Source organism: Pseudomonas sp. CLCA07, assembly GCF_053615335.1.
In genome coordinates this window covers 5,206,728-5,260,651 of sequence record NZ_CM132131.1, presented here as the reverse complement: position 1 = coordinate 5,260,651, position 53,924 = coordinate 5,206,728, and the positions used below count along the sequence as shown (strand labels likewise).

Below are 53,924 nucleotides of genomic sequence, written 5' to 3'. Positions count from 1 at the left end.
ATGCCCAGGGCAGACCGCACGGCGGCCAGTTGGTCGACACCGTCAATGACACGGATCGAGTTGAGGGGATCGATTTCAAACATCACGCTGCCGTCGATTTCCAGCTTGTAATAGGTCACCGCGACGGCGTACTTGAACTCGCCTTTTTCGCCCGGCTTCCAGTCCCCCGGATCGACTTCCTTGAGCCCGCCACGCAGGGTGGCGACCACTGCCTTGACCGAACCTTTCTCGCCCTTGAAGGCACCGCGGAACGAGGCGTTGAACCCGGTCAGGTCGGCCTGACCGAAGAACTTCAGCACCTCGCGGCGCACGCCGTTGGTGATGAAGCTGGCTTCCAGCTTTTCCATCCCCATGTCGAGTTCGACCGCCGCGTCCATGCCGCCGGCGCGGTACTCGTCGGTTTTGAGGGTCAGCTTGGGCAGGGTCAGGCTCGGTACATCGCCTTGCAGGCTGATACCGTCGACAAACAGGTTGGTGTTGTAGAGCACTTCCGGAATCATAAAGCGGCCTCCTTAGGCGGCGGTATCCAGCACTTCAGTGATCCACTGATCGGTCACCTCCACGCGGAAGTTCGGGTTTTCGGCCGGCGGTACGTCGGTGAAACGAATGTTCCAGTACACCTTGCCATCACTGAGTTCGCTGGAGGTGTTCAGCTCTTCGTCGGCATACACCTCGAAGTTGATGATCGCGCCTTGGTTCTTCAGGTCGCGCATAAACGCCTGCAGGCCTTCGGTCACGTCCTTGACGTAGGTCGCAGTGATCGAGCGGTCGACGGCCCATTTGTGCGCGTAGAGGATGGCGTCCATGACGATATCCAGCGTGCGCACGCGGGTGACGAACTTCCATTTCGGATCACTGGACAGCGTGCGGTTGCCCCACAGGCGATAACCGTCATCCCGAATGATCGTGGTGATGTTCGCGTTGTTCAGCAGGTTGGCGCGGCAGGAGGCATCGCCGTCGAGAAACTCGATCGGCCGTGTGGTACCGGTGATGCCGACGAACTCCTTGTTCGATGGCGAGGCCCAGAAACCGTAGGTGGCATCGGTCCAGGCAAACAGGCCGGCGGTCCAGGCCGATGCTGGTGCGTTGACGGTAGCGCTGGTTCCGGTGTCCCAGAACTGCACGCCAGGGTCGACCATGTAGGCGTGTTTGCTGCCGAAGTTGGCGGCATAGGCGATCGCCGCTTCGTCGGTGGTGTTCGGCCCGTCGATGATGGCCATGGCCCGCAGCTTGTCACCCAATGCCACCAGCTCGGTGGCCACCGCCAGCGTCGACGAGTACCCCGGAGTCACCAACAACCGTGGCTGGGCGTTGAACTTGCTTTTGCCGTTGAGCAACGCCTGCATACCGGTACGGGTGCCGTCGGCCCAAACGCCGCCGATGATCGCTGACAGCTGCTCGGCCGGGTCCGTCAGCAGCGGCACACCGACAGCGACAATCACCGCCTTCGACCGTTTAAAAATGGCCTTGCAGTCCTGAGTGATCGCCGCGTCCGGGCCCCAGGCGGCGACCGCTTCGCTTTCGCGGGTGATCAGCAGCAGTTCGTTGGCCGCCGCGGTCGCCGGCGGGCCCACGGTGAAGGTGTTGCACAGACCAATGATCGACGCGGACGGGGTGGCGATATGCCGGGCCCCGGTGTCCACCAGGGTCACGGTGACGCCGTGAAAAAAACTCATAGAGTGATACTCCAGAAACGAAAAGGCCCCGCATAAGCGAGGCTGTAAGTGACGTGACGCGTAACGGAAAAGAAAACGCCCCGGCAATGCGGGGCGTCAGGTCGTGGCGCTGGTCAGCCCATCGGGCTTCAGTGGCCGTTTATCATTGGCTGGAAAGTCTGGCGACATGGGCCAAGCCCGCAGTTCATTGCGGTAGGTGCGCCAAGCAGGTTCCGTGCTAATTGCGCTCGGGTCCGCATCCTGGTGCTTGTCGATCTCTCGACCCGCCCAATGCAGCTCATTTTCGATCCACGACCTTTCTCGCTGACTTTGAATCGCCAAATCGCGTGCGGCATCGAGCACCCAAACGAAACCATCCCAGAGATAGGCCGCACTCGGTCGCGGCAAGGTCGTCAGCTCGGCCGGTAACTCGCCAGGCATCGAATGCGTCACCTCGGCACCATCGGTGGTGCGGTAAGCCACGCCTCGGTAGTCGGGCACGACCCGCCACGCCCCATCCCTCCAGACCACCACCTCCCCGTCCCCGGCTTCGGGCGGTTCTTCCAACGTGGCGCCCGCTGGCAGACCGCAACCACAGCTGACATAGGTATCGTGTTGGCCGAGGTATTCGGTGGTGGTTTCACTGAACGTGTAAACCTCGATCCAGCCGCTCTCTTCAAAAAAACCATTCACTAAAGTCGGCATCAGTACATCCTGCAAATGTAGTTGTACGCCACGTTACGCATACGGGTTTCCGTACTCACACGGACGACGGCTGATGGATTGAAAACGACGGATCGAAAGCCGGTCAACACGATTTGCGGTGCGGCAGGCGCGATACCAGTAACGGTATTGCCGCCCGCGAATACGCCTGTCGCAGAGCTCACCATCAATGTTGAATCGTCCTCTTGTAGGATGAACTCGCCCGTCATGTTTTGCAGCGTGTCGAGCTGAGCGCTCAACACGGGGCGTCCCGAATCGGGGTCAACGCCACGTCCGCCATCCAGGCCACGAATCGACTCACCGCGCAGATCTGGCAGGATGCCGCTGGGATACACGGCCAGCAATGCTGGGTACCACTCGACATTGAACGGCTGCCCCGTCATCACGACGCAATTTTCTGGCGGCGTAGCGGTTGGCCATGGAAACGGCACGCCGACAGGGACGGCAAATATGGAAGCAGGATCAAAATTGCTCTGGGTCCAGATCTGCCCGAAATCCTGCGCATCAACCTGTATTTTTATTTGGCCCGAGGCGTTTTCATAGCCAATGTAGATTTTATTGGCGTCCTGACCCGCCCCCCCGCCTTGCTGGACTGGCGTAAATCCGAGGTCAGGTTGATACGAGTCAGGGTTAAAGTTACTAGTGTCCCAACTCGTTACCCACGCACTGAATACGAATCCATCCAGGGTCTGAACACCGCCACGCGTATAAGTTGTACCGCTGTTATAGCTGACGATTTTTTGCCAGAGGGTGTCTTGACTGACCGCAACCAGCATGGGGGAGAATTGACCGCCATCTGGAACGTTCGGCCCGCTGTTCACCCGGTAAATGCCCACGGTGGTGATTGTGTTTAGATCGGTGCCTTCGGGAAGGACAATCCCCCCCTGGCCCCAGCCATATGCCCCTGCGAGCAGTACGTGACCTGGGGTGTCATCTTGGGGAGAGGTTTGTTTAACCAGATTGCTGGAGTCCCACAGGTGCTCCCACTCCCCCCAGGTGCCGGTGGCGAAGTCCCCGGTGCGAAAACGATAGTACGTCGCACTATCCGCTGCGCGAGCTTCTTGGTATGCAAGGTTCCCAAAAGACCGTTCCATGTGGATGACCAAGCCATGGGTACTGCCGTTGGGAACGTCTGGTCGGTTCAGGTAATCAGCGGCATAAGTGTAAGTACCGCCAACCTGCGCGGCGTTGAAGTCATGACCCGGTAACTCGGGAGCCTTACCGCCCAAGCCATGTGCGCCATTGGTCAGCACGCGCCCTGCCGTGGAGTCCCAGGCGTTCGCTTGTTTGACGAGATTCTTGTTGTCCCACTGCTCCACCCACTCGGTCCACACGTCGCTGCCGTCATCGGTGCGAACGAATAGCGCCGTGTTCAAAACCGCAAACTGCGTCCGCTGACCCGATAGCGCTACCTGCCAACCAACGGCGTCATAGCCCGAACCAGGCACTGCACCGACCGCACTTTCAACAAACCCGAAAAACTGCGTGCCTTGCAAGGTATCGAGGTTCGTAACCATCGGCCCATTGACGCCCAAGCCGAAGGCCCCGACCTTCATCAGCGCACCTGCTGTCACATCGGTCAGACTGGTTTGCACATCAGCCGTCGCGGCGGTGCCCAGTCCAAGGTTGTCGCGAGCCTCAGCCACATCCTCGACATCGGCGAGATTTTCACTCACTGCCAGGGCATCGGTGATGCCGTAGCCGTCGAGGGTGGTCGGGTTGGTACCCGCGATCACCCGCCCGAGCACATCCACGGTGACGCTGCGATAAGTGCCGGCGCTCACCCCGCTGCCGCCCGCGATCATTTCAAACTGCAAACCAGTGGCGCCCAGATCAATCGGCGCATCGGTAACCAGTTGCCAGAGGCTGTTGCCGTTGGTCGTGCCCTGCTCGACGTGGATAAACAGCCCCGGGGTCACTTCCAGGCTGTGGTCGGCATCGGCGGCCCGCGTCCAGCCTTCGGCGCTGACGACATACAGGCCGTTGTCCTGAGCCTGCGTCTGCGCGGTCACCAGCACGCGGTCACCGACAACCACGGTCACGTCATCGATGGTCTGCACATTGCTCAGGGTGATGGCGACCGTGGCCGCCACCCGCGCTGACTGTTTGGCATCGAGCTTGGCCAGCGCCTCACTGATCGCCAGGTCGACGTATTCACGGGTAGCCAGCACCACCGCCGGGTCGATCTTCAGCACGATGTTTGCCGAGCTGCTGACGATGAAGTTCATCCGCACCACTTGGGTCTTGCCCGTGCCTTGGGCCAACAACGGTTTATAGCTCGGCGCACAGTTGGCCACCGCCACCAGATCACCGTCGACGTCGTACAGGCCGATCTCGCGAATCCACTCACCGCCCACTTCCGGCGGAATGATCTGCTCGGTGATCACGGTGTTGGGATTGGCCGGATCGACGCGGATCTGGTTGAGCGGTGCGCGACGCCATTCGTTGATCAATTGGGTTTGCAGGCGGTCGGGAATCGGGTCGGTGCCGTTGGCATCGCCCAGGCCCATCTCGGTAAACATCCAGTCCAGGCCCATGGCGATGGCATTGGCATGCTTGGCTTCACCGACCGCCGTGAGAATGGCAAAAAACTGACTGGTCTTATCAATCATAGGGATAAACGTCCAAAGTATCGGTTTCATCGACGCAGAGCGCCGGGCCAAAAGAGCCGGTCACGTCGATGTCTAGCGGGGCCGGTGGGTACACGTCGATCTCTTCACCCTCTTGCACGCACACGGCAATGCCCAGCACCCCCTCGGTCTGCAGACTGAGCGCCAGGTTGGTCATGTGCCGGCTGACCGGGCGGGCGTCGTCGATCAACCACGCCAGTTCCTCGTACAGCTCCTCGGTGATGCCGGCGTCATTCAGCCCAATCTCCAGAGCGAACGTACCGGGCACGCCTTCCGGCACGGTGTCGAACCATTCCACGACATCGATCAGGTAGCCCAAAGGCTCGACCACTCGCCGCAGCGCACCGATGGTGCCTTTGCGTGCATGCACGTCGTACGCTGAACGGATTGCCGTGCGCTTGGCCTCCTGGGTCCAGGTGTTGTTCCAGCGGTCCACCGACCAGGCTGACGCCAGATACGGCAACAGGTGTTCCGGGCAGGTGTCGGCGTTGTACAAACTGCGCAGCGGGATCAGCGTGTTTTCGTAATTGGCCGCTTCCACGGCCAGCTCCAGCGGCGTGCTGTTGAGCGGTAACTGAGTGCTCATGTCAGGCCCCCAGCGTTACGGTGTAGCCGGTGCAGTACGCCGCTTCGGCCTTACTCGGTTTGAGGTCGCTCCAGCCCAGTAACTCGACCCGGGCGATGCCCGGAATGTGCAACTGCGCATCGATGCCTGAACGCGCCACCTCCAACCCCAAGCGTCGGCGCGGGTTGATCCACTCGCTCAGGCGTTTCTGGCTTTCGGCCAGGTAGGCTTCGTTTTCCGGCCCCGGTGCCTGCGGGTACAGCACCGCTTCAATGCGGTAGTCGATGACCACGGCGCTCTGCACCGTGAGCCGATCACCCACCGGCCGCACCTCTTCATCATTCAGGTGCAACCGAACCTGCTCGAGTAACTCGGGCGAAGCGGCGCCACTGCCTTCGAGGCTGAGCACGGTGACCACTACCACGGCCGGTGACGGGCTTTCGGCGGTGGCATCGGCCACCAGGCCCGAGGCGTTGCGCGCATGCAGGATGTAGCTGTTACGCGGTCCCGCCGTGGTCAGCCCCTCATACGACAGCTGAACCCGCTCGCGCAGAGCATCGTCTTCTTCAAGCACCTGCGGCGTCGGCGGCACCGTGTTCGGATCTCCCACCTGAATCACCAGGCGTTGCAGGTTGACGTTGGCGGCCAGGTGATCGAGGTCGGCCCGTTCGGCATGGGCCAACAGCAGCGCCTTGCCCGCGTCGTTGACCCGCGCCCGGTTTTGCAAGGCGCCATACGCGGCTTGTTCGATCAACTTGAGTACCGGGTCACTTTCCAGCTCCGCGCTCCAGTTGTCGCCCATGCTCAGGCGGAAGGCTTCCAGTTTCTCCTGGTAAACCGCCTCAAAGTCGAGGTCCTCCAGCATTTGCGGCGGCGGCAGGGCCGCCAGTTCCATGGTCATGCGGACACCTCCAAAGTCACGTCGCTGCCCAGGTACTGCCCGGTCAGTTCAAAGGTGATACGCCCGTCGAGGATGGCCACGGCGCGCACCCGGCCCAGCTTCAGGCGCGGCTCCCAGCGGCCCAGCGTGCTGGCCACCTCGGCCTGCACGGCACTTTTCCAGCCGTCATTGACCGGCAGGTCGACAAAGCGCCGCAGCTTGCTGCCGTACTCCGGGCGCATGCGCCGGCTGCCCAAGGGCGTGGACAAGATGTCCTCGATGGACTGGCGCAGGTGATCGAGGCCGGAAATGAGTTGGCCGGTGCGACGGTCCAGTCCGATCATCCCGATCATGGGATCAGCCCTCGACCGCGACAAAATCCTTGCGACCGTGCAAATACTCGATCGCCACCGTGTCATCCGAGGCCACCGCAACCTGGCCCTTTTCCACTTTCAAGGTGCGCTCGGCGTCCAGCAGGATCAGCACCCGCGAAGTGAACAGCGTGTCGCGAAAGAAGCTCAGCGTGGCCGGCGCGGGTGCCTCACTGGCCGCTGATACGTCCTTGGTTTTGCTTGTCATGGTTTTTCTCCAGGCCTGAAAAAGCCCGCACGCGGCGGGCTGAAGGTAAATGTTTCACTCAATGCGAGTGGTTGCTGCTGTTGCCCCCGGCATCCATGATCGTGCCGGCACCGCTGATGTCGCCGGATACACTCAGCGCCCCGTCGATGGTCACCTCACCCGCCAAGGTGATCTGGCTGGCCGTCACACGAACGTGATCGGGCGTTACCTCAAATTGCGAGCCGCCGACACTGATCGTCGCGCGGGTGCCGTTGGGCAGGTCAATGCTGTAACTGCCGGCCTGCCAGTCGTAGACCAGTGAGCCGCCATCGTCGAAGTACCAGGCCTCGACGTGATCACGGTTGTCCGGCGGGGCCCCGGCGTTGCCATACAGCCCCGGGATAAACGTGCCCATGGCCGGATCACCACTCGGGCAGAACAGCGCGCCCTGCTCATTCAGGCTTGGCGCGCGCCAATGACGAGCCTTGCCCGCCGCCAGGCTGTGCCAACGCACCCAGGCACTGACCCAGGTACCGGCCTTGACCCGCACTCGGCCGGCCAACAGATCGATGCCGACCACCACGCAGGGCATCAGCATCGCGGCAATCATCCGGTCGTGTTCGGCGCTGGCGTATCCCATGCCAGATCCTCCGGTTGAAAATAGTGATCTTCATTGCCGGTACCGGTGCAACCGTCGACATTCAGGTACAGGGTGCCCGGAGGCTCGACAGGCCATAGCCACTCAACCTCGCCGAGGTAGATCTGCTGGGTCCACTCCACCATCCACACGGTGTAGCCATCCAACTCCGGCTTGGTCCAGTCCTGACGCGACGCTACAAACTGCGCCTGTTCGACGTTATCCAATCCCCAGGTCTGCGCCCTGAGCAGGACCGCAATCTGTGTAGCCAGCTGCGCGCCCAGCTGCTGATGCCGCGCCAGTTCGGGCCCGACGATGGCCCGCGCTTCAAAACGCAGCACCAGCACCGTTTCGCCGGTGCCAATGTCTGTGCCCGGTTCAAATTCGACCGGTTCCAGAAACACGGCGGGCAGCGGTAGTCCGACCCTGCCATCAATTTCTGGACAGGTCGCCACAAAATTCAACTGCGGCAACGCCTGTCGAATATGCTCTTCGATCGCCGTGTACAGGGCATCGAGCGTCAGTGATTGATCAGACACGGGGCGTTCCTTTCAGGTATTTGTGCAGTTCAAAGTTCAGCTCTTGCTTGAGCACCACCAGCAGACGCTCGTCGGCTTTCTGCGCCCAGGCATTGAACGGCCCCTCGACGTCTTCGAGTGAGACCTGGGCCTTGGCCAAGGGAAAGCGCCCATCGTTTTCCGCGATCCAGCCCGAACTCGTTCCAGCCGCGGACGCGCCGCCGGGATAGTCATCCGGATTGAAATGTTTGCTGGCTGTACGGATCCAGATGTCCGCCTTGTTGCCATACACACGCTGGTAAAAAGCCCCCTGATAGCGTCGACCCGCCACCGAGACACCGGCCTTGCCCTGCCTGGGCTTCCCTACCCGGCTGGCGTCCATCGCATTGACACCGAACCAGAGCTTTCCTGAGTCGGCATTTCCTTTGATGGGGTAACAACGCAGACGCTGACGCACCGCCCGCAATGCGATGCGCTCCTGTCGGCTGGCATCCCTGGCGATACGCGTGAGTAGCCAGCCCAGGGTCTTGTTGATCGCTCGGCGCTGAGCGGCGGCCACCGCCTTGGGCACCACTCTGGCCAAGTCGTTAAATGCCTGCAAATCCTTGGCAGAGAGCTGCAAGGTGATTGGCACGGCGCTCATGGATTTAACCTCAGGATCAACGCCACCATGCCATCACCGCCCGGTTCAATGCCGATCAAGGTGTATTCGCCTCCGCCGTCCAAAGCCGGTAAATCGATGCACACCGTTTGCGCTTTTTCAACGCCTGCCGCATCAGCCACCCGGACCTCAAAGCAAGGTTCACGCAGCCCGGTTTTCGTCCGTCCAATTTTGGGCTGCAACCAGGGCGCCGAGAACATGCCCAGCACCCGCCGACCTTCGATGTAGCCAACATCGGCCAGGGTGTCGAACACCACGCTGTCGATCTGCGCGACCAGGTCTCGAAAGGCCATGGTCAGAGCGTCAGCAAGATCTGCGCCCGAGGACGGGTGCACAGGTGCAGCGGGTTGGACTGAGCCTCACCGGCCATGCCCTTGTTGAACGGCATGGGCTCCAGCTTGCTGTAATACGGCAGGCCTTGGGTGTTGGCGGTCTCCATGTAGTCCGCCGGGGCAAAGCAGGAGATGTACAGATCCGGCACGCCCTCTGGGATCAACAAGGCTTGATCGTCATGGATAAAGGTCACGCCGGCGATGCGCCCGCGGTAGCGTTCCCAGACGATGCCGCCCAGCTCGAAGCTGTCTCGCGCATCACCGCGCAATTCCGCGGCCTGGATCGTATTGAGGTAAGTTTCTTCCACCGACTTGTGCGTGATCAGCTTGTTCCAGAAATTCTTGCCGCAGAACGCTCGCGCCCCAGAGCTGGTGACACTGCCGAGCTCGTCATCCTGCATGTCCAATGCTTCGGCGCACTTGACCCGGATTTTCGTCGCCGAATCATTCAGGCCCATGGAAAGGCTTTGTTGCTGCACACCAAACGCCTGATAAATGTTCAGCAGGACCGTCGAGCCGTCAGCGTCCAATACCAAGCCGTTCAGCGCGCCCATGCGTTGGAATTCATGGGTGGCGTCGAGCTGACGCTTGGCTTTGCTCAGGCGTGTATTCACTACGCCCTGCACAGCTTGCAGTTCGGTCGTCGTACCAAAGGCACGAATGCCCTGAATTTCGTCGGCTTTGATGGCGAAGCGTTGCGGCAGGTGCACGGTATTGAACGGAATCATTTGTCGCTTGCTCGCACCGACGACCAGACCCGAGGTGCCACGCTCACCCGCTGGCACCAGCGCCAGAGTGTTGCCATCCTTTTCGATCTGCACGGTCAGGGTGGTGATGCCCTCTTCACGAAACAGGCCCAGGCTGCTGATGCGGCCCGGTAGGTATTCCTGCTCATTGATCGCCGCAGTCAGCGAAGACACAGAAAAAACATCGTCGGTAAAAATGCCAATATCGGCCATAAAAGGACTCTCCAGAAAGACAAAACCCCGCACAAGGCGGGGTTTGGAAAAAGGGGGACTGACTTAGCGGGCAATCACAAACTGAGCCGCCAAGGCGACCTCGGCATCCGCATCGAAACCGGTCAAATGCACCTCGCTGACCTCGGCCAACCGCACCACGGCACTGGCCCGACGTTCCTCGGTCGATTCGCCCAGCGGCCCGTAGAGGATGCACGTCGCCACTTCGGTGCCATCGGTGGCGACGGGATCGTAGGGCGCAAACTCATGGGTCGCGGTGATCAGCCCCAGCACCTGGCCGGCATTCAAGGCGGCGCCAGCGGCCACTAGAATGGATTCACGAGAGATCTTCCCGGCCCCTTCGGAGAGCAGAAACTCGCCGGCGTGCAGCGTTTCGTACTTTACGGTCATGCTCGTGCTCCTTTTGCAGATTTGGATGGCCCCACGTGAGCCGCCTGACGGGCCGCCCAGATCGACGGAGGATCCGGTTGTTTCGCCAGCACCTTCGGTGCCGGGTCGTGATTGAGGGGCAAGCTGTTGTCAATTTCAAAGCCGTTGCCGCTGCTGACGATTTTGTCGAACAGCCGCGCCCGCACGGCAGGTTCGTCCAGCCCCGCTGCCACGTATTCTGCGCCCAGCTCTGGCAGACGTGCCGCGACACACAGGTCATGCACCGCCTTGGCCCGGGTTAGCCCCGCCAGGACGATCTCTTCGCTTTCAAGCTGGGTCGAACTGAGCAACGGCGCGACCAGGTTGCTGATCCCTGACTCGGCACAACGTTGAGTGATCAGCAACGCCAGCTTGGCCGAGTCGGCCACGGGTGCGGGTGCAGGTGTCTCCACCTCCGGAGCCGGCTCGGGTGCCTCATCGAGTAGGGCCAGCAGTTCAGCTGGGGTGTGCTGGTAACGCTGCATCACCCCACCCTGCCCCAGACAGGCTTTGACCTGGACGCCGTCACCCACTTCATCGGCCAGACCCAGGGCCACCGCCTCTTTAGCGGTCAACCAGGTTTCGGCGGCCACCATAGCGCGAAGCCCCTTCTCATCGATGTTCGGCGCCTTGGCCTTGTAGGCTGCAATGATCGCTTCCATGGTTTGGTCGAGGACATCGGCCACCTTGCGAAAGCTATCGGCGTCGCCAGCCGCGTACGTCCACGGGTTATGAATCATCAGCATCGCGTTGGAGGCGATCACCACCTTGTGGGCACCGCACACCGCGACACTGGCCGCGCTCGCAGCCAACGCATCGATCCGTGCCGTGCACCGTTCGCCCAGCCGCGACAACGTGTTGTGCATGGCCAGCCCGTCGAACAGGTCGCCGCCGATGCTGTTGAACGCCGCGATGACCGGTGACACGCCGTCATCCACGGCGCGCAGATCCTGCATGAACTGACTGGCGGTAATGCCCCAGGTGCCGATCTCGCCGTACACAAAGACTTCAATCACGCGCTCGGTCGCTTCGCCACTGGCGTGCACGGCGTACCAGCTTTTGTCCTGTATCGGCACTTGCTGGCCAGCCTTGTTGTAAATGCGCGGCGGCGTTTTCTTGCTCATGTTTGCTCCTTGTCGTCGAACGCCTGAAGCATTTCGACGAGCGTGCTGTAATTGAGGCCCTTGCCGCGAGCCCGTTCGGCATCGGCGGCGTTTTCTTCGTCCACCGTTTCCGCGTCATAACCGGTGCGTAGGACCATCTCGCTGCGCGAGGCAAAGCCTGCGTTAACCTCCATCGTGCGTGACTGAACATCCTGAACCGGATGGATGTAGGCCCAACCTTGTGGCACCCAGCGCGTACGCAGGTACTCACGGCGGCGCTGAGCGTAATCCGGCAACAAGACGGCACCGCTGAGCACCGCCATGTCCATCCAGGCCGCCCGCACCGGGCGACACAACTGGTGCACATACACACCAAATTGCAGTTGCTCCAGACGGCGCCGAAACTCGGTGAGCACCACGCGTAGCGCCCGGTCATTCACGTCACGCATGTCACCGGTGAGAATCTCGTACGGCATGCCCGCACCGGCGGCCGCGGCCATCAGTTGCTGACGCATGAAGTCCGAATAGTTGTTGCCCGCGTCCGGCGGCGTGGAAAACTCAACCTCCTCCCCCGGCAACAACTCCTGCATGGTGCCCGGCTCCAGCGCCACCATGGGCGTGAAGCCATCCGAAGCCAGGTTCAGCGGCGCGCCGGTGACGGGATCGATCGGAGTTTGAATGTCATCCGGCGATGGCTTTTTGATGAAGCCGGCGAACAGGTTGGCCACTTCCTGGCGGAACAACACCGCATCGTCGTAGTTGTCCAGGCTGCGCAGGCGTTTTAGGACCGGCGACAACCGCGGCAAGCCACGCAACTGACCCGGCTCGACCGGTTCAAAAATGTGCAGCACCTGGCTGGCCGGCACGCGCACCAGTTGGTTGTAACCACTGTTCAATGACGAGGCATCCCCGGGATGGGAGCGGTACATCCAGTACGCAACCCGACGGCTGTCCGGAGTGAACTCGATCCCGGCGCGGATCACATTGCCGTTGCGCGCGGCCTCGAACTTGTCGTGCGGCACAAATTCCGGGGCCAGCACCTGAAGCTGCAACGGCACCACCAAGCCTTCGTCGAGGCTGCGCGGACGCAAGCGGACAAAACATTCGCCGGCCGTTTCCACCGTCCGCGCGATCAAGGCCTGTTGTCCGTAGAAGTCGGTCAGACCATCGGCGTCGGACTCTTCGGCCCAATCGGCCCAGAGTTCCTGCAGCAGGTGCCGAAGTTCATCGTCCTGGGTTTTCGGCCGCGGAGTGATGCCGGTGCCGATCAGATTGCTGACCCGTTTGTCGATGACGTTGAAGGCGTACGGGTCATTGCGCACCGCTGCGCGGGAACGTGAGCGCAGGTTGCGCAACGCCGGAATGGCAATGCTGTTGAAGCCGGCGTCGGGTGCATCCCAACTCGCGGAACGACGCCCTTCGGCAGCCCCTTCGTAACTGGCCTTGATGTTCGACGGAATCAGAAAACCGCTACGGCCCAATGTTGGAAACTGACGAGCCATTACAGTCCCTTGCCTCCATGGTAGAGCCGTACAATGCGCGACCGAGGACCGGCCGCCGCGATCAGCGAGCTGCGGATTTCATCGCGCGCCCTGAGCAGTTCGTCGATGTCACGGTACTCAACGTTGCGATCGGCGTAGCGCACGATTTTTTCGCCGCGCGCAATTGCCGTCTCGACCGCATCGAGTTGCTGTTGGGTAAAGGCCATGGGATCGCTCTAAAGTAAAAAGACAACGGGGTGTGCAACTGAGCGTGTTCACTCAGCGTCGTTTTTTCAGGTAGCCGCTGCTGGAGCTTCGACGCTGTGGGGGGCGTGCAATCAGCATCGGTGTCGCTGCCAGTTTGGCCGGCGGTACGGGATCGGCAGGTTGCTGCCGTGGTGTTACCGCAACGCTGATACGTTCAGCCGCAACGGGCTTCTCACCCGGCGACGCCGCTTGAATCAACGCGCTTCTCACCCGCCCCCAGTCGTGTTCCTTGTAGCGGTTCAGGCCCAGGTAATGCGCCATCGCCAGGCTGTACACCATCAGATCGAGCGCCTCGTTGCGCTCCGCCTTGCCCTTGACCCATTCAATTTTTTTGTAGCCTTTGACATAGCGGGTTACCTTGCGCTCGGCGACGCACTGAGCAAAAAAGTCGTCGGGCAGGTCGTTGGCAAAATGCAGCGCACCGGGACCGTCTTCCACCGGATAGCGGTTGTAAATCCAGTCCTTGGCGGTGTCGGTACCGACGAACCACAGCTCTACGCCCTTGCGTTCGGTCAGGCCTTTCCAGGTGACATCCATCATCGATGGCCGCTGCGCAATCACCGGACGACCCGACTTGCTCGCGCCCTTGACGGCGAAGATGTTGCGCCAGCGGCGCAGCCGGCAGAACTGGTACACCTCGTCGGTATGATTACCGCCGGAGTCGATGCCGGCCGCCCGGATCGTCAGCTCTGCGCCACACGGGTGCGGGTAACGCGCCTTGAGTTTGTCATCCAGCACTGACCAGGTTCGCTCGTCGGAAGGATCGCCCCAGATCACCTGGTAGTCGATGATCCAGCGCTCCATGCCAACGCCCCAACCGACCACCATGAACTCCAGCCGGTTGGCTTGCACGTCGACGGAAGCCGTGAGCATCAGCACGGCAAACGGCATCAAACCCAGGCCATAGGTTTCCAGGCGTGCCCGCGCCATCAGCACATCGGCTTTGGTTTGCTCTTGGGCGCTGTCCCAGACCTTGGCCAAACGGGTGTTATAGAACACCTGCATCGGCTCAAGATCACCGCGGGACATGGCCTTTTTGGCCTTCTCGAACTGCTTGGCCAGTGACGCCCAACCGGTCCAACCGGGCGGCGAGTACAACGCATTGAGATTGAAGCCGACGGTTTCGCCATCGCCTTCGGCATGGGCGCGCCACTCGCCCTTGGCCAGCATCTCGCCCTTCTGATGCTCTTCGATCAATACATCACAGTCAGGCCCGGCGCACTCATAGTGCGCCAGTTGGCAATCCGCCGAGTAATGCAGGCGCTCCCATTCGAGGACTTGCATGTGCCCGCAATTCGGGCACGGCACGTAGTAAAAACGCTGGTCGCTGGTCTCGAACAGATCGGCAATGCGCGAGGCGCCCCGGATGGTCGGCGAACTGGAAAAGTAGAACTTGGCGTTACGGCCAAACGTACTGCCCCGGGTTTCCGCCAGCTCAATAGGGTCGCCCTCCTCGCCGACGTCCACCACCCAACGATCCACTTCATCGCCATAGATGTACCGGGCCGACAGCTCCGACAGGTTAGCCGCCGAGCCCGCGGTGGTGATGTACAGCGAGCCGCCTTCGAACTCCTTGGTGTCCATGGTGTTGCGCGCATCGCGTGAACGGTTCGCCGCCACTCGTTCGCGCAGTACCGGAGTGGCCTTGATGGTCTTGCCGATGCGCGACGAGACCCGTTTGGCCAACCCCAGACTGGGCAGCAGCGTGAGAATGTTCGACGGTGCCATGTGGATCAGGCCGCCAATCCAGTTCAAGGCAATCTGGGTTTTCATCAACTGCGAGGCGACCATGGTCACCACGCGCTTGCACGGGTGTGCCGGTGACAGGCAACGCATGGGCTCGCGGGCATAGGGGGTACGCGCCGTGCGGTACTGCCCGGGTTCGGCGGCGCCCGCATCACGCGGGATGCGCATGAACTCGTCAGCCCACTGATCGATCCAGACATCCGGCTCTGGCTGCAACCCACGAAAATACGCCTCCCGGTACACCGCTGCACCGTCGGGCATTTCTGCTGGCATGGGTTAACTCGCTGCAGTCAAAGTATGAACAAGGTCCGCCGAAGACATTCGTTCAGCATCCTCCAGCACCCGGCGCAGTGCGGCGGTGAGGTGCTTCTCGATTTGCCAGTGATCGCTCATGGCGGCCAGCTCTGGAGCCAACTGTGGCGGCATGCCCAGCAGCAGGTCGCGCAACATTCGCCCCGTGGTGTACGCCGCCGCTTTCACAGCCTCCAACTCGACATGGGCGCCACGAGTCTTGTGAAACTCGCTCTCGCTCAGGCGTGACTCGTAAAACTCGCGGAAGGCGCGGGACTCCTGAAAGTCCGGGATGCCCTCGCCGGGCAATGGTTCCTGATGCGAAACAGGAGGCGAAGATCCATATTCGATGGAGGGTGCGGGGGGTTGCCCTTCCGGTCTGCGCTGAATACGTTCGCGCTCATGCCGCGCCGCCATATTGGCTTTGCTCGGGTCTGAGGTGCTGAACAACAGCCGGTCCGTTGCCTCGACATCCACCATGCCGTCCGCCATTAGAACCAGGCGACCCGTCTTGGCCAGTTTCGACACATAGGGTTTCGACCAGCCTTGGCGAGTGGCGAACTCCGCTTTGCTGAGTGCTGTCATGTCCATGCCTTTCAATTAACCAGACGCGCCGAGAGTTAAAGACGGATTTCCTTGCGGCATAAACGAAAAACCCCGGCACGCAGGAAACGTCCGGGGTTTGTTTTTGGCGTACAACTGAACGCGCTCGACGGGGCCTGTCGCGAGAGATTTTCCGAACCTCAAAGCATCGTGATCGGACCTTTGCGAAGCGAGTTAACCGGTTGAGTTTCTCTGAAAAACGTTCGAGTTTTCATCCGAAGTGCTCGAGTTTTCACAAAAAACAGCTGAGTTTTCTCGAAAAACGCTCGAGTTTTCAGCGCGACGACTGAGTTAACTCCTTGCAAACCCCCCCCATAAAAACGGCTACAGGCTACGGCCTGCAAGGCTTTCAGCCCGGTTAACCCGCCGAGTTAACCAGTTAACCGAGTAAATCAGTCGGTTAACTCATTGGTTAACCGGGCCACAAGCCACGTACTACGGGGCTTGCAGCGATTTTTACGGCAAACATTGGCTAACCAGGTTAACTCATCGGTTAACCGGGCTACAGACTACGTCCTGCGCGGCCTGTAGCGATTTTTACGGTAAAAAAGAGTTAACCAGTTAACCAATGTTTGAGGGCTCCCGCTAACAAACTCCCGCGAGTCTTATGCCCCGTATTCCTTGGAAGTTGCCAGGGTCCCCGTCGGTCCTGTTCTGCACACCGAAACACTGCCACGCCCTAGCATTCTTTCCAGGGCCTGCGAGTTCTGTAGCGCTGCATCGGTGCTATCAACTGGGCAGCTAAGCTCTTCACGGGCATGATCAAGCGCACGCTGCAACGCGTCGATGATCTTTTCAATCGTTCCATCCCGGCGGAAGGACAGGTTTGTCACACCGCCGGTCTCTGTCTTAACCCAGAGCACGTCCAATTCTTCGTTCAACACCCGTACTTGCATAAGTCCCCCTTTCTATAGCTTTCACAAAACGACTCCAACTGGCTATCAAGGTATTGCTGCAAGCTGGCGGGCAATCTCGTCATAAATCGTCTTGGCTGACCAGGTATGCGCCACGAGGTCAGTGCCAGCTTGAAGCAGTGCGGCATCACCCTCAGCGGGAATGGCCGGTTGGTCACTCAGGTCGTTGTAGCTACCCGAGAAGTCCGAAGTCCCACTGCCAATAGCGGTACGAGCAGCCGCGGCATCGACACTCACCAGCACGGCCTTACCGACATCCGAGGCATCGGTAATGTTGTCCGAGGTGATATCACCGGGCGCACCACCGACATTGCTCGACCCCTTCACCACAGCCTGAAGCACTTGAAAGCCTTCAGTGATGGAGACAGGACTTCCGTAAGGCTGCCAGCCATCGGCAATGGCTTGTGCCAGCTTGGCCGTCAGCTCATCGGGAGTATTGGCGACAACGGTTTCGTATTGGGTGTAGGCCATTATCTAAACCTCACGATTGAATGATTGAGCGGTGAGTGGCTGACATGCAGGCGACTCACCACAGTGGATGTGACCTGTGACGGCATAGACCATCAGGAGCACAAGCGGCAGCAACCAAGGATGGCGCTTCACGGCGCTGAATCCGACTTAGGAAACTTGAAGTCGGCGAACCGATCAGCCAGATCGGCGATTTTCTTTACCCCAAGAAAGCCGATGAACACACCGGCCGCCGTGGCGAAGTTCTGCGGTAAGCCGAAGTACTCCAGTAGTGGAATCAAGCCAATGGTGATCAGCGTGCAGAGCGAAGCTTCAAGCAGCGCCTGTCGCCGGGTGCCGCCGCCGTAAATGATCCGCAAAGCGCCCACCACGAATGACAATGCTCCGGCGTAGATCGTCGGCGCATGCTGGCTCAGCCACGCGAAAACGAGCAGCCAAGTGTCTGGTTTGTCCGGCATTGGTTTCATCCGATGTCCTCCCCGGTCAGGGAGCAGAAACAAAAAAGACCCACCGATATGGCGAGCCTTGAAATAGGTTTGCGTGTCTTCCCACGCTGCCCGCCAACGCCACCCCGCAAGCACAACTGAGGACTAGGGCGCATTAGCTGCCGGTGTTGTTTTGTGACGCCGCACTACCGGCTATCGACGTCTAGGCGCTGCCCGAAGGCCCACCCCAGCTATGGCTTCACGCACAAAATTCAGACATAAAAAAACCCAGCGCGATGGCCGGGTTTTCTTTGATCTGAGAGCAAATTGCCATAGGCAAAATACTAACTATGGCGAAATCATGCCGTCAGCCGTGCGGGAAGTCAAGCAGCCTCTTTCATCTTGTAAATTACCCCACCAATTGGGCTCAAGGCGCGAGCGTCAATGTCGTAGCAGGCGTCGAAGCAGAACTGCACAAAAGGCTCCCAATCCCTTCCCCATGCCGCAGACGGAAGCTTGATACCGTACTCAGCATCCATCCATGCGCGGAACATCTCGGGTTTGATCAGCGGATCAGCGTTGGCTGACTGCCCACCCTGGTGCATGTACCGGTAGCGGCGCAACACACCCTTAGCAACGTAGCTGGCTCGGTACCGCTTGCTGGCGGTCATTCGCTCTACTCGCGAGCAAGCCAGATTGAACACCGCGTCTTCTGCTTCCTCCCTATCATCATCGGTCGGCTCGGCTGCGTACATGGCATTGCCGAAGGCGCGCAGCTGAAAGTGAAGGCATGCTATTGCTGACTGGATGTGACCGGCCAGCGCTGCGTGCATTGCGGGGTTCGCTGTTGGACCGAGCTCAGTGCTCTGCACCACCACCCCCAGTTCAGCGGCATCAGAGGTCTGCCCCGGAGCCGGGTTGTAATTGCAGTCATGCCACGCCTGGCGTGCGGAATTGATCTTCATGCATCCGCCCTTTTCAGTTCGTTGAACAGCGTCCGGTCAACCATCGCTCAATCCCCTGTGAAATTCGTTCCGCCGGCACCGCGACGGTTGTTCTGTTGGTAGTACGCAGCCGGGCCAGATGTCGACACGCCCCGCTTCAGTACTTCAATTTCGCGCTGAGCCTGCTGCAATTTGAGGCTGAGCTGTGTCACCAATTCGTCTGTAGAAAGCACCAACCTGCTGCCCGCCATTACCCAACCTGAGCCGTTGCAATCGGTGCATACCAGCTCATGAAAAACACCCTGCACCACGGCTTTGCCCTTGCAGGTCGAGCAGTACTCCAACTCGATCTGCGCCTTACGAAAGCCAAGGGTCTGGGCTTTCTGCATGTTTTGAATCCTCACCTATGGTTGATTTTTGAATAGGGTCGCAGCCCTTACGCGGCGCAGCCTCCAGAGGATTACCCGAATTTGCGTTTCTACCGTCCTTCAACCCGTGAATTAGGGAAAAGCCCTTACCGTCTAAATGGGCGTGCCATAGTTCAAGGGCTGCACGTTTGCGCTCTTCAACGGTGGTATGGATGTAGGCCTGCACGTTGTGACCCATCGCGTGGTTGATCAGCATCTCGCCAATCAGGAAGTCGATACCGAGGTCTGCCCAGCCGGTACGGGCCAACTTGCGCAGGTCATGACTGCTCCACACGCCCTCCCCCAGTCCGGCGAACACGGCACTGGCCTGCCCTTTGCTCATGCCCTTTCCTCTGTGGGAGCGAAACAGGCAATCTCCGTCGTAATTGCTCGCCTTTTGCGCCGCGCGGTACCGAATTAGAAGGGTGCAGACCTGTTCGGTCAGTGGGAGCGAGTGTTCAACGCGGGTCTTGGTGTTACCCACTGGCAGATACCAGGTGCGTTCGGACAGGCTGATGTGCGACCACTGCGCTTTTCGGGTTTCGCCGATGCGTGTGCCATGGCAGAGCATCATCAGTGCGAGCATGGCCGGCTGTGGATTGAACTCGAACAGGTCATACAGCTGGCTGAGCAATCCCTCCACCTGCACCCCGCGCAAGCGAGCGGGTTTGGCATTGATCTTCTTCTTCGAGAAGTCACCGAACTTGATGCCCACCATCGGGTTTTTCGGTATCAGGCCCAAGACGCGCGCCTGACGGCACGCGACCACCAGCAGACCAAAGATCAGCCGCACGTACTCGAGTGAGTAAGTCTCTTGCAGCGGCCACATCAATTGGGTGTCGAGGGTTCCATGGCGGACATCGGCCAGCGGCAGATCACCCACGCGCGGGATCAGGTGCCGGGCGATGGCGGACTTGCCTGTGGCCTTGCGCTCGACTGATAGATTACGGTCGCGGCTCATCCGAACGGCGTACCACTTGAGTAGCTCGCCGAGTGTTGCCCACGGTGAGACGGCGGCCCCGACTTCCGGGTTGGTGCTCAGCCGTATGCGCAAGTCAGGCAGCGCCGCCAACACGGCTTTCGCCGACAGATCCGGATAAGCGCCGATGCGGTTCCACTTTTTGCGAACCACCAAACTCCAGGTCCCGCGCGGCCGGGCCTCGGTGAATCGGAAGTAAAGCCCCGGATGACGAGGATCACGCATCAACACCGCAGCCGGATCATCGGCACGACGCCGAATCTCGGCGTCAGAAAAGGCTACGGTCATCGTCATGCAGACACCGCCGTGGGTGCCATGCGCAGGTTCTCCAACTCTATCAGCAGCTCGATGAAGTGCTTGGCCTTCTCCAAATCCGCGAGACCACCCTTGTCACGCCACCGCGTCACGTACTTGATGACGCTACCTTCGGCGAAGGGAATGTGGTTCGCATGGATGTACTCAATCGGCTGGATCTTCAACGATTTGTAATGCTCGCCCGACACCTGCTTGTCCAGAGCGCTCATTACGCAAATTCCCTCAACGCTTCATGCAAGCGCCTGGCCTTGATAATGGCTGCGGCATTGCTCTCCCGCTCAGCCTCAACTGACAGCGCAACTTCTTCGATACGTACAGCCATTGCCCTCATGCGCTTACTGAATTCGTCCGAGAGACTCACCACCTCACCAGACAAGGTCGCCAAAACATCCAAGGCGCCGGCCTCGGGCTTCTTGATCGAAATGACGGTCTGCTTGGTTGCCTGAGTCATTACTTGTTCCTTCTTGGGTTTGGAGGTGACTGCATCGCGTTGAAACTTTCCGCCTACCGGCTCCCGGATCAGTCCGGCATCCTTCAGCTCACCAAGCGCACGGCGAATGGCATAAGCCGATGCACCCGTTGCATTGGCAGCCAGGACAGCGCGATGGATATCGTGAGCGCTCCAGCTCGTTTGGATCGGTACGTAGCCAAAGACCTTTTGGGCGATTGAAGACTGTCCGACGAGCATTTGCTGTTGGCGTAATTCGTTCATTAGAATTTTTCCTTTTTGGCGTATCGACCGGCCAGACTCGCTACCTTCGCCGACTGCTCGACAGGCTCTGGCTTCCACCCGTCAGCAAGGTTTTCAAAGCGGTTGTACTGCCCAAGAAATACAGTGCGGACCGTGCCCATTTCGATGTCGCGCCCCTTACCGATGATGATTTCAGCAATGCCCTTGGCATCGGTGTTCTCGTGATAGACCTCGTCGCGGTACACGAACAGGATCACGTCGGCGTCCTGCTCGATGGCGCCCGACTCCCTCAAGTCCGAGGGGATTGGCCGCTTGTTCGGGCGTTCTTCACATTTTCGGGAGAGCTGGCTCAGCAGCACGACAGGAATGCCCAGTTCCTTGGCGAGCAACTTGCAGCCGCGACTGATACTGCTCACCTCTTCAGTTCGGTTGCCGCCCTCGCCTTCCAGCAATTGCAGGTAGTCGATCATCAGCAGGTCCAGGCCGTAACGCATCTTGTGGCGGCGGGCCAGTGAGCGGATGCGGCCAATCGACGAGCCCGCTCGGTCGGCGATATAGAGAGGAGCGCGACGCAGCACACCGGCCGCAGCGGCGAGTTCCGTGCCGTGGGTCTGGCATGCCGTTCCATTCTTCACCATCGTGAGCGGAATATGGCCCTCCGAAGCCACAGCCCGATCCAGCAGCTGCCCCTTGTTCATTTCCAGACTGATGACGAGTGATGACTTGCTTTGGCGTACGGCCGCGTCGATAACAAAGCCCATCGCCAGCGTGGTCTTGCCCATGGCGGGACGCCCAGCAACGATGTACAGATGGTCTGGTTGAAGGCCGCCGAGCTTCTCGTCCAGATCTCGTAGGCCAGTCGACAGACCGATCAGTGTTTCGCCACGCGCATGACGATCATGGCGCTCCTGCCACACCTCCAACTGGTCGACCAGCACATCACCCACTTTGACGATGTCGTCATCACCAGAACCGCAATCGATGGCCATGGCCGCGGCCTGGACGGCGGCGATTTTCGCCTGCACATCCTGATCGCTGTGCGCGATATCCATAGCCTGGCTGCCAAGGTCAAACAACGACCGCTCGATTGCCCTTTCTCGCACGATTGCCGCGTAGGTTTTGGCGTTGGCAACGCTGGGAGTGCCGTTTACGATTTCGGCGCAGTAGGCAAAAGCAGGGGAGCCATCCGGCAAGGTGCCAACGTGGTCACCAACGGTGAGGAAATCGACAGATTTTCCGGCCGACCGAACCGCCATGATCCCCCGGTATACCTCGGCGTTTTCCGGAAAGTAGAAGGATTCGGCGGACAGGTCGTCGCTCAGGGAGTCGATCAGTTCAGGGCGCTGCATCATCGCGCCCAGAAGGCCGTGTTCGGCCTCGATGTTGTAGGGGTCACGCATTGTAATTGCCCTCTACGACCTTGACGAAGTTGCTCGGGGCGATCAGCCAATCAAAGTTGCAGCGGAACGGGCTACCACCGGCAGCGGCCACCTCGCCCATCAAAAATTTGCTCGAGCGCACTAGGGTGAAATACTCAGCCCAGAAGCCGAGGTCCTGGTGCACATCACTCTCGTTCCAGCGTGCACCGATCTTGGTGATCCGATCCTTGGTCAACATCACCACTCGAGGAAACTCCGGGATCGTCGTGTTGAACAAATCGACGATTGCCTGGGTTGGGCACTTCGGCTTCGAAATCTTCGGTGGTTGCTCATCGTCGACAAGAGGTGACGGTTCACTTGATGGTTCTATTACGGTTCTGGGTGCGGCTGCTGCGGGGGTTTGTGTCGTGAGCTGCGGGGGTGATGGTGCGGCTGTTGCGGGGCGCACCTGTTGCGGGGGTGCATATGCTGCCGGGGTTAAGGTGTACATTGTCGAGCGGCCCATGCGCTCACGAACAGACAGTAATCCGACTTGCCCCAGCCACTTGATCGCCGTCTGAACCGTTCTTTCAGCAAGGCAGGTCCGTTCCGAAATGCGTGCCACTGAGGGCCAGCAAACACCCTCATCGTTTGCATTGTCCGCCAACGAGATCAATACAGCCTTTTGTGGTCCGCTCATGCCCTGAAGCGGCCAGCACAAACTCATGATTATGGTGCTCACAGCCGATCTCCAATTTCAGAGTCAACCGTGATGCAGAGTCGCGACACGTTTTTCGATTGCTCGAACAGTGTCGCGACATGGTGGGTATTGCCGGGGCTAGCGATCGTGTTCATAATGACGCCACATTGTTTTATACGTTGTTGAAGAAGCCGGGTTGCAGCCCGGCTTTTTTGTGCCTGGGATTTAGTGAGTCTTCGAAGCAACAACCGCTGCTTGATCAGCCATGGCAACCGCATGAGCTGCAAGCGAGCGGCAGAAGGATTCGAAGGACTCGGCATAGCCCTTGTCTTTATGGTCAAACACACCGTCCGCGAAAACCTTCCCGCCCAGCCCGGCGACATGACCGAAGCTCATCGAGATACCAGCGAAAACCTGGAGGGCGTCATCGATGCCCGAGCCGATCTGCTTAACAGCAAGAAGGCCGTAACGACTCGATAGCTCAATCAGTGCACGGTCGCGCCAAGGTTGATCGAGTGCCGCAACCCACGACTCTTCAATCCACGAAGGGATTTCGATACGGTCTCCGCTGTAGTCGAGCCAGCGCTCAACACGTTTGCTCCACGCTTTGTAGGCGCGGCCATAAGCCTGCATGTCTGCGGTCTTGGTCATCCCTTGCAGATCAGGAAAGCCCTTCTCTTTGCAACGTTCTGGAGCACGATCAAAGAGTTGATGGTTGAGCTGCTCTGCAAAACCGTCCTGGCTCATGCTCGTACGAGCGATCATGTCTCGCGCCATAGCAACCAAGACCGCATCGCGTGTTTCGTGTCGCAAATTCGACGTTTCCATGAGGCTCTCTCGTTCGTATTCTTGATTCAACGGATCAGGTGACAGGGGAATTGGGGGTCCATGTACATTCGGGTGCTCCGGGCTGTTGAAATTGGTTAAGCGGCTGATTTTTGGGATGGGAACGGACGCTGCTCTTGAGCCGACAAGCTGCCGTCTTCTTCGAGGGTCACAAAAACATCGCGGCCTACGCGGATAGCCTTACTTAGGGCGCCTTGCGTGCAGCCGAGCATCTGAGCCGCCTTTGTATGGCCATGCTCTTTAGCGAATTGGGAAAGCGGGATACGGCGCATGGCGACGTCCTCAACATAGATTTTCATCGTCAGTATGACCGCCGGTATTGTTAATAGTCAATACCGGCGATATTGGTTAAGCAAATACCGCAGGTAATAAGATCGTCGGATGAAAAAAGACTCCCGAAGACTTCCTCTCACTGATTGGCAGCTGCAAGACAGCGAGCGGCTCAAGGCGATCTTTCAAGAGAAGCGAGGCACGCTGAAGCTCACTCAGGAAAAGATTGCCGGCGAACTTGGTGACGGCGTCACACAGGGAGCTGTCAGCCATTTCATGAATGGTCGAACTGCTTTGAGCATCAAGGCGGCAACAGTTTTTGCCAGAATGCTTCAGGTGCCGGTATCAGCGATCAGCCCTACCCTGGCCGCTCAGGTGCAGAAGATGGCGTCGTCACTGGATGGCGGCCGAGCTACGCCGCCCCCCCTGCCAACGTCAAAAGAAGCGGCAAACACCCCGCTTCCTGCTGGAGAGGACATTCACGAAACCTCCGACGAGCGTTACGCGTTCATTCCTCAATACACAGCTAGGGCAGCCGCCGGCCACGGACACGACAATCCACACGTCGAGATTCGAAGCACCTTGGCTTTCAAAAAGGAATGGTTGCGCACTAAGGGGTTATCCCCAAAGAACTTGAAGGTGATCTACGCCGACGGCGACAGCATGTGGCCAACAGTTAGCGACCATGACGTTCTGCTGGTGGATGAGTCGCGGATCGAGCCAACTGACGGGCAAGTTTTCGTGCTGGCCAGCGCTGACAAAGGTGTGATCGTGAAGCGCCTGATCAAAACCGCCCTCGGCAGTTGGATCATCCGCAGCGACAACGAAGACAAAGACGACTATCCCGACCAGGTGTTGTCACGCAACGAGATCAACGAATACCGAATTATTGGCCGGGTAGTCTGGCGCGGCGGGGATTTGTAGGAGATCGGTATGTCACTCACCAAGCCCAACCAAGAACTGCATCGCGAGCTCAAGGCGCTAGGGCTTGAGATCGAGCAGGCCGCAGACGAAGTGCTCAGCATTACAAAGGACTGCCGCGATATTGAGGTGGCTGCCGTGCTCAAGCTCATTGCAAAGATGTATGAGCGTGCAGATCGGGTTGCGGCGCTTGCGGATGAAGTGAAGGTGGGCGTAATAACCAGAGCCAAGGTCGAGTGATCTGGCGCAGCGTGGGTTTGTACTAGATCTGGATCGAGGGATTGACGGTATGGCGCACTCGCTTCAATACCATATAGGTGAATCCATCCGCGCCATCGAGGCAGAGGTGGGGAAGCTGCTCGATTTGGCTACAGCGCTCAAAGAAGCCGGGAATGTTGACTTGGCTGCGTCTGTATCAATCCAAGCGCACAAACTTATTGAGGTGGCGGTAGCGCTTAGAATCGCTATGGCCGGATGAAGGCGGAAGGATTGTGCGAGCTAACGCTGATTAGCATTCGATCTTAGGGCATGTGCTCTGGTGAGCTATCTATTCGCGCTAGAAACTGAAAGACAAGCAACACCCTGCACGGGTTACTCAATGACGAAGAAGCAGACAGAAAGTAAAGCTGCAGCGACTGCCGCTGAAATTGAGAACTCTATTCAAGCCCTGAATAAAATGGCTGAACGCCTTTGGGGGGATGGCCGGGAAGCTGAGGCGAAAGCCCTCCTCGATGCCTTAGATGCCTTAAACCGAGCGCTCGACCGGATCAGGATTGGAGAGGGCCGCAGGGTTCTTCATTGAGTACAACTCAGCTGGCGGCTGAACAGGCCTCGGGTTACAACCTGCATATAAGCTTCTCTGTCGGTCCGAAAAATGAATTTCTGCCCGGCGCAGATGTGGTCGTTCAGAACTCACAAGGGCATCCTGTCTTTACTCTGAATCAGGCTGACCCTCTGGTTTATGTACAGCTTCCCGCTGGCAAATATACGGTGGTTACCACGCGTAGCGGGGAAAAGCGGCGCAGCACTGTTGATGTCGGGAACGGCTCCGCCCATGCGGTGAACGTTCATTGGAGCAATGCTCAGTACGCCGCTAGTTAACAATTTTGAAAGGATCTGACCTCGTACAAAGAGCCCGCCGAGTGCGGGCTTTTTGTTGCGAGCGATACAGAAAAGTACAACTGTTCTCTTTTCGGATAGTCAAGATCATCGAGCCAGAATACTGTATATCCATACATATAAGGAGTGACACGATGGCAAAGGCAAAACAAGCACCGCCCCACCCGACCTCTTACGAACTGCTCAGCCTGCGAATCCACAAAATCATTTACAACCCCCGCTCGCAGACGTCGAAGTCTGCTCTCCTTGAGAGAGCAGCCAACGATTCTCCCGAAGACTGGGATCGCATCCTGGACGAGATCGCCGAGAACGATAACGTGACCATAGCCCATCGAGATGACGGCGCCGTGCAGATTTTCTGGACTGTGCCCAAGGAAGACTGAAATCAACGATCCTTCTTTGCCCGCCGCCGTGCGGGTTTTTTTTTAGCGCTGAAAATAATATGACCGGAGGTATTGACCTACCAGCAATACCGGCGGTATTGTTAATCCATCGCAGCGACACACAGCCACTGCGAAGGGCCTCAAAGGGCCTGAGCGCTCTTTAACAGTTTGAAGACAGACCCTGATTGTGATCAGGGAACAACAACGCAACACAGCCCGCTTTCGTGTCCAGTCATTCGGCACGCAAGGTTTGCTGAGCAACAAGACAGCATCACTGCTGCACCTTGGCGACAGGGTGCATCGGGATGACAACTCAGACTCAAGGATTAGCCATGCATCCAGCATTTCAAGAGCGCATTGATGAACTCGGTGAGCTGCTGCAACGAACAAAGGCCGCCCGAGCAGGGTTTTACGGCCGTATTGATCAACCAGCGCCAGCCAAACCGGTGCGCTACCAAATCGCCGGGCGAAGCGTTGGCATGTATCAGATTAAAGACCGTACCACCAACAAGACCCGCGCCTTCCGTGACGACTACAACGCCGCTCTCGAACTTGCCATACAGCTTGAAGCAAAGGCCAATCGCCAGATTGCGGCGACACGATGAAAAAGCGAAAACCTAATAACATGCGAGCTCGAATGGAGCGTGTGAGCCGGGCAGAGCTTAAGGTCAATCACGTCGCGGTGATCCACATAGACCCCAGCGGCCGCCAAGGGATGATCAACTGGAAGACGTGTAGGAGCATCCCGACAGGACAGCGCATGGCCGAAGCAGTTTGCGACATTGCTCACCGCTGGACGATCTATGCCAGCGTCCAGTGTCGCGACCAGCGCGGCCACCGTTACACCAAATCGGTCGAGGTTGCGCCCCAAGGCAATTATCTGGCCGCCCACCTCGAGGACGTGATCGAGGACACCTACAAAACCCTCGTCGCCGAGAGCAATCCGAATCATCGGGTCGCTTCGGGCTGGATAGCCATTCCCGCCGAGGTATCGCTGATTGAAGAACAGGCCGCCCGGATGTTCGACGCCGTGGGCGTCTGGAACCAGCAGATAGCAGCATGAGGCGTGTCAACAACCAGGTGCGCCAGCGCCGACGACAGACATGGCTGGATCTACCGGCCCACGGAATTGAAGAGACAGGCCATGGCCGATGAATCACAACAGCCAACATCGGAGGCACTGAAGCAAATCCGAAAGCGAGCAAAGAAAGCTGCGGACGATGCAGCCAACGCTGTCGAGCGCGTTCAAGTTGATATGGCGGGTGGCTTCAGGGCTGACCTGAAACGCCTAATGAAAGAGCACGGTTTCAACAACCAGCAGGAGATTTACCAGAACCTACTGCGCAATGTAATCGCCGCCGACGTAGAGACGGCCGCCTGGATGCTGAGGTGTGTCACGACACCTTATGCGCCAAGCGAAAAGGTGTCGCGTGCATTTCATGATCAAAGTTTGGTCGAGTTGAGGCGTGATCCGGGGGATGAGGTGCTCAGTCCTAATCAGTCGTCAATCTCGTGCCAACAACCGCCGCGCAATCTTTGCTGAAGCCGTTTTTGAAGATCCTCTATTTCAGGCTTCGATAGTTCTTTTTCGCTTTTAACAACGAGATCAGGCTTTTCCTTTGTAGGCTGCCCTTTTTTGTCAAAGTGAAGACTCCACAAAAAGATCAAATTGCCATCTCCGTACTGGAGAGCAATCTTCTGATACTCGGAAAGATCCATCGAGTCGATCTGTGCGACTTCACAGGATTTAGCGCTCATAACGAACACCTCTCTGGCTGATTCGCCGACTTTTAATCAGGACCTCTGTAATACCCCACCAAAACCCAAATTGCCACTGTCGCATCCGGTCACGGAGGGCGGTGCCTACCCGAGGTAACCGCAATGCCCGTTCTTCACAGCATCATGCACAAGATCGACAAGAAGCCAGACGGCAGCCCTGCCATCCTGCATTTAAGCGATGCCGAGCTGATCGAGAGTGATGCCCGAGCCGATCTAATGCACCGGCTCAACGAAAGCTACAACGCCAAGACAGGTAAAGCCTGGGGTTACTTTCACGCCGAATCGGGAGCGCATCCGCTCAGCGGCTGGATCGGCAAGTACTTGGCCGGCACCGATGATTTTCTATCGTTCAGCAGCATTGCCGTCGAACATCTGACCCGGTTGATGGAAGAGTCGAACCTGACCATCGGCGGACACGCGCTCTTTTGCCATTATCAGCAGGGCCTGACCGAATATCTGACCATAGCCCTGGTGCAAGAGACCGAGGCGGTGACCATGACCGAAGGCCTGACGTTGATGCCTATTCGGCGCCTGGATCTCGATCACATTCATTTGGCCGCGCGCATCAACCTTAGCGAATGGAGAAGCAACGCCAAGTCGCGCCAGTACATTTCGTTCATCAAGGGTAAAGACGGAAGGAAGGCCAACGATTACTTCCGCGACTTCATCGGTTGTCAGGAAGGTATCGATTGTCCAGGCGAAACCCGAACCTTGCTCAAGGCGTTCAGCGACTTCATTGAGAACGAGGATCTGGGTGACGAGTCGACCCGCGAAAAGACCCATACCCTGGTCAGTTACTCCTTGAACCAAGCCAAGATGGGGGAGCCAATCACCCTCGACGAACTGTCCGAGCTGATCGATGAAGACCAGCCCAAGGCATTTTCCGATTTCATCCGTAATAAGGATTATGGCCTATCGGAAACCATTCCGGCCGACAAAAAGACTCTGAACAAATTCCGCCGCTTCACTGGCCGCGCCGAGGGCCTGTCGATCAGCTTCGAGCAGCACCTGCTCGGATCGAAGATCGAGTTCGACGAAGCCGGCGGCACGCTGACTTTGCGTGGTCTGCCAACCCAGCTAACAGAGCAACTCAAGCGCGCAGCCGCCTGACCACCCTGCTACGCCGCAGTCCTGATCGGAGGCCGCACCTAATCGTTTGAAGGCTCACCATACATCTCTTCTGGTGATGGCCTTGGCGCACCGGTCGACGCGGCAATTTCACAAGCATCTACTGCCACTCTCAAATGGTCTTGGATTTCAGAAATCATCCCATGCCACTTATTATAATAAATGGCCTTCTGTTGGCTCTCCAACCCATTCCAAGACTCATGAATCACTATCGAACGAGCGTCAGCCAAAAATGTTTGGATCAGCCCCAAGGATCTGGAAGCCCTTTTTGCTGCATGCTTCGGTAGCTTGAGCAATGGGTACAGATCTTCGATTGAGATAGCTTTTGCGAGCTCTTCAAGATCGTCCAGGCACTTCAAAATAATGGGATCAGGCTCGACTGTCCCGACCTCACGGAATGAAATGCACACCGACAGATAGGACGCTATCCTTTCGAGGGCTGACAGCGGGCTGAGCATTTTCGCAGCAGCCAATTCTAAGCGATCCTTTTCAGCTTTTCTGTTTGCTCTAGTAGCTTGAACAGAAAACCATAGAGCTACAGCAACAGCAGCGGTCGTACTTACGGTTGACAGCACTTCCCACACCGAATCTGCCATCTTCCTGCTCCTTTGGTCTGCCGCTTATCCAGCGCTCTCGACAACAGAACACAAATACCCCACTTCAACGAATCACGCCAGCCGGCGAGCCTGATACCTGAACGCCGCCGGCCCCAATCTCACCTATCGCTCTGAATGCTCTGTAAGTCGGTCAATCTCTTTCCTGTAGGTCGCAAGATCAATGATCTGCCGCAAGCAAATGACGACCTCCAGCTTTTGCTTGTCGTCGGGAATCCCCAGTCGCTTAAGCATCATTTGAGCGTCTTCTTGGATTGCCGCGAGTGCATCGATATCGCTTTGCAATCTCATATCGGTCTCCCTTCAGGCTGAATTCGACATAGATACATAAACTACAAACTCACTTCACGTCAGCCGGCGAGGATCCACAATGCCTACAGCAATAGAGTTGTTCGCCGGCCCGATTAGGACGCCACGGCAAAGCAGGCCGAGCATAACGGAATGGACGAAAGCTCAAGAGTGTGGCCAGGTTTTCGCAGCTGCTTCATTCAACTTTTCGCATTGCTGCTCGGCCTGGAGGGCATTAGGGAAACTCGGGGCGACCGCTTCTCCAGATCTGGTATCAACAACTCGAAAATAAAAGCCATCTGGTGCTTCTTTGTCGGTTGGCCTTTTTTGCACAACAAAAACTTCTTCCATAGCTGCATACCAGATGGTGAGTTTCAGTACATTAATCGGTGCTGAACGAATATCAAGCTAGAAAGATAAAAAGCGTTCGAGTGCTGCCCCCCTCCCCTTCAAAGTCAGCCGCTATAGCGGCCTGACGATCTGCGCCAGCTCTCCACTTCGCTGACGACTGAGCGGGACCAGTTAAAGGCCGAGAAAGAGTCGCTGCTCAAGGCTCTTGGCGGAATGCTGTTCGCCTTCGACGACGGCGTAGGCCTCGACTGGTCAACTGATCTGCTCAATTACGCTCGGACACTTTGCCCAGCAGCGGAATTCAAACCATAACCCCTCACCACCTTCTGCCGCCGCGCGCGGCTCATTGATTCACGCCCCAAGCGGCAAGGAGCTATAAATGGCAGCAGCACAGAACATTGATCGTTTCCTGCGCCTCGCCGAGGTGCTGCGCACCACCGGTCTCGGTAGAAACACGGTTTATCGCCGGATCAGGGAAGGCACCTTCCCAAAACAGGTTAGAATAGGTCCTAACTCGGTGGCCTGGCGTCAGTCTGCAATCTCGCAATGGATGCTCGATTTGAACCCCAGCAACGATCAATCAGTACATTGATCAGTACACCAAAAACCATTCCTCGCTTAAAACCATCTAAATTCAAGCCCTACAGGTCATACCGTGGAAATCTTCAAAGAGTTTACGTTCGAATCCGCCCACCGCCTGCCCCACGTACCGGAAGGCCACAAGTGCGGCCGCCTGCACGGTCACTCGTTCAAAGTGGCAATCCACTTGAGCGGCGACCTCGACCCTCACACCGGCTGGATCCGTGACTTCTCCGAGATCAAAGAGATCTTCAAGCCGCTCTACGAGCGCCTGGACCACAACTACCTGAACGACATTCCCGGTCTGGAAAACCCGACCAGTGAAGTGCTGGCCAAATTCATCTGGAATGAACTGAAGCCCCTGCTGCCGGAACTCAGCGCGATCCGTATCCACGAGACGTGCACCAGCGGCTGCATCTATCACGGCGAGTAACAGGCCCTTGTAGGAGCTGCGGTGCGGCGATCCGACTTGCCAGCGAAGGCGGTGTGTCAGGTAACGATGATGTCGACTGACACACCGCTTTCGCTGGCAAGCCAGCTCCTACAATGAAGACTGCGTTTCGTCAGTGAATGATCAAGCCACCCTCAGCGGTGGCTTTTTTATGCCTATGCTTTTTGCCTCGCACCCCGCCAAGAGGACACGCAAATGGCTGACTGGCTGCTGGACCGCCAATACCGCTTCAACGGGCACCGGATTCACTACGCCGTGCACGGCGAAGGCCCGCCACTGGTGTTCGTGCATGGCACGCCCTTCTCTTCTTATGTGTGGCACCGCATCGCCCCGCACTTCATTGCCACGCACCGGGTGCATTACTTCGACCTGCTGGGCTATGGCCAATCGGAGAAAATCGACGGCGACGTTTCGCTGGGTGTGCAGAACGAGTTGCTGGCGCATTTGCTCGAACACTGGGCAATCGAGCGGCCCGACGTGGTGGCCCACGATTTCGGCGGCGCCACCGCGTTGCGCACTCACCTGCTGAACGGCAAGGATTACCGCAGCCTGACATTGATCGACCCGGTGGCGCTGACGCCCTGGGGTTCACCGTTCGTGCAGCACGTGCGCCAGCATGAAGCCGCGTTCAGTGGCGTGCCGGATTACATCCAGCGAGCCATCGTGCCGGCCTACATTCACGGGGCGATCAAACGCGACATCCCCGATGAAGAACTCGCACCGTACGTGCAGCCGTGGCTGGGGGAGCCGGGGCAAGCAGCGTTCTACCGGCAGATTGCGCAGATGGACGAGCGCTATACCCGCGAGGCTGAAGGTTTGTACCCGACCATTCGGTGCCCGGTGCAGATTCTGTGGGGCGAGGACGATCAGTGGATCCCCATCGAACGCGGACGGGCCTTGCACCAGATGATTGCCGACTCGCAATTTCACCCGGTCCCCAATGCAGGGCATCTGGTTCAGGAAGATGCGCCGGAAGCGATTGTTGCCGCGTTACTGAAATTCTTGCCCCTACACATTTCCCCCTGAACCCCACAAGGGGAATGTGTTGCTTCAGGTGCACCGCTTTCGGGCCACATTCCCGGCCAAATTCTGGCGTTCGGCTATAAATAACCACATCCACACCCTTGGCACGACCACTGCAACCCTCACAGCGTCCTCCCCCATTTTGCAAGGAACGCCACATGACGCAGAACGATCCGGGCAACGATTACCCCCTCAGCGAAGTCCCGATGCATGCCCGCAAAGGCCTCGCCTCCACGGCGATGGTGCTGCTGGGTTTCACCTTCTTCACCGCCACCATGTTTGCCGGCGGCAAGCTCGGTGTGGCGTTCGACTTTGCCGAGATGATGGCGGTGATTATTGTCGGCAATCTGTTGCTGGGAATCTACGCCGCCGCATTGGGCTATATTGCGTTCAAGAGCGGACTCAACTCGGTGCTGATGGGCCGTTTCTGCTTCGGTGAAGTGGGCAGCAAGCTCAGTGACCTGATTCTCGGTTTTACCCAAATCGGCTGGTACGCCTGGGGTACTGCCACTGCCGCCGTGGTGTTGGGCAAGTATTTCGAATTGAGCGAGGGCACGGTCCTCGGGCTGATGGTGCTGTTCGGGATGATATTTTGTGCGACCGCCTATGTCGGTTATCGCGGGCTGGAAATTCTCTCTTACATCGCTGTTCCGGCAATGATGCTGCTGCTGATGCTGTCAATGTGGGTGGCGACGGTAAAGGTCGGCGGGCTCGATGGTTTGCTCGCCGTAGTGCCGACGGGATCGCTGGATTGGTCGACCGCCGTGACCCTGGTGTTCGGCACGTTTGTCAGCGGTGCGACCCAGGCCACCAACTGGACGCGCTTCTCGCGCTCGGCACGGGTCGCGGTGCTGGCGAGCCTGATCGGGTTCTTCTTCGGTAACGGATTGATGGTGGTGATCGGCGCCTACGGGGCCATCGTCTACCAACAACCGGACGTGGTCGAGGTGCTGCTATTGCAAGGTTTTGCGATGGCCGCGATGGCGATGTTGCTGATCAACATCTGGAGCACCCAGGACAACACCATCTACAACTTCGCTGTCGCCGGTTGCAACCTGCTGCGCACCGGCCGGCGCAAAACCGTGACCTTGGGCGGCGCGGTTATCGGCACGCTGCTGGCACTACTGGGCATGTACGACATGCTGGTGCCATACCTGATTCTGCTGGGCACGGTGATTCCGCCAATAGGTGGCGTGATCATGGCGGACTTTTTCTTTCGCTATCGAGGTCATTATCCCAAGTTGGCCAACGCACGCTTGCCCGCATTCAACTGGCCGGGTTTGACGGCCTATGCCGTCGGCACCGTGGCCGCTTTCAGTTCGCCGTGGGTCGCGCCGCTGGTAGGGATTGCCGCTGCCGCGCTAACGTATATGTTATTGACCGCCGTGCTCGGTGCTCGAACCGCCATTGCACCACTAGAAGATCTATAAAAGGATTCGCCTGATGCACATCATCAACGCCCGCCTGCGCAACCAAGAAGGCCTGCATGAGCTGCACCTGGAAAACGGTCTGATCCGCACCATCGCCCGGCAGACCGAAGCCCCGACCCTGGGTCCCGACGATCTGGACGCCGGCGGCAACCTGGTGGTGCCACCCTTTGTCGAGCCGCACATTCACCTCGACGCCACCCTGACCGCCGGCCAGCCGCGCTGGAACATGAGCGGCACGCTGTTCGAAGGCATCGAGTGCTGGGGCGAGCGCAAGGTGACGATCACCGAGGAAGACACCAAAGCCCGCGCCAAGAAAACCATCCAGACCCTCGCCGCCCACGGCATCCAGCATGTGCGCACCCACGTCGACGTCACCGACCCGCAGCTCACCGCGCTCAAGGCGATGCTAGAGGTGCGCGAGGAAAGCCGTCACCTGATCGACCTGCAAATCGTCGCGTTCCCGCAGGAAGGCATCGAGTCGTACCGCAATGGCCGCGAGCTGATGGAAGAAGCGATCCGCATGGGCGCCGATGTTGTCGGCGGCATTCCGCACTTCGAGTACACCCGCGATCAAGGTGTGAGTTCGGTGAAGTTCCTGATGGACCTGGCCGAGCGCACCGGTTGCCTGGTGGACGTGCACTGCGACGAAACCGACGACCCGCATTCGCGCTTCCTCGAAGTGCTGGCCGAAGAGGCGCGCAGCCGCGATATGGGTTCGCGGGTCACCGCCAGCCACACCACGGCGATGGGCTCTTACGACAACGCTTACTGCGCCAAACTCTTTCGCCTGCTTGGGCATTCGGGGATCAGTTTTGTCTCTTGCCCCACTGAAAGCATTCACCTGCAAGGACGCTTCGATACTTTCCCGAAACGCCGTGGCGTGACCCGGGTCAACGAGTTGCTCGAAGCGGGGATGAACGTGTGTTTCGGTCAGGATTCGATCGTTGACCCGTGGTATCCGCTGGGTAACGGCAACATTCTGCGGGTGCTTGAAGCGGGTTTGCACATCTGTCACATGCTTGGGTACCGGAACCTGCAAAGCGCGCTGGACCTGGTGACGGACAACAGCGCCAAGGCCATGAACCTCGGCGAGCGTTATGGCCTGGAAGCGGGACGGCCGGCGAACTTGCTGGTGCTGTCGGCGGACAGTGATTACGAGGTGATTCGCAGCCAGGGCTTGCCGCTGTGTTCAGTTCGCGGGGGCAAGTTGCTGATGAAGCGGACGATGCCGGTGGTGGAGTTCAGCGGTCTGAGCTGAAATCTGTGCTGAATGTGATGGCCCCTTCGCGAGCAGGCTCGCTCCCACACTGGATTTATGTCATACCGAAGATCCCTGTGGGAGCGGGCTTGCCCGCGATAGCAATCTTGAACCCAACCTATCACTGTGCCGTTCACAAATCCCCTGTGGGAGCGAGCCTGCTCGCGAAGGCGATTTCGAATTCAGTCCATCAACCGAGCCGTGCCAAACAGCCTGACCCGACTCAATTCCCCCTCCACTTCCTCCAGCAAAATCGGCGCCGTGCCGCCCGGCATAACCACTTTCACTTCACCTGCCGCCACCCAACCCACCCGCCACGCCGCGCAAGCCACGGCACTGGCGCTGGTGCCCGACGACGCCGTCGGCCCTTCCCCGCGCTCAAACACCCGCGCTACGACTTGGCCTGCAGATTCAAGCATCGCCCACTGCACATTCACCCCTGCCGGACACGGGTCACCGGCCCCGGTCGGCATGGCATAAGCAATCCGCATCAACCCTTCTGCCAACGGTGATTCACGCATTTGCTCATTGCTCGGCAACGCAGCAGCATCCGCCACCAGCGTCACGCAATGCGGATTGCCGATGCGCACAAACTGGCTGCGGTTCCAGGCCGGTTCAAGCGCGGACAAGGGCCGCACGTGGCTGACTTCCCGCCCATTCAACAGCACGCCTTCAACCCCTTGCGCACCCACGGCTTGCGGCCCTAACGAAGGTTTTCCCAAATCCAGCCAGAACCCTTGCACGCCATCGACCTCGGCCGGTTTGACTGACGTCTCCCCCGGCGAAACCGCGTCCGTCTTGTCGTGATGAACCCGCAACAGGCACCCATCCTCCATCGTCATCAATCCGTGCTCACTCAGCGCCTGAGAAAAAATCGTCAGCCCATTGCCACTGCGTTCGGCTAACGTGCCGTCGGTGTTGACGATCAGCAGGTCATAGGGCGGCTCCGATTGAAACGGCCCGACCAGCAAACCGTCGCTACGATGGTCCTTGCTGCCGGATGGCTGAGTGCCGGGGGCCCAACCACAAAACGCCTCGATGGCCGCCAACGCCCACGTCTCGCGCGTTTGCGCGGCAAAGTCGGCCTGTTCGGGCAGATCAATTGCGCTATCACGCACGGCATCAGGCGCCACGACGATATAAATATTGCCTCGCGCATCGTACATCCGCGTCATGTCGCCTCCTGTCTGAACAATCAATTTATCGACGATATCGCGAAACGGCGACGGGCTGTGCAAGGATGTGGAGCTGTCGGGCCGCGAACTGCTGCGGACACTGATCGAACCCGCGGGATCAGTCAGTGTCCCTTGGGGATGCGACGTTTTTTGCCAAGGATTGATATGACCCATTTCCACACCCAAACCCCACTGATTCCCGGCCGACTGGAGCAGATGTCCACCCGCGTCGCCTTCTTCATTGCCGGTCTCGGCATCGCCGCCTGGGCGCCGTTGGTGCCTTACGCCAAGGCGCGGGCGGGGCTGGATGAGGGGACGCTCGGCTTATTGCTGTTGTGCCTCGGGGTGGGGTCGATTCTGGCGATGCCGTTGGCCGGGATGTTGGCCGCGCGCTTCGGTTGCCGGCGCGTGACGGCGGGCGGGACGTTGCTGATTTGCGCAGCCTTGCCGTTGCTGGCGACGGTGTCGACCGTGCCGGCGTTGATCGCCACGCTGTTCATGTTCGGCGCCGGGCTGGGCACGGTGGATTCGACGGTCAACCTGCAAGCGGTGATCGTCGAACGGGCCAGCGGCAAGAACATGATGTCCGGCTTTCACGGGATGTTCAGCCTGGGCGGGATCGTCGGTGCGGCGGGTGTCAGCGGCCTGCTCGGCCTTGGAATGTCACCGCTGGGTGCGATGTTGGTAGTGATTGCGGTGCTGGTGCTGGCCTTGCTGAAAGCTGCGCCGCACCTGTTGCCTTACGGCAGCGAAAGCACTGGGCCAGTGTTTGCCGTGCCCCATGGCATCGTGCTGTTTATTGGCGGGATGTGCTTCATCGTGTTCCTGGCCGAAGGCGCGGCCCTCGACTGGAGCGCGGTGTTCCTGGCGCAGGAGCGCGGGATCGACACGGCGTATGCGGGGCTGGGGTATGCGGCCTTTGCGCTGACCATGACCGCCGGGCGCTTGACCGGTGACCGGATTGTCCGGCGTCTGGGTGCTACGCGGGTGATTGTATTCGGTGGGCTGACGGCCGCAGCGGGCCTGGCGCTGGCCACGTTCGCGCCGGCCTGGGAGGCGGCGCTGGCGGGTTATGCACTACTGGGCGCGGGGTGTTCGAACATTGTGCCGGTGCTGTACACCGCCGTCGGCAAACAGACGGTTATGCCCGAGCACATTGCCGTGCCGGCCATTACCACGCTGGGTTACGCCGGCATCCTCGCCGGCCCGGCGGTGATCGGTTTTGTCGCCCATGGCAGCAATTTGAGTTTTGCCTTTGGGTTGATGGCGTTGTTGCTGGTGGCGGTGGCCATTGGCGGCAAGGTGTTGAAAGCCTGAATTGTGGCGAGGGGGCTTGCCCCCGTTGGACAGAGCAGCTGTCCCTTTTTTTGGGGCCGCTTCGCAGCCCAACGGGGGCAAGCCCCCTCGCCACAGCAAGCCCCCTCACCACAGCAAGCCTCCCTCGCCACAGGTGAGTATCTAGAACCCCACACTGGCCTGCACAAAGAACGTACGCGGCGCACCCACATACATCCCCGAGTTGTTGTCGCTGGACCGGGTGAAGTACTGCTTGTCGAAGATGTTTTTCACCCCGGCGCCGAGCTTCAGGTTCGACAGCTGCGAACCGAAGTCATAACCACCGCGCGCGTTCCAGATCATATACCCCGGAATGTCGCCGAACTGACCGTCTGCAGTACCTTCAGTGATGTAATCGCCGTTGAAGCTGCCATCGGCGTTTATGCCAGTGCCAGGCGAGCGCTGCTTGGACTGGGCAAATGCATCGAGGTTGTACGTCCAGCGATTGATGTCATAACGCAGCCCGGCGGTGAGCACCTGACGCGAATAGAACGGCAGGTCACGGCCCTTGAAACCCGGAATCTCACCTTCATAGGTAGCACGAGTGTAGGTGAAACCGGTGTAGGCAGTCAGGCCATCCAACATTGGGTTCAACGCGGCCAAGTCGTAATGCACCGAAGCCTCAACGCCCTGGTGCTTGGTCGCGCCGAGATTGGTCCAGCCCACGTCGTTGCTGATGTATTGCAGTTCGTCTTCGAAGTCGATGTAGAACAGCGTCACTTCCCCACCCCACACATCATCGTTGTAGCGCGTGCCGATTTCGTAGGTCTTGGCCTTTTCCGGCTCCAGGCCATTGGCAGTGTTATCGCCGATGCCGCCCTGGCCGAGTTGGAAATACTGCAGGCTGCCGAACGAGGTCTCGTAGTTGGCGAACAGCTTCCACTCTTCGGACAAGTGATACATCACGCTCAGGGCCGGCAGTGGTTCGTTGCTTTCGATGCTGCGGTTTTTCTCCGGCACGGGTTTGCCGGCGGTGTCGAGCACGGCGCGGTCGTGCCAGTCGGTGCTGATGTGTTCGAAGCGAATGCCCGGGGTCACGGTCCAGTTGCCGACATCAATCTTGTTGTCGACGTACACCGCGTTGGCTTCGGTGCCACCGGTACGATCCTGGTACACGTGGCCGTCAGAGCCCGGGATCAACACCGGCTCATTGTCCACCAGCGCCACACGGCTCGCTTCTTCGTGCATGGCTTCTTTCAGATAGCGGTAACCGACGCTGACTTCCTGGAGAGTCGGGCCCACATCAAACACATGGGACACCCGAGGCTCGATGCCGAAGGTGTAGTAATTGCGCGGGTACGAACTGAGGGTTTTCTGGTCGCGGGCGGCGATGTTGCTGCCACGAAAACTGTCGGTGTAATACGTCAGCACTTCGGCTTGGGTGCGGTCGTCGATCTGCCGTGCCCACCGGAATGACACATCCTTGCGGCGGCCGCTGAAGTTGTCGTGGTCGCGCACGGACTGGAACGGGTTCTCGTCGTATTGCTTCTGTGTCAGGCCGCCGGGCATGTCGGCGCTGGCGTCGTAGTAGTGAAAGTTGAGGCTGAAATCGTCGACATCGGTCGGCGCCCAGTGGGTCTTGAGGATCACGTCGTCGATGTCATTGTCGTTGTTGCCTTCACGGTAACCATCGCCGTTCACTCCGGAATACAACAACGCCATGCCGATGCCGTTATCCGCGGTACCGCCGAGGAACGCGGTGTCGAGGTGTTTCCAGCCACCGTACTGTGAAGTTTCCAGGGTGGTGCCGATTTCACCGGTGGCTTCTAGCGGGATCGCGCGCGTCACGAAGTTGATTACGCCCCCGACGTTTTGTGGCCCGTATCGCACAGAGCCGGCGCCACGCACCACGTCGATGCTGTCGAGGTTGCCCGAGGAAATCGGTGCCATCGACAGCTGCGGTTGACCATACGGCGCAAACGCGGCCGGTACGCCGTCGATCAATACGGTGGAGCGTGGCGACAGGCGCGAGGTCAGGCCGCGCACGCCGACGTTCAGGGAAATATCGCTGCCACCGGTGCCGTTGGCGTCCTGCACTTGCACACCGGGGACACGCTTGAGCACCTCGCCAACGTTCATCGCGCCCTGCTCGATCATCGCTTCGCGGCGAACCACCGTACGCGCGCCGGGATGGTTCTGCACCAGGGCCGCGTCGGCATCGTCGAGCCAATTGCCGACCACTTTGATGTCGGTCACGCCCAGCTCCAGCGGACCGGCCGAAGCGGACGTCGGCGCGGGTGTCAATGTGACCGAGCCTTGATCGATCTGGTATTGCAGACCGCTGCCTTGCAGCAATTGACGCAAGGCCTGTTCTGGCGAAATATCGCCATCGACGGCCGGGGCTTGTTTGCCGGCGACCAGTTCAGGACTGAAAAAAACCTGCAACGAAGACTGCTGACCCAACTGACTCAAGGCCTCGCCCAGTGGCTGCGCCTGAATATGAATGCCCCCGGCGGCGAACGCCTGGGGCAGCGCGGCGCTGACCGCCAAGGCGAGTGCCAACCGCAACCAATGAGATTTTTTGTTGTGGGCAGAGGTATTTTTCACGTCGAACAGTGTCCTGTGGATCGCAAACGTATGCGTTTGTTAATGCAAACCAGTTGCAGTTGGACAAGAAGACGAGGAACTCGAAAAAAACCTGAATTTATTTTGAAATTATTTCCTGACTGCCGTCATCGAGGGTGCGCACGGCCACCGGCAAGATGCTTGGCAAGGCCTTGAGCAGTGCGTCGGTGTTGTCAGAATTGAACACGCTGGTCAGGCGCAGATTGCCGACTTTGTCGTTGCCGACGGTGAGCGGTTTTTCGCGGTAACGCGATACTTCGGCAGCCACCTCACTGAGACTGGCGTTGTTGAACACCAGTTTGCCGCTGCGCCATGCCGTCAGTTCGGCCGGGTTGACCGCATAAGCCGGCGCGACAACCCCTTGGGCATCAATGCGAGTGCCAAGTCCGGCAGTGAGGCTGATGACATCGGCGCCCTGCCCCTGAACCTTGACCGTGCCCTGCTCCACCGCCACCCGGGTTTGCGACGGATCGCGGCGCACATCGAAGCGCGTGCCGGTGACCGTCACCTGGCCGTTGCCCGCGTCGACCACAAACGGTCGGCTGATGTCGTGCTCGACGCTGAACATCGCTTCGCCCTCAGTCAGCTCGATGCCACGCCGGTCTTTTTCAAAGCGCACCTGAATACGGCTACGGCTGTTCATGTCCATCAACGAACCGTCCGGCAATACCACATGGCGACGTTCACCCAACGCCGTGGAATATTCAGCGGTAAAAGGCGCCGGTTGATGCAATCCACTGAACCATCCCACGCCCAGCGCCACGGCCACCACACTGGCCGCCACCGCATACCGCGCCCACGGCTGACGTGCGCGGTGAGTCGGCGCGGTTTCACACAAGGCTTGCAGGCGCGCGGCCGGCACCAGGTCAACCGCCATCCACAAGCCCTGAAGCATTTCGAATTCGTCTTGATGTTGAGGATGTTCGTTCAGCCAGGCCTCGAAGCGCCGGTACTCCACGACGTCCACGACCGGTTCCTGCAAACGCACGAACCACTGCGCCGCCTCGTCGCGAACCGTCGTTTGCCCGCACGCACAATCACGAGTATCCATCATGGAAGTTCCTGCTTGGCTGGGGGAGAGAAGCCGCGGCCGCTCATGGTTGCGATCCGTCGAGGCGATCACGCAGATGCCGCAAGGTGCGGATCATATACTTTTCCACCATGTTCTTGGACAAACCCAGGCGTTCGGCGATTTCAGCCTGGGTCAAGCCTTCGATCTTTTGCCACACAAACACCTTGCGGCAATTGACCGGCAACTCGGTGAGCGCCCGTTCGATGGAATCAGCCAACTGGATCGCCTGCATGTACTGCTCCGGGTCGCCGGACGACGACACACTGAGATCAATCGCCTCCGACTCCATGGCGCCCCGCCGATCCTCACGCCGATAACCGTCCACCGCGATGTTGCGCGCGGTCTGGTGCAGATACGCCCGAGGTTGTTCCACCGCCGCCGAATTCGATTCAAGCACCCGCACGAAGGTGTCGTGGGCCAGGTCCTCGGCCTGCTGACGATTTCTCAGGCGACGGGTCCAGGTGCCAACCAACTCTTCGTAATACTCGAAAAAGCCATGTCTGCGGGGCAGCTTGGGGGTCATTGCGGTGTGCTGTGGAGACGGGGCGTGAATAGTAATGCTTCCTATTAACCGGAAGCAATGGATTCCACGTCGGCAGTGTCGCCGTTAGTCAGTCAAGCCAACGGCCCCCATTGCAGGGGCCGTCATCGAATCAGTGCGCGATGCACACCGATTTCAGCTCGGTATACGCCTCAATCACCGCCCGACCGAACTCACGGCCCATGCCCGATTGCTTGACGCCACCAAACGGCATCGCCGGATCCAGCAGCACGTGGGCGTTGACCCACACCGTGCCGGCCTCGATGCGCGGCACCAGGTTCATGGCTTTGCCAAGGTCGTTGGTCCACAGGCTGGCGGCCAGGCCATAGCGGTTGTCATTGGCCAGTGCGATCACGGCGTCTTCGTCGTCGAACGGCATCACGCCCAACACCGGGCCGAACACTTCTTCACGGGCCACGGCCATGCTGTGGTCGATGTCGGCCAGAATGGTCGGCTGCACGTAGAAGCCCTCGCCTTCCACCAACTCACCGCCCGACACCACGCGCGCGCCTTCGCGGCGAGCCAGTTCGATGTGCTTGAGCACGCTTTGTTGTTGCTTGCGCGACACCAGCGGATTGATCGCGGCATTGCAGTTCATGCCGGCACCGATAGGCATGGCGGATACCGCCGCCGCGAGCGCCTCTACGAATTGATCGTGGATCGAACGGTGCACGTAGAAGCGCGAAGCCGCCGCACAGACCTGACCGTTATTCAGCAGGCCACCGAGGATGGCGCCTTGAACGGCTTTTTCGATGTTGGCATCGGCCAACACGATCATCGGGTTTTTGCCGCCCAGTTCCAGCGAGAAGCGCGTCATGTTTTCCATGCACGCCACGCCGACACTTTTGCCCACGGCGGTGGAACCGGTGAACGACACTTTGCTCACCAACGGATGCGCCGTCAGTACGCCACCCACCGAAGCACCGCCACCGGTGACGACGTTGAACACGCCGGCCGGAATACCCGCTTCCAACGCCAGCTCAGCGAGGCGCATGGCGGTCAGCGGGGTTTCCATCGCCGGTTTAATGATCACGGTGCAGCCGGTGGCCAGCGCCGGCATCAACTTCCAGGCAGCGATCAGCAGAGGGAAGTTCCACGGCACAATCCCGACCACCACGCCCACCGGCTCACGCTTGGTGAACGCGGTGAATTTGGCGCCCGGCGGCAGCGGGATCGACACGTCGAAGGTCTGGCCTTCGATCTTGGTCGCCCAGCCGGACATGTAGCGCATGAACTCCACGGTGGCGTTCAAGTCGAGGGCGCGGGCCATGTTGATCGACTTGCCCTGACTCAAGGTTTCCAGCTGCGCCAGTTCTTCGGCGTGTGCTTCAACCAGTGCGGTGAAGTTCAGCAGAATGCGTTCGCGGTCGGCCGGACGCAAACCGGACCACACGCCGGATTTGAACGCGGCGTGGGACGACTGCACGGCGCGCTCGACCACGTCCAGCGGCGCGTCCAGTGTTTCGCAAAGGGTTTGCCCCGTGGCCGGGTTGACCACGGAGATAGTCGGGCCATCCGCCAACACCCATTGGCCGTCAATGAAGCAGCCGTGACGGCGGCCAAGGAAAGCAGCAACCTGCGGCAGAATTTCAACGTTGCTCATAATTCACCTGTCGTTCAAACGTGGGGTTCAGCCTGGAAGTCCGGCTGATTAGCGTTGTTCTTTGAGATAGCAAACGACCGCCTGGCGGTCATCGGCGGAAGCCAGCCCCATGTAGGGCATGTAGGTCCCGGGCACATAGGCCTGGGGTTGGGTGATCAGTTGGCTGATGGTTTCGGCTTGCCAGGTCACGTCTTTGCTGCGCATCGCCTGGGAGTAGCTGAAGCCTTCGAGCGAGCCGGACTTGCGCCCGACCACGCCCGACAAGTTCGGCCCCATCATCCCGGCCATGCCTTTGCTCACCGAATGACACACCCCGCATTCATTGGCGAACACCTGGGCGCCGTGGCCCTGGTCCGGCGTGCAATCGGCGGCAACCACGGTTTGTGCCAACGCCAGTGACAACAAACCGATGAGGGAGAATTTCTGTGAAGTGAACATAAGAGTGCGACCTTGAGAATCCGTGAGGGGAAGCAACAGCAGGGTTGATACGGATTGTCAGCGGTCAGTGACGCGCAGGTTTTGCCCTGCGTGCCAGTCGTGTTGGCCGGGCTGCCAAACCGGGCATTTTGGCAAGCACAGGCAACTCTTTGGCAACCACACAAAAGGGCGAAAAAGTTCCGGGCCTTAGTATCGAAAAAGACCTCAACCCTGTGGTCATGAACAAGAATGGATGCCACACCATGCTCAAGTCCCCCTTGCTTCGTCTCTCGACGCTCGCGCTGATGATCAGTGCCGCCCAGGCTAACGCCTACGAACTCTATGCCAATGACGACACTCACCTGAACGCCACGCTGGAAGCGGTGTTCGGCATGTTCCACAGCCAGGAAAACTACGCGTTGTCCGGCCGTCTCGACGAAGGTTCCTCGTCGTGGCGCGAGGGCTACATCAAATACGGCCTGAGCTTCGACAAAGGCCTGGGCGGCGTCGGCACCGCTTATGGCGCCGGCAATATGCTCAGTTCCGGCACCTGGGGTGACGGTGATGCCGCCGGCTTCACCAACGGTACGGAACGCACCACCAAGTTCGAAGACGCTTACCTCGGCTGGCGCTCGGGCAAGCTGTTTGAAGCGCTGGGGGATGACGGTGTCGACCTGTCTTTCGGGCGCCAGAACATCGTGGTCGGCGACGGTTTCCTGATCGATGGCGACGCGCTGAACCTGGGCAAAGGCCTGGCCGACGGCGAGTTCAATCGCGGCGGCGCCTACTACCTCGCCGCCCGTAAAGCCTTCGACGAAACCGCCGTGTTGCGCCTCGGTGGCAAGCAAGGCTGGCGCAGCGACTTGATGTGGCTGAAGTCGGATAACCGAGGCCAGGCAAAAACCGAAATGTACGTCGGCACCCTCGAACACGTCGCCGACGCAGGCACGGTCGGTTTGACCTACATCGACACCAACGATGTCGACAAGCAGTTCGCCTCGCCGTTGCAGCTTGAGCGCGATGGCATGAAGACCTACGCCTTGCGTGCGACGGGCAACGCCGGGGTGAAAGACCTGTTCCTGTCCGGTGAATACGCCAAAGAGGATAAACCGCACACCAGCAGCGAAGACGCCTGGTACCTGGAAGCCGGCTGGACCTTCTCCGAGTCGATCTGGACACCTTATGTCGGCTACCGCTACAGCCGTTTCTCGGAAAACTATGACACGTTGTTCTACGGCTTCAGTCGCGGTTACGGAACCTGGTTCCAGGGTGAAGTGGCCGGTAACTATGCCGGTCCGTTCAACACCAACTCACGTATCCAGAACGTCTCGCTGAAAGTCACGCCACTGGAAAACCTCAGTGTCGGCGTGTTGTTATTCAACTTCGACACCATCGACCGCAACCTGGGCAACACCGATGGCCAAGAGGTTGACTTGTACGCCGAATGGCACGTCAACGATCACCTGACCATCATGCCGCTGCTCGGTCTGTACCAGCCGGACAAGAGCGCCGCCCAAGGTGGCACCCAGTTAGGCAACACCGACAACAACCTCTATAGCCAAGTGGTGTTTGCCACCACGTTCTAGGTTTTGTCCGACGCAAATCTTGTAGCCACCGGCGCAATCTCTGTGGGAGCGACCTGTGGCGAGGGGGCTTGCCCCCGTAGGGTCGCGCAGCGGCCCCAAAGACTCTGGGACTGCGGTGCAGTCCAACGGGGGCAAGCCCCCTCGCCACAGGTCGCTCCCACAAGTGGCGCAAGTGGCGCAAGTGGCTACAGATTGCGTTTGCCGCGTCATTGCGCCTCAAGGAAAAAGGCCTTTCCAATGCACCCGAAATTTCTGACGATCCAGAGCAAGATCGCCCTGCTCGCCGGCCTCTGCCTGCTGTTGGTGGTGAGTTTGCTGATGGGCTTGTCGCTGTATCAAACCCATCAAAGCAGCCAGCAAGTCGCCCAAGCCAGCAGCGACATGCTCGGCAACGCCGCCAAGGAACACATGCAGGCGCTGGGCACCGTGCAGGCGATGCAGGTGCAACGCACCTTCACCCAGACTCACGAATACGGCCAAGGCTTGTCGCGCTATTTACTTTACCTGCGCCAGCTGCAACAGCAGGGGCATCTGACCCGCCCGCAACTGCGTCAGGAACTGAGCACCCAGCTTCACCAGGCCCTGATCGACAAGCCCGACCTGCTCGGGCTTTATGTCATTTTCGAACCCGACGCCCTCGATGGCGCCGACACCGGTTTCGCTGACCAGGCAGACATGGGCAGCAACGGGACCGGACGCTTTTCCCTGTACTGGGTGCAAAGCAAACCCGGCGAACTGCAAGCGGTGATCGGCGACGAAGCACTGCTCGCCAACACCTCGCCGGGCCCCAGCGGCGCACCGTACAACGCCTTCTACACCTGCGCTCGCGATACACGTCAGGCCTGCGTGCTGGAACCCTATTTCGACGAGGCGTCTGGCAGCCGCAAACTGGTAACCAGCATCGCCTTTCCACTGATGGACAACGGCAAAGTCATCGCCGTGGTCGGCCTCGACATCAACCTCGCCGCCCTGCAACACAACAGCGAAACCAGCGCCCATCAACTGTTCGACGGCCATGGGCAGATCAGCATTGTCAGCCCGCGCGGGGTGATCTCCGCCAACAGCCAGGACGTCAGCCGCCTCGGGCAGCCGCTGGAGAATGCTTCGGTAATGGACGCCTTGCGCCAAGGTCAAGCAAAGGTGTTTGTCGATCAGCAGCGGATCAACGTCCTCGAACCGCTGGCGCCGATTGCCGGCGCAACACCGTGGGGTGTGCTGGTGGGCGTGCCACAGGACGTGTTGCTGGCACCGGTAACAACGCTGCAAAACGAACTCGACGCACAAGGGGTAAAAAGCACCGCGCTGGAGTTGTTATTGGGCGGTGGTTCGGCCCTGCTCGGGTTGATGTTGATCCGGTACGCGGCGTTTCGCATCACCCGGCCGCTGCAACTGCTCACGCGGGTGATGGAGGATATCTCCCTGGGTGAAGGCGACTTGACCCGACGCCTGGCGGTGCAATCGCGGGATGAAATCGGCCAACTGGCGACTGCGTTCAATCGCTTTGTCGAGCGTATTCATCACTCGATCCGCGAAGTGTCTTCGGCGGCGCTTGGCGTCAACGAAGGCGCCAAGCGCGTGTTGCTGGCATCGAATTCGTCGATGGACAACTTCGACCAACAAACGACCCGAACCAACAGCGTCGCTGCCGCGATCAACCAACTGGGCGTCGCCGCGCAGGAGATTGCGCATAACGCATCCGATGCTTCACAACAAGCCAGCGCCGCACGGCAACAAGCCGAAGACGGGCGCCAGGTGGTGGAGCGCACTATCCAGCTGATGAACGAACTGTCCGGCAAAATCAGCACCTCGTGCGCCAACATCGAAGTGCTCAACGGCAAAACCGTGAACATCGGGCACATCCTCGAAGTGATCAAAGGCATCTCGCAGCAGACCAACCTGCTGGCGCTCAACGCCGCCATCGAAGCCGCCCGCGCCGGTGAAGCAGGCCGTGGGTTTGCGGTAGTCGCCGACGAAGTGCGCAGCCTCGCCGGGCGCACGCAAACGTCAGCAGCGGAGATTCAGCAAATGATCGAAGAGCTGCAAATCGGCGCGCGCGAATCGGTGACGACCATGACCGAAAGCCAACAGCACAGTGAGGAAAGCGTGAGCATCGCCAACCTCGCTGGGAAACGCTTGAGCAGCGTGACGCAGCGGATTGGCGAGATCGACAATGTGAATCAGTCGGTGGCGGCGGCCACTGAAGAGCAGACGTCGGTGGTTGAGGCGTTGAATGTCGACATTACCGAGATCAACACCTTGAATCAGCAAGGGGTGGAGAATCTGCAATCGACATTGCGGGCTTGTACTGAGCTGGAAAGGCAGGCGGATCGGTTGAATCAGTTGGTGGGTAGTTTTCGGATCTGAAGGGTGTGACCGCTTTTGTGGCGAGGGAGCTTGCTCCCTCGCCACTGGGTTTCAGAAGCTACCCAATTACTGGAAGGTTGGCTCGGCGCAAGTCGCTGATGTAGTACGAAGTACACGCAACCCCAAAAGCACGATCACCACCATTACAAGCCCCGCGCCAATGGCCACACCGAACCCTGCCCGCGCGCCATAGACATCGATGATCAAGCCCGAAAGCACTCCACCGAGTGCTACGCCGATGCTGATGCCTGTCGTCATCCACGTCAGTCCTTCGGTGATCCTCGACGGTGGAACAATGATCGTACCGAGATTCATGACGATGACCATAGTCGGCGCGAATGACATTCCTGCCACAAAGAGCATTCCGGCAAGGATGTAGACGTCCGGTGAAAGAATAGGCAGCACCGCTGTTACTGCTGTTACCAGTACCCCAATAAAGAACTGCTTTTCAATCGACAAGGAAACCCTTAGCGCACCGAAAGTCAGACCAGCGATCATCGAGCCGAGCGCATAGGCTGCCAGAATAAAGCTGGCGGACGCTGGCCAACCTTGTGCATTGGCGAAGGCAACAACAGCCACATCGATGGATCCGCCAATCACACCCATCGCTAGAAGCGCCAGAACGATGGTGCGAACACCAGGGATAAGCAAAGTCGAACTTGCGTTCCGCCTGCTGCCCACAACCACTTTCGGCTCTGTCTGCCGTTGCAAAAGAAAAGCCGTTACGCCGATGACCAGAAGCACGATGGCAACAAGAGGCCCGGCTTCGGCGAAGTAGCTGGTGCTCAGACCAATGGCGAGTGGTGGCCCGATAATAAAGGCGAGTTCAGTTAGAACAGTGTCCAGGGAGAAAGCCGTGTGTAATTGCGGCTTGCCACGGAAAAGCTGTGTCCAGCGTGCTCTTATCATGGCGGGCATGCTCGGCATCGTGCCCGCCAGTGCCGCCAGAATAAAAAGCAGTAAGGTCGGGGCCCTCACATAGACGGCAATTATCAGCGCCAGCAACATACCAATGCTGAAGGCTGTAACAAAGGGCAGAACCCGACTCTGCCCCCGTTGATCAACGAGCTTCGATATTTGCGGGCCGATCAGCGCATTCGCTAATGTAAAGGTACCTGCGACCGAGCCAGCCAACCAATAAAGACCCGTCTGCTGCACCAACATGGTAATGATGCCGATGCCGATCATTGCCTGTGGCAGACGGGCGATGGAGCTCGCGATGACTAACCCCATGACGCCAGGGGTTGTCAGTAGTTCGCGATAGGGATTAGCCATGATTTCTCCAGTTTATAATTTGATGCTGACGCCTCAGGGCCTAAAGCAACCTGCTCCTCGAATAGATGATGAATACACAAATGATCAGAAAAGTTAGCCATAACTTGGCCGTGCATCCTTGCCTCCCGGAAGTGAATAACATCCACTCTATCGATTGATTGCACCTACAGCATGTAAGTGCAGTTCCCTATTGCTTATTCCAGAACGCTCGCAGCGAACGTTTCTCATAAAAAGCAACTAGACGACACCGGATGTTCCGCTCAAGCAAAGGAGAAAACGAATCAATCTTGAGCTTATTCAGCAACAAAATAATTCAAGCTGCCGTTTTGGCGGTTCAGTCGATTGATCCTGGATTGTCGCCTGTATCACCGCTTTCGCGGGCAAGCCCGCGATGAACGATAACGCGGTCTCTGATTGTTACTTCGGCACCTCAACGTTATCCAGCATCCGGTTCGCCGCGAGTTCCGCCAGCATGATGATCTGCTGGATCGCCATGGCCGTATGCCGATGCGGCCCTTCCAGGTACCCCGCAAAATCGCTGGCCATGACACTCGCCTGGGCCAGTGACTCACAGGTGTGGGCCAACAGGTCTTCGTCGTTGATATCTGGCGCTACGAAAAACATCGTGCTCGGTTTGCGGGCGACGGGGGATTTGAGGGCTGAGGGGTTGAGGTAGTGATCGAGGGCGCGCTCGGCGGCTTCGTGGAATTTCTTTGAATCGACTGATTCGTAGGGGGATGCCGGATCTGTGTCTGGCGGGTTTGGCGTTACCTTGCACATATTCATTCGTTCCTGAATGGGCAACCACGCCTCGCTACTAATGAGAGGGGTGGCGGCTGTACGCAGGTTAGTAGACCGGGGAACGAAGGAAAGCCGGCGCGCCCGAGGGCGCCCTGCGCACAGCCACCATCAGGTACAGGCATGGAAATACCTGTCTGACAGACGCCTGTCGCATCATTCGAACCTCGGGCTACTAAACCCGATCACTGGAAATCAGTGACGGGAATCAAGTTACCGAGGGCGTCCAAAGCGCACAAGCCGGCGGATTCTGGCGTAGTCGTAGGTAATGGCGCAAGGCGTTGTAGCTTTCAGGAAGTATCCTTAAACACCTTTAAACATGTGCTCGAATTTGAGACCGCCATCGCGGGCAAGCCACGCTCCCACAGTGATCCGTGTGGAACACAAAATTTGTGTCCGGCGCAAAACCCTGTGGGAGCGTGGCTTGCCCGCGATGAACGATAACGCGGTCCAACTGCCCTCCCCCCGCCAAATCTGGCACCCCCACACAACCGCTTGGCATACGCACAAACAAGCCCCACCACCACCCGCGCGTAGTATCAAAACCGATCCCCTTTTCTACCCCCCAAAAACAACAAATCGACCCTAGGGTCGCGGGAGACTTCTGTGCTTAAGAAAAGTGCGTTGGGCTGGCCAAAGATCGCCGGTCTTGGAATTGCGTTAGTGGTGGCCGGGCAGTTTTCCGGCTGGAATTTCGGGCTGATGGCCGGCGGTTGGATGAACATGCTGATCGCCACGGTGTTGATGGCATTGCTATGTGGCGGGCTGGCGTTGTGTGTCGCCGAACTGTCGACGGCATTGCCAAGTGCCGGTGGCGTTTTCGTCTATGCACAAAGTGCGTTCGGGCCGTTCGTGGGTTACCTGGTCGGCGTCGCCTGTGCGTTGGCGCTGACCATCGGCACTGGCGCGGCGGCGACGTTTATTTGCGCCTACACCGAATCGATTTTCGGCCTCGGTGGCTGGCCGGTGAAAATCGCCTTGTTCGCGGTGATTATCGGCATCCACCTTCGTGGTGTCGGTGAGGCCATGGGCCTGACCATGATCGCGGGTGTCATCGCGGTGGTGGCGCTGCTGACGTTTGGCGTGGCCATGGCGCCGCATATCGAACTGGCGAACCTGTTGAAGATGCCAGCAGCATACGCCGGGCCAGCGGTCAGCCTAGGTGGGATTTTTGCCTGCGTGCCCTTTGCCATTTGGCTGTTCATCACCGTGGAACAAACCGGTTCAGCAGCGGAAGAAGCAAATAACCCCGGCCGCACCATGCCACGGGGAATCCTCGCCGCCATCGGCACCTTGCTGGTGACGGCGCTGGTGGTGCTGGTCTGCGCACCGGGCGCGGGGGGTGTCGAGTTGGTCGGTTCGGCGGGTGATCCGCTGTACGCCGCGATGACCAGCACCAACGTCTACGGCGACGCTTCGTGGCTGGCCAAGGTGGTTGGCTGCGGTGCGGTGTTCGGGCTGATCGCGACCTTCTTCTCGCTGATTTACGCCGCTTCTCGCCAGTTGTTCGCCATGGCCCGCGACGGTTTGTTCCCGCAGTGGCTGGGCAAGACCGGCAAGCGCGGCACGCCGTTCCCGGCCCTGCTGCTGATCGGTGTGATCGGCCTGCCGATGTCCGCCGTCGACCCGGCGACGGTGATGCTCGCGGTCGTGCTGCTGCTCAACGTCTGCTACCTGTTCATTTTCGGCGCATACCTGCGCATCAAACGCAGCCAACCTGATCTGCCGCGCCCGTTCCGTCTGGCCGGCGGCACCGTGGTTGCCTGGCTGGGCCTGGCCTTGACGCTGGTGGTGATCGCCGCCTGTTTCCAACTCGACATGATGATGCTGATCGCCCTCGCGGTGACCTTCGTGCTGTGCATTTTCAACTTCCTGCTGCGCGCCCGCAGCGCCAACCTTGAGGTTCCAGACCATGCCTGAAGACACGCTCCTGCAACGCCGCCATCGCGTTCTTGGCAGCGCTTCGCCGTTGTTCTACGACAAGCCGCTGCACCTGGTGCGCGGTGAAGGCGTCTGGCTGTACGACGTCGACGGCCAGCGCTACCTCGACGTCTACAACAACGTGCCCTGCGTCGGCCATTGCAACCCGCACGTGGTGGAAGCGATGCACCGTCAGGCGACGACGCTGAACATCCACACACGCTACCTCGATGAGCAAGTGGTGCGTTACGCCGAGCGCCTGACCGCCACGTTTGCCAAACCGCTCGACACCGCGATGCTCACCTGCACCGGCAGCGAAGCCAATGAGCTGGCGCTGCGCCTGGCGCGGTTTGCCAGCGGCGGCACCGGCATCATCGTCAGCGATTACAACTACCACGGTAACTCGGCCTCGTTGGCCGAAGTCACCACCGCATTGCCGTCGCCGGAACCGTTCGCCGCGCACGCCCGTGCGGTGCCGATTCCTTGCCTGTATCACGCGCCCGCTGGCACCACTGAAGCGCAATTGGCGGAGGAATATGCCGCCAACATCAAAGCCGCCATCGCCTCAATGCAGGCGCAAGGCATTCGCCCTGCTGCACTGCTGATCGACACCCTGTTCGCCAACGAAGGCTTGCCACGGGTGCCAGCCAGTTTCGTCAACAAAGCGGCCGAACTGATTCGCGCCGCTGGCGGTTTGTTCATCGCCGACGAAGTGCAATCCGGGTTCGGCCGCACCGGCGATCACCTGTGGGGCCATCAAGCCCACGCCGTGGTGCCGGACATCGTCACCCTCGGCAAACCGATGGGCAACGGTTATCCACTGGCCGGGCTGATCACCAGCAAAGTATTGGTCGAGGCCTTTGGGCGCAGCGCCATGTACTTCAACACCTTCGGCGGTTCGCCGGTGGCGGCAGCGGTCGGCATGGCGGTGCTGGATGTGATTGAAGAGCAACAGCTGCTGCACAACGCGCAATCCGTTGGCGCTTATGTTCAGCAGCGCCTGCAAGTGCTGGCCGGCAAGCATTCGATCATTGGCGACGTGCGCGGAAAAGGTTTGTTCTTCGCCATGGAACTGGTGCGTGACCACGCGAGCAAGGAGCCCGCCGGAGCGGAAGCACGCAAGGTGGTAAACGACATGCGCGACAACGGCGTGCTGATCAGCAAGATCGGCGCGGGCGACAACATTCTCAAACTGCGGCCGCCGCTGGTGTTCAACCGCGACCACGCCGACCTCTTCGTTGACACGCTGGACCGCGCCCTGAGCGCCCTTTGAGGCTTAGTCATGACTGAATTCCATACCCTGAGTCACGACCAGCAAGTCGCCAAACTGCACGACCTCGCCCGCCATGCCCTGCAACAGTGGGACGGTAACTTTGGCGACATCGAACTGGTGAAATTCCGCGAAAACGCGGTGTTCTCCGCCCGCCGCGAGGACGGCCAGCGCGTCGCCCTGCGCATCCACCGCAATGGCTATCACTGCGAAGCCGCGCTACGTTCCGAGCTGCAATGGATGGAAGCGCTGGCCACAGCCGGCATCACCGTGCCGCAGATTATCCGGGCGCGCAACCAGCGGCATTTGGTCGAGGTGCTGCATGCC

At 59.2% G+C, this 53,924-nt stretch carries 64 protein-coding genes and 1 pseudogene (2 of these 65 cut by a window edge); 22 read left to right on the top strand and 43 right to left on the bottom strand.

Features of this window, described 5'->3' with window-relative positions; genetic code table 11:
* The 31 genes from ACWGZX_RS24165 to ACWGZX_RS24015 all read right to left on the bottom strand — a co-directional run.
* Positions 1 to 500, bottom strand: partial view of a phage major tail tube protein gene (locus ACWGZX_RS24165; protein WP_223512645.1) — the 5' portion only. Its footprint begins 4 nt before the window's first position; the window shows 500 of its 504 coding nt (coding positions 1–500); its start codon is at positions 498 to 500; the stop codon falls past the left edge of the window.
* A gap of 12 nt (positions 501 to 512) precedes the next feature.
* Positions 513 to 1,676: a phage tail sheath subtilisin-like domain-containing protein gene (locus tag ACWGZX_RS24160; protein ID WP_452625747.1), complete on the bottom strand. Its 1,164-nt coding sequence runs from the start codon at positions 1,674 to 1,676 to the stop codon at positions 513 to 515.
* A gap of 96 nt (positions 1,677 to 1,772) precedes the next feature.
* Positions 1,773 to 2,360 (bottom strand): hypothetical protein, encoded by a 588-nt coding sequence (locus tag ACWGZX_RS24155; RefSeq protein ID WP_452625746.1) that lies wholly within the window; start codon positions 2,358 to 2,360, stop codon positions 1,773 to 1,775.
* The gene (locus tag ACWGZX_RS24150) at positions 2,360 to 4,990 is read right to left on the bottom strand and encodes a phage tail-collar fiber domain-containing protein (protein WP_452625745.1); all 2,631 of its coding nucleotides are present in this window, start codon (positions 4,988 to 4,990) and stop codon (positions 2,360 to 2,362) included. The genes ACWGZX_RS24155 and ACWGZX_RS24150 overlap by 1 nt, the downstream gene beginning before the upstream one ends.
* Positions 4,983 to 5,594: a phage tail protein I gene (locus ACWGZX_RS24145; protein WP_452625744.1), complete on the bottom strand. Its 612-nt coding sequence runs from the start codon at positions 5,592 to 5,594 to the stop codon at positions 4,983 to 4,985. The genes ACWGZX_RS24150 and ACWGZX_RS24145 overlap by 8 nt, the downstream gene beginning before the upstream one ends.
* 1 nt (position 5,595) lies before the next feature.
* Positions 5,596 to 6,474 carry a baseplate assembly protein gene (locus ACWGZX_RS24140; RefSeq protein ID WP_452625743.1) on the bottom strand — a complete coding sequence of 293 codons (879 nt, stop codon included), beginning with the start codon at positions 6,472 to 6,474 and terminating at the stop codon, positions 5,596 to 5,598.
* Positions 6,471 to 6,797, bottom strand: a complete 327-nt coding sequence (locus ACWGZX_RS24135; protein ID WP_043302559.1) for a GPW/gp25 family protein — start codon at positions 6,795 to 6,797, stop codon at positions 6,471 to 6,473. The genes ACWGZX_RS24140 and ACWGZX_RS24135 overlap by 4 nt, the downstream gene beginning before the upstream one ends.
* Positions 6,798 to 6,810: 13 nt before the next feature.
* A complete protein-coding gene (locus ACWGZX_RS24130; RefSeq protein WP_452625742.1) occupies positions 6,811 to 7,032 on the bottom strand; it encodes a hypothetical protein in 222 nt (73 codons plus the stop codon).
* Positions 7,033 to 7,090: 58 nt separating this feature from the next.
* Positions 7,091 to 7,651 carry a phage baseplate assembly protein V gene (locus ACWGZX_RS24125; protein ID WP_452625741.1) on the bottom strand — a complete coding sequence of 187 codons (561 nt, stop codon included), beginning with the start codon at positions 7,649 to 7,651 and terminating at the stop codon, positions 7,091 to 7,093.
* Positions 7,618 to 8,187: a hypothetical protein gene (locus tag ACWGZX_RS24120; RefSeq protein WP_452625740.1), complete on the bottom strand. Its 570-nt coding sequence runs from the start codon at positions 8,185 to 8,187 to the stop codon at positions 7,618 to 7,620. Before ACWGZX_RS24120 ends, ACWGZX_RS24125 begins: the two co-directional genes overlap by 34 nt.
* Positions 8,180 to 8,809: a phage tail protein gene (locus tag ACWGZX_RS24115; RefSeq protein WP_452625739.1), complete on the bottom strand. Its 630-nt coding sequence runs from the start codon at positions 8,807 to 8,809 to the stop codon at positions 8,180 to 8,182. The genes ACWGZX_RS24120 and ACWGZX_RS24115 overlap by 8 nt, the downstream gene beginning before the upstream one ends.
* Positions 8,806 to 9,120 carry a head-tail joining protein gene (locus ACWGZX_RS24110; RefSeq protein WP_452625738.1) on the bottom strand — a complete coding sequence of 105 codons (315 nt, stop codon included), beginning with the start codon at positions 9,118 to 9,120 and terminating at the stop codon, positions 8,806 to 8,808. Before ACWGZX_RS24110 ends, ACWGZX_RS24115 begins: the two co-directional genes overlap by 4 nt.
* A gap of 2 nt (positions 9,121 to 9,122) precedes the next feature.
* The gene (locus ACWGZX_RS24105; RefSeq protein ID WP_452625737.1) at positions 9,123 to 10,118 is read right to left on the bottom strand and encodes a major capsid protein; all 996 of its coding nucleotides are present in this window, start codon (positions 10,116 to 10,118) and stop codon (positions 9,123 to 9,125) included.
* 63 nt (positions 10,119 to 10,181) lie between these two features.
* On the bottom strand, positions 10,182 to 10,526 hold the full coding sequence (locus tag ACWGZX_RS24100) for a head decoration protein (protein WP_452625736.1): 345 nt from the start codon (positions 10,524 to 10,526) through the stop codon (positions 10,182 to 10,184).
* The gene (locus tag ACWGZX_RS24095; protein WP_452625735.1) at positions 10,523 to 11,668 is read right to left on the bottom strand and encodes a head maturation protease, ClpP-related; all 1,146 of its coding nucleotides are present in this window, start codon (positions 11,666 to 11,668) and stop codon (positions 10,523 to 10,525) included. Before ACWGZX_RS24095 ends, ACWGZX_RS24100 begins: the two co-directional genes overlap by 4 nt.
* Positions 11,665 to 13,149, bottom strand: coding sequence for a phage portal protein (locus ACWGZX_RS24090; protein WP_452625734.1), 1,485 nt, complete (start codon positions 13,147 to 13,149; stop codon positions 11,665 to 11,667). The genes ACWGZX_RS24095 and ACWGZX_RS24090 overlap by 4 nt, the downstream gene beginning before the upstream one ends.
* Positions 13,149 to 13,355 (bottom strand): phage head-tail joining protein, encoded by a 207-nt coding sequence (locus tag ACWGZX_RS24085; RefSeq protein ID WP_320395194.1) that lies wholly within the window; start codon positions 13,353 to 13,355, stop codon positions 13,149 to 13,151. Before ACWGZX_RS24085 ends, ACWGZX_RS24090 begins: the two co-directional genes overlap by 1 nt.
* A 52-nt stretch (positions 13,356 to 13,407) precedes the next feature.
* Positions 13,408 to 15,414 carry a phage terminase large subunit family protein gene (locus tag ACWGZX_RS24080; RefSeq protein ID WP_452625733.1) on the bottom strand — a complete coding sequence of 669 codons (2,007 nt, stop codon included), beginning with the start codon at positions 15,412 to 15,414 and terminating at the stop codon, positions 13,408 to 13,410.
* 3 nt (positions 15,415 to 15,417) lie between these two features.
* Positions 15,418 to 16,017, bottom strand: coding sequence for a terminase small subunit (locus tag ACWGZX_RS24075; RefSeq protein ID WP_452625732.1), 600 nt, complete (start codon positions 16,015 to 16,017; stop codon positions 15,418 to 15,420).
* 623 nt (positions 16,018 to 16,640) lie between these two features.
* Complete coding sequence (locus tag ACWGZX_RS24070) at positions 16,641 to 16,931, bottom strand: hypothetical protein (protein WP_452625731.1); 291 nt, start codon at positions 16,929 to 16,931, stop codon at positions 16,641 to 16,643.
* 45 nt (positions 16,932 to 16,976) lie between these two features.
* Positions 16,977 to 17,420 (bottom strand): DUF1737 domain-containing protein, encoded by a 444-nt coding sequence (locus ACWGZX_RS24065; RefSeq protein ID WP_452625730.1) that lies wholly within the window; start codon positions 17,418 to 17,420, stop codon positions 16,977 to 16,979.
* Positions 17,421 to 17,548: 128 nt separating this feature from the next.
* Complete coding sequence (locus tag ACWGZX_RS24060; RefSeq protein ID WP_452625729.1) at positions 17,549 to 17,884, bottom strand: phage holin, lambda family; 336 nt, start codon at positions 17,882 to 17,884, stop codon at positions 17,549 to 17,551.
* A gap of 341 nt (positions 17,885 to 18,225) precedes the next feature.
* Positions 18,226 to 18,807, bottom strand: a complete 582-nt coding sequence (locus ACWGZX_RS24055) for a hypothetical protein (protein WP_452625728.1) — start codon at positions 18,805 to 18,807, stop codon at positions 18,226 to 18,228.
* A gap of 47 nt (positions 18,808 to 18,854) precedes the next feature.
* Positions 18,855 to 19,175, bottom strand: coding sequence for a hypothetical protein (locus tag ACWGZX_RS24050; protein WP_452625727.1), 321 nt, complete (start codon positions 19,173 to 19,175; stop codon positions 18,855 to 18,857).
* A complete protein-coding gene (locus ACWGZX_RS24045; protein WP_452625726.1) occupies positions 19,144 to 20,466 on the bottom strand; it encodes a tyrosine-type recombinase/integrase in 1,323 nt (440 codons plus the stop codon). The genes ACWGZX_RS24050 and ACWGZX_RS24045 overlap by 32 nt, the downstream gene beginning before the upstream one ends.
* The gene (locus ACWGZX_RS24040) at positions 20,463 to 20,696 is read right to left on the bottom strand and encodes a DUF3310 domain-containing protein (RefSeq protein ID WP_452625725.1); all 234 of its coding nucleotides are present in this window, start codon (positions 20,694 to 20,696) and stop codon (positions 20,463 to 20,465) included. Before ACWGZX_RS24040 ends, ACWGZX_RS24045 begins: the two co-directional genes overlap by 4 nt.
* Entirely contained in the window at positions 20,696 to 21,199 is a 504-nt protein-coding gene (locus ACWGZX_RS24035; protein WP_452625724.1) for a hypothetical protein, read from the bottom strand. Before ACWGZX_RS24035 ends, ACWGZX_RS24040 begins: the two co-directional genes overlap by 1 nt.
* On the bottom strand, positions 21,199 to 22,578 hold the full coding sequence (gene dnaB, locus ACWGZX_RS24030) for a replicative DNA helicase (protein ID WP_452625723.1): 1,380 nt from the start codon (positions 22,576 to 22,578) through the stop codon (positions 21,199 to 21,201). Before dnaB ends, ACWGZX_RS24035 begins: the two co-directional genes overlap by 1 nt.
* Entirely contained in the window at positions 22,571 to 23,278 is a 708-nt protein-coding gene (locus ACWGZX_RS24025; protein WP_452625722.1) for a helix-turn-helix domain-containing protein, read from the bottom strand. The genes dnaB and ACWGZX_RS24025 overlap by 8 nt, the downstream gene beginning before the upstream one ends.
* Positions 23,279 to 23,461: 183 nt before the next feature.
* Positions 23,462 to 24,064 (bottom strand): hypothetical protein, encoded by a 603-nt coding sequence (locus ACWGZX_RS24020; RefSeq protein WP_452625721.1) that lies wholly within the window; start codon positions 24,062 to 24,064, stop codon positions 23,462 to 23,464.
* Between the two features lie 95 nt (positions 24,065 to 24,159).
* On the bottom strand, positions 24,160 to 24,354 hold the full coding sequence (locus ACWGZX_RS24015) for a Cro/CI family transcriptional regulator (RefSeq protein ID WP_452625720.1): 195 nt from the start codon (positions 24,352 to 24,354) through the stop codon (positions 24,160 to 24,162).
* A gap of 109 nt (positions 24,355 to 24,463) precedes the next feature.
* On the opposite strand from ACWGZX_RS24015, the gene ACWGZX_RS24010 reads away from it, so the two are divergent.
* From ACWGZX_RS24010 to ACWGZX_RS23970, 9 genes are all read left to right on the top strand, one after another.
* Positions 24,464 to 25,276, top strand: coding sequence for a LexA family transcriptional regulator (locus ACWGZX_RS24010; RefSeq protein WP_452625719.1), 813 nt, complete (start codon positions 24,464 to 24,466; stop codon positions 25,274 to 25,276).
* Between the two features lie 9 nt (positions 25,277 to 25,285).
* Positions 25,286 to 25,513, top strand: coding sequence for a hypothetical protein (locus ACWGZX_RS24005; RefSeq protein WP_452625718.1), 228 nt, complete (start codon positions 25,286 to 25,288; stop codon positions 25,511 to 25,513).
* Positions 25,514 to 25,562: 49 nt separating this feature from the next.
* Positions 25,563 to 25,751: a hypothetical protein gene (locus ACWGZX_RS24000; protein WP_452625717.1), complete on the top strand. Its 189-nt coding sequence runs from the start codon at positions 25,563 to 25,565 to the stop codon at positions 25,749 to 25,751.
* Between the two features lie 120 nt (positions 25,752 to 25,871).
* Positions 25,872 to 26,075 carry a hypothetical protein gene (locus tag ACWGZX_RS23995; RefSeq protein ID WP_452625716.1) on the top strand — a complete coding sequence of 68 codons (204 nt, stop codon included), beginning with the start codon at positions 25,872 to 25,874 and terminating at the stop codon, positions 26,073 to 26,075.
* The gene (locus ACWGZX_RS23990; protein WP_452625715.1) at positions 26,072 to 26,374 is read left to right on the top strand and encodes a hypothetical protein; all 303 of its coding nucleotides are present in this window, start codon (positions 26,072 to 26,074) and stop codon (positions 26,372 to 26,374) included. Before ACWGZX_RS23995 ends, ACWGZX_RS23990 begins: the two co-directional genes overlap by 4 nt.
* Positions 26,375 to 26,526: 152 nt before the next feature.
* Positions 26,527 to 26,775: a DUF1654 domain-containing protein gene (locus tag ACWGZX_RS23985; RefSeq protein ID WP_452625714.1), complete on the top strand. Its 249-nt coding sequence runs from the start codon at positions 26,527 to 26,529 to the stop codon at positions 26,773 to 26,775.
* 305 nt (positions 26,776 to 27,080) lie between these two features.
* A complete protein-coding gene (locus tag ACWGZX_RS23980) occupies positions 27,081 to 27,380 on the top strand; it encodes a hypothetical protein (RefSeq protein WP_452625713.1) in 300 nt (99 codons plus the stop codon).
* On the top strand, positions 27,377 to 27,838 hold the full coding sequence (locus ACWGZX_RS23975; protein ID WP_452625712.1) for a hypothetical protein: 462 nt from the start codon (positions 27,377 to 27,379) through the stop codon (positions 27,836 to 27,838). Before ACWGZX_RS23980 ends, ACWGZX_RS23975 begins: the two co-directional genes overlap by 4 nt.
* An 81-nt stretch (positions 27,839 to 27,919) precedes the next feature.
* Positions 27,920 to 28,318, top strand: a complete 399-nt coding sequence (locus ACWGZX_RS23970; protein WP_452625711.1) for a hypothetical protein — start codon at positions 27,920 to 27,922, stop codon at positions 28,316 to 28,318.
* On the opposite strand, the gene ACWGZX_RS23965 is transcribed toward ACWGZX_RS23970, so the two are convergent.
* The gene (locus ACWGZX_RS23965; protein WP_452625710.1) at positions 28,273 to 28,533 is read right to left on the bottom strand and encodes a hypothetical protein; all 261 of its coding nucleotides are present in this window, start codon (positions 28,531 to 28,533) and stop codon (positions 28,273 to 28,275) included. The two genes, ACWGZX_RS23970 and ACWGZX_RS23965, sit on opposite strands and share 46 nt — an antisense overlap.
* A gap of 123 nt (positions 28,534 to 28,656) precedes the next feature.
* Here ACWGZX_RS23965 and yejK point away from each other — a divergent pair, with 123 nt between their 5' ends.
* Positions 28,657 to 29,664, top strand: a complete 1,008-nt coding sequence (gene yejK / locus ACWGZX_RS23960) for a nucleoid-associated protein YejK (RefSeq protein WP_452625709.1) — start codon at positions 28,657 to 28,659, stop codon at positions 29,662 to 29,664.
* A 38-nt stretch (positions 29,665 to 29,702) separates the two neighbouring features.
* Here the strand turns inward: yejK and ACWGZX_RS23955 are convergent, their stop codons facing one another.
* From ACWGZX_RS23955 to ACWGZX_RS23945, 3 genes are all read right to left on the bottom strand, one after another.
* A complete protein-coding gene (locus tag ACWGZX_RS23955; protein ID WP_452625708.1) occupies positions 29,703 to 30,278 on the bottom strand; it encodes a hypothetical protein in 576 nt (191 codons plus the stop codon).
* Positions 30,279 to 30,401: 123 nt separating this feature from the next.
* The gene (locus ACWGZX_RS23950; RefSeq protein WP_452625707.1) at positions 30,402 to 30,587 is read right to left on the bottom strand and encodes a hypothetical protein; all 186 of its coding nucleotides are present in this window, start codon (positions 30,585 to 30,587) and stop codon (positions 30,402 to 30,404) included.
* Positions 30,588 to 30,749: 162 nt separating this feature from the next.
* Positions 30,750 to 30,935, bottom strand: coding sequence for a hypothetical protein (locus ACWGZX_RS23945; protein WP_452625706.1), 186 nt, complete (start codon positions 30,933 to 30,935; stop codon positions 30,750 to 30,752).
* A 379-nt stretch (positions 30,936 to 31,314) separates the two neighbouring features.
* Here ACWGZX_RS23945 and ACWGZX_RS23940 point away from each other — a divergent pair, with 379 nt between their 5' ends.
* From ACWGZX_RS23940 to codA, 5 genes are all read left to right on the top strand, one after another.
* Positions 31,315 to 31,527 carry a helix-turn-helix transcriptional regulator gene (locus ACWGZX_RS23940; RefSeq protein ID WP_452625705.1) on the top strand — a complete coding sequence of 71 codons (213 nt, stop codon included), beginning with the start codon at positions 31,315 to 31,317 and terminating at the stop codon, positions 31,525 to 31,527.
* 63 nt (positions 31,528 to 31,590) lie between these two features.
* A complete protein-coding gene (queD, locus tag ACWGZX_RS23935) occupies positions 31,591 to 31,947 on the top strand; it encodes a 6-carboxytetrahydropterin synthase QueD (RefSeq protein WP_123426580.1) in 357 nt (118 codons plus the stop codon).
* A 213-nt stretch (positions 31,948 to 32,160) separates the two neighbouring features.
* The gene (locus tag ACWGZX_RS23930; protein ID WP_452625704.1) at positions 32,161 to 32,991 is read left to right on the top strand and encodes an alpha/beta fold hydrolase; all 831 of its coding nucleotides are present in this window, start codon (positions 32,161 to 32,163) and stop codon (positions 32,989 to 32,991) included.
* 155 nt (positions 32,992 to 33,146) lie between these two features.
* Positions 33,147 to 34,418: a cytosine permease gene (codB, locus tag ACWGZX_RS23925; protein WP_452625703.1), complete on the top strand. Its 1,272-nt coding sequence runs from the start codon at positions 33,147 to 33,149 to the stop codon at positions 34,416 to 34,418.
* Between the two features lie 13 nt (positions 34,419 to 34,431).
* Positions 34,432 to 35,676, top strand: coding sequence for a cytosine deaminase (codA, locus tag ACWGZX_RS23920; protein ID WP_452625702.1), 1,245 nt, complete (start codon positions 34,432 to 34,434; stop codon positions 35,674 to 35,676).
* A gap of 182 nt (positions 35,677 to 35,858) precedes the next feature.
* Here the strand turns inward: codA and ACWGZX_RS23915 are convergent, their stop codons facing one another.
* Positions 35,859 to 36,851, bottom strand: a complete 993-nt coding sequence (locus ACWGZX_RS23915; RefSeq protein ID WP_452625701.1) for a diaminopimelate epimerase — start codon at positions 36,849 to 36,851, stop codon at positions 35,859 to 35,861.
* A gap of 165 nt (positions 36,852 to 37,016) precedes the next feature.
* Here ACWGZX_RS23915 and ACWGZX_RS23910 point away from each other — a divergent pair, with 165 nt between their 5' ends.
* Positions 37,017 to 38,168, top strand: a complete 1,152-nt coding sequence (locus ACWGZX_RS23910) for an MFS transporter (RefSeq protein ID WP_452625700.1) — start codon at positions 37,017 to 37,019, stop codon at positions 38,166 to 38,168.
* Between the two features lie 141 nt (positions 38,169 to 38,309).
* Here ACWGZX_RS23910 and ACWGZX_RS23905 read toward each other — a convergent pair whose 3' ends face one another.
* The 5 genes from ACWGZX_RS23905 to ACWGZX_RS23885 all read right to left on the bottom strand — a co-directional run bounded on the left by ACWGZX_RS23905 (position 38,310) and on the right by ACWGZX_RS23885 (position 44,405).
* Positions 38,310 to 40,733 (bottom strand): TonB-dependent siderophore receptor, encoded by a 2,424-nt coding sequence (locus ACWGZX_RS23905; RefSeq protein ID WP_452625699.1) that lies wholly within the window; start codon positions 40,731 to 40,733, stop codon positions 38,310 to 38,312.
* A 97-nt stretch (positions 40,734 to 40,830) separates the two neighbouring features.
* On the bottom strand, positions 40,831 to 41,805 hold the full coding sequence (locus ACWGZX_RS23900) for a FecR family protein (RefSeq protein ID WP_452625698.1): 975 nt from the start codon (positions 41,803 to 41,805) through the stop codon (positions 40,831 to 40,833).
* A 40-nt stretch (positions 41,806 to 41,845) separates the two neighbouring features.
* Entirely contained in the window at positions 41,846 to 42,346 is a 501-nt protein-coding gene (locus ACWGZX_RS23895; protein ID WP_452625697.1) for a sigma-70 family RNA polymerase sigma factor, read from the bottom strand.
* A 130-nt stretch (positions 42,347 to 42,476) separates the two neighbouring features.
* On the bottom strand, positions 42,477 to 43,967 hold the full coding sequence (locus tag ACWGZX_RS23890) for an aldehyde dehydrogenase family protein (protein ID WP_452625696.1): 1,491 nt from the start codon (positions 43,965 to 43,967) through the stop codon (positions 42,477 to 42,479).
* 48 nt (positions 43,968 to 44,015) lie between these two features.
* Positions 44,016 to 44,405, bottom strand: a complete 390-nt coding sequence (locus ACWGZX_RS23885) for a c-type cytochrome (protein ID WP_452625695.1) — start codon at positions 44,403 to 44,405, stop codon at positions 44,016 to 44,018.
* A 242-nt stretch (positions 44,406 to 44,647) separates the two neighbouring features.
* On the opposite strand from ACWGZX_RS23885, the gene ACWGZX_RS23880 reads away from it, so the two are divergent.
* From ACWGZX_RS23880 to ACWGZX_RS23870, 3 genes and pseudogenes are all read left to right on the top strand, one after another.
* Positions 44,648 to 45,970 carry a hypothetical protein gene (locus tag ACWGZX_RS23880; protein WP_452625694.1) on the top strand — a complete coding sequence of 441 codons (1,323 nt, stop codon included), beginning with the start codon at positions 44,648 to 44,650 and terminating at the stop codon, positions 45,968 to 45,970.
* 237 nt (positions 45,971 to 46,207) lie between these two features.
* Positions 46,208 to 47,428 (top strand): annotated as a pseudogene (locus ACWGZX_RS23875) (PDC sensor domain-containing protein); the annotation flags it as partial.
* Between the two features lie 141 nt (positions 47,429 to 47,569).
* Entirely contained in the window at positions 47,570 to 48,334 is a 765-nt protein-coding gene (locus ACWGZX_RS23870) for a methyl-accepting chemotaxis protein (protein ID WP_452629059.1), read from the top strand.
* 66 nt (positions 48,335 to 48,400) lie between these two features.
* Here the strand turns inward: ACWGZX_RS23870 and ACWGZX_RS23865 are convergent, their stop codons facing one another.
* Both ACWGZX_RS23865 and ACWGZX_RS23860 read right to left on the bottom strand, forming a co-directional pair.
* Positions 48,401 to 49,609 carry an MFS transporter gene (locus tag ACWGZX_RS23865; RefSeq protein WP_452625693.1) on the bottom strand — a complete coding sequence of 403 codons (1,209 nt, stop codon included), beginning with the start codon at positions 49,607 to 49,609 and terminating at the stop codon, positions 48,401 to 48,403.
* A gap of 417 nt (positions 49,610 to 50,026) precedes the next feature.
* Complete coding sequence (locus ACWGZX_RS23860) at positions 50,027 to 50,389, bottom strand: DUF6124 family protein (RefSeq protein ID WP_452625692.1); 363 nt, start codon at positions 50,387 to 50,389, stop codon at positions 50,027 to 50,029.
* Positions 50,390 to 51,013: 624 nt separating this feature from the next.
* Here ACWGZX_RS23860 and ACWGZX_RS23855 point away from each other — a divergent pair.
* The 3 genes in view from ACWGZX_RS23855 to ACWGZX_RS23845 are tightly spaced (at most 9 nt apart) and all read left to right on the top strand, a layout consistent with a single transcriptional unit that may run on beyond the window.
* Positions 51,014 to 52,327 (top strand): amino acid permease, encoded by a 1,314-nt coding sequence (locus ACWGZX_RS23855; protein WP_452625691.1) that lies wholly within the window; start codon positions 51,014 to 51,016, stop codon positions 52,325 to 52,327.
* Positions 52,320 to 53,600 (top strand): aspartate aminotransferase family protein, encoded by a 1,281-nt coding sequence (locus tag ACWGZX_RS23850; RefSeq protein WP_452625690.1) that lies wholly within the window; start codon positions 52,320 to 52,322, stop codon positions 53,598 to 53,600. The genes ACWGZX_RS23855 and ACWGZX_RS23850 overlap by 8 nt, the downstream gene beginning before the upstream one ends.
* Before the next feature lie 9 nt (positions 53,601 to 53,609).
* Positions 53,610 to 53,924: the start of a phosphotransferase enzyme family protein gene (locus tag ACWGZX_RS23845; RefSeq protein WP_452625689.1), read on the top strand. It continues 702 nt past the right edge of the window; only the first 315 of its 1,017 coding nucleotides appear in the window; the start codon lies at positions 53,610 to 53,612; its stop codon lies beyond the right edge, outside the window.

Excerpts from the sequence above, each read along its gene's own strand:
- ACWGZX_RS23975 (WP_452625712.1), top strand. The coding sequence starts at position 27,377 with ATGAAAAAGCGAAAACCTAATAACATGCGAGCTCGAATGGAGCGTGTG.
- ACWGZX_RS23895 (WP_452625697.1), bottom strand. The coding sequence starts at position 42,346 with ATGACCCCCAAGCTGCCCCGCAGACATGGCTTTTTCGAGTATTACGAA.
- ACWGZX_RS23870 (WP_452629059.1), top strand. The coding sequence starts at position 47,570 with ATGGACAACTTCGACCAACAAACGACCCGAACCAACAGCGTCGCTGCC.
- ACWGZX_RS24075 (WP_452625732.1), bottom strand. The coding sequence starts at position 16,017 with ATGACAGCACTCAGCAAAGCGGAGTTCGCCACTCGCCAAGGCTGGTCG.
- ACWGZX_RS24095 (WP_452625735.1), bottom strand. The coding sequence starts at position 11,668 with ATGAGCAAGAAAACGCCGCCGCGCATTTACAACAAGGCTGGCCAGCAA.
- ACWGZX_RS23955 (WP_452625708.1), bottom strand. The coding sequence starts at position 30,278 with ATGGCAGATTCGGTGTGGGAAGTGCTGTCAACCGTAAGTACGACCGCT.
- codA (WP_452625702.1), top strand. The coding sequence starts at position 34,432 with ATGCACATCATCAACGCCCGCCTGCGCAACCAAGAAGGCCTGCATGAG.
- ACWGZX_RS24110 (WP_452625738.1), bottom strand. The coding sequence starts at position 9,120 with ATGGCCTTTCGAGACCTGGTCGCGCAGATCGACAGCGTGGTGTTCGAC.
- dnaB (WP_452625723.1), bottom strand. The coding sequence starts at position 22,578 with ATGCGTGACCCCTACAACATCGAGGCCGAACACGGCCTTCTGGGCGCG.
- ACWGZX_RS24150 (WP_452625745.1), bottom strand. The coding sequence starts at position 4,990 with ATGATTGATAAGACCAGTCAGTTTTTTGCCATTCTCACGGCGGTCGGT.
- ACWGZX_RS23965 (WP_452625710.1), bottom strand. The coding sequence starts at position 28,533 with ATGAGCGCTAAATCCTGTGAAGTCGCACAGATCGACTCGATGGATCTT.
- ACWGZX_RS24130 (WP_452625742.1), bottom strand. The coding sequence starts at position 7,032 with ATGACAAGCAAAACCAAGGACGTATCAGCGGCCAGTGAGGCACCCGCG.
- ACWGZX_RS24115 (WP_452625739.1), bottom strand. The coding sequence starts at position 8,809 with ATGAGCGCCGTGCCAATCACCTTGCAGCTCTCTGCCAAGGATTTGCAG.
- ACWGZX_RS24050 (WP_452625727.1), bottom strand. The coding sequence starts at position 19,175 with ATGCAGAAAGCCCAGACCCTTGGCTTTCGTAAGGCGCAGATCGAGTTG.
- ACWGZX_RS24020 (WP_452625721.1), bottom strand. The coding sequence starts at position 24,064 with ATGGAAACGTCGAATTTGCGACACGAAACACGCGATGCGGTCTTGGTT.
- yejK (WP_452625709.1), top strand. The coding sequence starts at position 28,657 with ATGCCCGTTCTTCACAGCATCATGCACAAGATCGACAAGAAGCCAGAC.
- ACWGZX_RS23985 (WP_452625714.1), top strand. The coding sequence starts at position 26,527 with ATGGCAAAGGCAAAACAAGCACCGCCCCACCCGACCTCTTACGAACTG.
- ACWGZX_RS24140 (WP_452625743.1), bottom strand. The coding sequence starts at position 6,474 with ATGACCATGGAACTGGCGGCCCTGCCGCCGCCGCAAATGCTGGAGGAC.
- ACWGZX_RS24155 (WP_452625746.1), bottom strand. The coding sequence starts at position 2,360 with ATGCCGACTTTAGTGAATGGTTTTTTTGAAGAGAGCGGCTGGATCGAG.
- ACWGZX_RS24085 (WP_320395194.1), bottom strand. The coding sequence starts at position 13,355 with ATGGCCTTTACCCAACAGCAACTCGATGCGGTCGAGACGGCAATTGCG.
- ACWGZX_RS23885 (WP_452625695.1), bottom strand. The coding sequence starts at position 44,405 with ATGTTCACTTCACAGAAATTCTCCCTCATCGGTTTGTTGTCACTGGCG.
- ACWGZX_RS24145 (WP_452625744.1), bottom strand. The coding sequence starts at position 5,594 with ATGAGCACTCAGTTACCGCTCAACAGCACGCCGCTGGAGCTGGCCGTG.
- ACWGZX_RS23860 (WP_452625692.1), bottom strand. The coding sequence starts at position 50,389 with ATGTGCAAGGTAACGCCAAACCCGCCAGACACAGATCCGGCATCCCCC.
- ACWGZX_RS24010 (WP_452625719.1), top strand. The coding sequence starts at position 24,464 with ATGAAAAAAGACTCCCGAAGACTTCCTCTCACTGATTGGCAGCTGCAA.
- ACWGZX_RS23970 (WP_452625711.1), top strand. The coding sequence starts at position 27,920 with ATGGCCGATGAATCACAACAGCCAACATCGGAGGCACTGAAGCAAATC.
- ACWGZX_RS24070 (WP_452625731.1), bottom strand. The coding sequence starts at position 16,931 with ATGCAAGTACGGGTGTTGAACGAAGAATTGGACGTGCTCTGGGTTAAG.
- ACWGZX_RS23980 (WP_452625713.1), top strand. The coding sequence starts at position 27,081 with ATGACAACTCAGACTCAAGGATTAGCCATGCATCCAGCATTTCAAGAG.
- ACWGZX_RS24125 (WP_452625741.1), bottom strand. The coding sequence starts at position 7,651 with ATGGGATACGCCAGCGCCGAACACGACCGGATGATTGCCGCGATGCTG.
- ACWGZX_RS23995 (WP_452625716.1), top strand. The coding sequence starts at position 25,872 with ATGACGAAGAAGCAGACAGAAAGTAAAGCTGCAGCGACTGCCGCTGAA.
- ACWGZX_RS23890 (WP_452625696.1), bottom strand. The coding sequence starts at position 43,967 with ATGAGCAACGTTGAAATTCTGCCGCAGGTTGCTGCTTTCCTTGGCCGC.
- ACWGZX_RS24040 (WP_452625725.1), bottom strand. The coding sequence starts at position 20,696 with ATGAGCGCTCTGGACAAGCAGGTGTCGGGCGAGCATTACAAATCGTTG.
- ACWGZX_RS24065 (WP_452625730.1), bottom strand. The coding sequence starts at position 17,420 with ATGGCCTACACCCAATACGAAACCGTTGTCGCCAATACTCCCGATGAG.
- ACWGZX_RS23945 (WP_452625706.1), bottom strand. The coding sequence starts at position 30,935 with ATGGAAGAAGTTTTTGTTGTGCAAAAAAGGCCAACCGACAAAGAAGCA.
- ACWGZX_RS23940 (WP_452625705.1), top strand. The coding sequence starts at position 31,315 with ATGGCAGCAGCACAGAACATTGATCGTTTCCTGCGCCTCGCCGAGGTG.
- ACWGZX_RS24090 (WP_452625734.1), bottom strand. The coding sequence starts at position 13,149 with ATGGCTCGTCAGTTTCCAACATTGGGCCGTAGCGGTTTTCTGATTCCG.
- ACWGZX_RS24100 (WP_452625736.1), bottom strand. The coding sequence starts at position 10,526 with ATGACCGTAAAGTACGAAACGCTGCACGCCGGCGAGTTTCTGCTCTCC.
- ACWGZX_RS23915 (WP_452625701.1), bottom strand. The coding sequence starts at position 36,851 with ATGACGCGGATGTACGATGCGCGAGGCAATATTTATATCGTCGTGGCG.
- codB (WP_452625703.1), top strand. The coding sequence starts at position 33,147 with ATGACGCAGAACGATCCGGGCAACGATTACCCCCTCAGCGAAGTCCCG.
- ACWGZX_RS24055 (WP_452625728.1), bottom strand. The coding sequence starts at position 18,807 with ATGAAGATCAATTCCGCACGCCAGGCGTGGCATGACTGCAATTACAAC.
- ACWGZX_RS24060 (WP_452625729.1), bottom strand. The coding sequence starts at position 17,884 with ATGAAACCAATGCCGGACAAACCAGACACTTGGCTGCTCGTTTTCGCG.
- ACWGZX_RS24135 (WP_043302559.1), bottom strand. The coding sequence starts at position 6,797 with ATGATCGGACTGGACCGTCGCACCGGCCAACTCATTTCCGGCCTCGAT.
- ACWGZX_RS24035 (WP_452625724.1), bottom strand. The coding sequence starts at position 21,199 with ATGAACGAATTACGCCAACAGCAAATGCTCGTCGGACAGTCTTCAATC.
- ACWGZX_RS23850 (WP_452625690.1), top strand. The coding sequence starts at position 52,320 with ATGCCTGAAGACACGCTCCTGCAACGCCGCCATCGCGTTCTTGGCAGC.
- ACWGZX_RS23910 (WP_452625700.1), top strand. The coding sequence starts at position 37,017 with ATGACCCATTTCCACACCCAAACCCCACTGATTCCCGGCCGACTGGAG.
- ACWGZX_RS24080 (WP_452625733.1), bottom strand. The coding sequence starts at position 15,414 with ATGCCAGCAGAAATGCCCGACGGTGCAGCGGTGTACCGGGAGGCGTAT.
- ACWGZX_RS24045 (WP_452625726.1), bottom strand. The coding sequence starts at position 20,466 with ATGACGATGACCGTAGCCTTTTCTGACGCCGAGATTCGGCGTCGTGCC.
- ACWGZX_RS23930 (WP_452625704.1), top strand. The coding sequence starts at position 32,161 with ATGGCTGACTGGCTGCTGGACCGCCAATACCGCTTCAACGGGCACCGG.
- ACWGZX_RS24000 (WP_452625717.1), top strand. The coding sequence starts at position 25,563 with ATGGCGCACTCGCTTCAATACCATATAGGTGAATCCATCCGCGCCATC.
- ACWGZX_RS23880 (WP_452625694.1), top strand. The coding sequence starts at position 44,648 with ATGCTCAAGTCCCCCTTGCTTCGTCTCTCGACGCTCGCGCTGATGATC.
- ACWGZX_RS24015 (WP_452625720.1), bottom strand. The coding sequence starts at position 24,354 with ATGCGCCGTATCCCGCTTTCCCAATTCGCTAAAGAGCATGGCCATACA.
- ACWGZX_RS24160 (WP_452625747.1), bottom strand. The coding sequence starts at position 1,676 with ATGAGTTTTTTTCACGGCGTCACCGTGACCCTGGTGGACACCGGGGCC.
- ACWGZX_RS24005 (WP_452625718.1), top strand. The coding sequence starts at position 25,286 with ATGTCACTCACCAAGCCCAACCAAGAACTGCATCGCGAGCTCAAGGCG.
- ACWGZX_RS23950 (WP_452625707.1), bottom strand. The coding sequence starts at position 30,587 with ATGAGATTGCAAAGCGATATCGATGCACTCGCGGCAATCCAAGAAGAC.
- ACWGZX_RS23865 (WP_452625693.1), bottom strand. The coding sequence starts at position 49,609 with ATGGCTAATCCCTATCGCGAACTACTGACAACCCCTGGCGTCATGGGG.
- ACWGZX_RS24105 (WP_452625737.1), bottom strand. The coding sequence starts at position 10,118 with ATGGCCGATATTGGCATTTTTACCGACGATGTTTTTTCTGTGTCTTCG.
- ACWGZX_RS23900 (WP_452625698.1), bottom strand. The coding sequence starts at position 41,805 with ATGATGGATACTCGTGATTGTGCGTGCGGGCAAACGACGGTTCGCGAC.